General features: G+C 62.2%; 61 protein-coding genes and 1 pseudogene. 39 read left to right on the forward strand and 23 right to left on the reverse strand.

The features are described 5' to 3' along the window. Positions 1-168 precede the first annotated feature (168 nt). Positions 169-831 (forward strand): SH3 domain-containing protein, encoded by a 663-nt coding sequence (locus H0482_RS04805; RefSeq protein WP_193728856.1) that lies wholly within the window; start codon positions 169-171, stop codon positions 829-831. Between the two features lie 66 nt (positions 832-897). On the opposite strand, the gene H0482_RS04810 is transcribed toward H0482_RS04805, so the two are convergent. Continuing rightward, positions 898-1,269 carry a DoxX family protein gene (locus H0482_RS04810; RefSeq protein ID WP_193728857.1) on the reverse strand — a complete coding sequence of 124 codons (372 nt, stop codon included), beginning with the start codon at positions 1,267-1,269 and terminating at the stop codon, positions 898-900. A 180-nt stretch (positions 1,270-1,449) separates the two neighbouring features. Between H0482_RS04810 and H0482_RS04815 the strand changes: the two genes are divergently transcribed. The 4 genes and pseudogenes from H0482_RS04815 (at position 1,450) to H0482_RS04830 (ending at position 5,913) form a co-directional block, all read left to right on the forward strand. Continuing rightward, entirely contained in the window at positions 1,450-2,130 is a 681-nt protein-coding gene (locus H0482_RS04815) for a spermidine synthase (RefSeq protein WP_193728858.1), read from the forward strand. 74 nt (positions 2,131-2,204) lie between these two features. Further along, the gene (locus H0482_RS04820) at positions 2,205-2,651 is read left to right on the forward strand and encodes a DUF3597 domain-containing protein (protein WP_193728859.1); all 447 of its coding nucleotides are present in this window, start codon (positions 2,205-2,207) and stop codon (positions 2,649-2,651) included. A gap of 695 nt (positions 2,652-3,346) precedes the next feature. Continuing rightward, a pseudogene (uvrB, locus tag H0482_RS04825) lies at positions 3,347-5,452 on the forward strand (excinuclease ABC subunit UvrB); the annotation flags it as partial. Positions 5,453-5,544: 92 nt separating this feature from the next. Then, on the forward strand, positions 5,545-5,913 hold the full coding sequence (locus H0482_RS04830) for an SH3 domain-containing protein (protein ID WP_193728860.1): 369 nt from the start codon (positions 5,545-5,547) through the stop codon (positions 5,911-5,913). Between the two features lie 12 nt (positions 5,914-5,925). On the opposite strand, the gene hemH is transcribed toward H0482_RS04830, so the two are convergent. From hemH to H0482_RS04845, 3 genes are all read right to left on the reverse strand, one after another. Continuing rightward, positions 5,926-6,948, reverse strand: coding sequence for a ferrochelatase (gene hemH, locus H0482_RS04835; protein ID WP_193728861.1), 1,023 nt, complete (start codon positions 6,946-6,948; stop codon positions 5,926-5,928). Between the two features lie 104 nt (positions 6,949-7,052). Next, complete coding sequence (locus H0482_RS04840) at positions 7,053-8,582, reverse strand: HoxN/HupN/NixA family nickel/cobalt transporter (RefSeq protein ID WP_193728862.1); 1,530 nt, start codon at positions 8,580-8,582, stop codon at positions 7,053-7,055. 45 nt (positions 8,583-8,627) lie between these two features. Further along, positions 8,628-9,527 carry a LysR family transcriptional regulator gene (locus H0482_RS04845; RefSeq protein WP_193728863.1) on the reverse strand — a complete coding sequence of 300 codons (900 nt, stop codon included), beginning with the start codon at positions 9,525-9,527 and terminating at the stop codon, positions 8,628-8,630. A gap of 140 nt (positions 9,528-9,667) precedes the next feature. Between H0482_RS04845 and H0482_RS04850 the strand changes: the two genes are divergently transcribed. Then, the gene (locus tag H0482_RS04850) at positions 9,668-10,096 is read left to right on the forward strand and encodes a MarR family winged helix-turn-helix transcriptional regulator (protein WP_193728864.1); all 429 of its coding nucleotides are present in this window, start codon (positions 9,668-9,670) and stop codon (positions 10,094-10,096) included. Positions 10,097-10,345: 249 nt separating this feature from the next. After that, complete coding sequence (locus H0482_RS04855) at positions 10,346-10,843, forward strand: SH3 domain-containing protein (protein WP_193728865.1); 498 nt, start codon at positions 10,346-10,348, stop codon at positions 10,841-10,843. A gap of 44 nt (positions 10,844-10,887) precedes the next feature. Here the strand turns inward: H0482_RS04855 and H0482_RS04860 are convergent, their stop codons facing one another. Beyond that, positions 10,888-11,811, reverse strand: a complete 924-nt coding sequence (locus tag H0482_RS04860) for a DMT family transporter (protein ID WP_193728866.1) — start codon at positions 11,809-11,811, stop codon at positions 10,888-10,890. On the opposite strand from H0482_RS04860, the gene H0482_RS16765 reads away from it, so the two are divergent. Next, a complete protein-coding gene (locus H0482_RS16765) occupies positions 11,810-11,938 on the forward strand; it encodes a hypothetical protein (RefSeq protein WP_269144657.1) in 129 nt (42 codons plus the stop codon). The two genes, H0482_RS04860 and H0482_RS16765, sit on opposite strands and share 2 nt — an antisense overlap. Here H0482_RS16765 and H0482_RS04865 read toward each other — a convergent pair whose 3' ends face one another. Beyond that, positions 11,939-12,259, reverse strand: coding sequence for a hypothetical protein (locus H0482_RS04865; RefSeq protein WP_193728867.1), 321 nt, complete (start codon positions 12,257-12,259; stop codon positions 11,939-11,941). A 182-nt stretch (positions 12,260-12,441) separates the two neighbouring features. Here H0482_RS04865 and H0482_RS04870 point away from each other — a divergent pair, with 182 nt between their 5' ends. The 3 genes from H0482_RS04870 (at position 12,442) to H0482_RS04880 (ending at position 15,565) form a co-directional block, all read left to right on the forward strand. Beyond that, complete coding sequence (locus H0482_RS04870; RefSeq protein WP_193728868.1) at positions 12,442-13,230, forward strand: SDR family oxidoreductase; 789 nt, start codon at positions 12,442-12,444, stop codon at positions 13,228-13,230. Beyond that, on the forward strand, positions 13,227-15,107 hold the full coding sequence (gene uvrC / locus H0482_RS04875; protein WP_193728869.1) for an excinuclease ABC subunit UvrC: 1,881 nt from the start codon (positions 13,227-13,229) through the stop codon (positions 15,105-15,107). The genes H0482_RS04870 and uvrC overlap by 4 nt, the downstream gene beginning before the upstream one ends. A 104-nt stretch (positions 15,108-15,211) precedes the next feature. Beyond that, a complete protein-coding gene (locus tag H0482_RS04880; RefSeq protein WP_193728870.1) occupies positions 15,212-15,565 on the forward strand; it encodes a YciI family protein in 354 nt (117 codons plus the stop codon). 152 nt (positions 15,566-15,717) lie between these two features. Here the strand turns inward: H0482_RS04880 and H0482_RS04885 are convergent, their stop codons facing one another. Then, positions 15,718-16,062, reverse strand: coding sequence for a hypothetical protein (locus H0482_RS04885; protein WP_193728871.1), 345 nt, complete (start codon positions 16,060-16,062; stop codon positions 15,718-15,720). 128 nt (positions 16,063-16,190) lie between these two features. Here H0482_RS04885 and H0482_RS04890 point away from each other — a divergent pair, with 128 nt between their 5' ends. The 7 genes from H0482_RS04890 to H0482_RS04920 all read left to right on the forward strand — a co-directional run bounded on the left by H0482_RS04890 (position 16,191) and on the right by H0482_RS04920 (position 21,603). After that, a complete protein-coding gene (locus tag H0482_RS04890; RefSeq protein ID WP_193728872.1) occupies positions 16,191-17,195 on the forward strand; it encodes an ABC transporter ATP-binding protein in 1,005 nt (334 codons plus the stop codon). Then, on the forward strand, positions 17,192-17,989 hold the full coding sequence (locus H0482_RS04895; RefSeq protein WP_193728873.1) for an ABC transporter permease: 798 nt from the start codon (positions 17,192-17,194) through the stop codon (positions 17,987-17,989). The genes H0482_RS04890 and H0482_RS04895 overlap by 4 nt, the downstream gene beginning before the upstream one ends. 3 nt (positions 17,990-17,992) lie before the next feature. Beyond that, the gene (locus tag H0482_RS04900) at positions 17,993-18,793 is read left to right on the forward strand and encodes an ABC transporter permease (protein ID WP_193728874.1); all 801 of its coding nucleotides are present in this window, start codon (positions 17,993-17,995) and stop codon (positions 18,791-18,793) included. 285 nt (positions 18,794-19,078) lie between these two features. Then, on the forward strand, positions 19,079-20,152 hold the full coding sequence (locus H0482_RS04905) for a 3-deoxy-7-phosphoheptulonate synthase (protein ID WP_193728875.1): 1,074 nt from the start codon (positions 19,079-19,081) through the stop codon (positions 20,150-20,152). 188 nt (positions 20,153-20,340) lie between these two features. Beyond that, positions 20,341-20,907 (forward strand): CDP-diacylglycerol--glycerol-3-phosphate 3-phosphatidyltransferase, encoded by a 567-nt coding sequence (pgsA, locus tag H0482_RS04910; protein ID WP_193728876.1) that lies wholly within the window; start codon positions 20,341-20,343, stop codon positions 20,905-20,907. Further along, complete coding sequence (locus H0482_RS04915; protein ID WP_193728877.1) at positions 20,904-21,155, forward strand: MoaD/ThiS family protein; 252 nt, start codon at positions 20,904-20,906, stop codon at positions 21,153-21,155. The genes pgsA and H0482_RS04915 overlap by 4 nt, the downstream gene beginning before the upstream one ends. Position 21,156: 1 nt before the next feature. Beyond that, positions 21,157-21,603, forward strand: coding sequence for a molybdenum cofactor biosynthesis protein MoaE (locus tag H0482_RS04920; RefSeq protein ID WP_193728878.1), 447 nt, complete (start codon positions 21,157-21,159; stop codon positions 21,601-21,603). Between the two features lie 266 nt (positions 21,604-21,869). Here H0482_RS04920 and H0482_RS04925 read toward each other — a convergent pair whose 3' ends face one another. Continuing rightward, positions 21,870-22,760: a branched-chain amino acid aminotransferase gene (locus H0482_RS04925; RefSeq protein WP_193728879.1), complete on the reverse strand. Its 891-nt coding sequence runs from the start codon at positions 22,758-22,760 to the stop codon at positions 21,870-21,872. Between the two features lie 135 nt (positions 22,761-22,895). Between H0482_RS04925 and H0482_RS04930 the strand changes: the two genes are divergently transcribed. Then, complete coding sequence (locus H0482_RS04930; RefSeq protein ID WP_230989433.1) at positions 22,896-23,414, forward strand: MarR family winged helix-turn-helix transcriptional regulator; 519 nt, start codon at positions 22,896-22,898, stop codon at positions 23,412-23,414. Between the two features lie 191 nt (positions 23,415-23,605). On the opposite strand, the gene proC is transcribed toward H0482_RS04930, so the two are convergent. The 3 genes from proC to H0482_RS04945 all read right to left on the reverse strand — a co-directional run bounded on the left by proC (position 23,606) and on the right by H0482_RS04945 (position 25,921). Continuing rightward, positions 23,606-24,427, reverse strand: coding sequence for a pyrroline-5-carboxylate reductase (gene proC, locus H0482_RS04935; protein ID WP_193728880.1), 822 nt, complete (start codon positions 24,425-24,427; stop codon positions 23,606-23,608). 386 nt (positions 24,428-24,813) lie between these two features. Next, entirely contained in the window at positions 24,814-25,314 is a 501-nt protein-coding gene (locus tag H0482_RS04940; RefSeq protein WP_193728881.1) for a type III secretion system chaperone family protein, read from the reverse strand. Positions 25,315-25,654: 340 nt separating this feature from the next. Then, positions 25,655-25,921 (reverse strand): accessory factor UbiK family protein, encoded by a 267-nt coding sequence (locus tag H0482_RS04945; RefSeq protein ID WP_193728882.1) that lies wholly within the window; start codon positions 25,919-25,921, stop codon positions 25,655-25,657. A gap of 191 nt (positions 25,922-26,112) precedes the next feature. Between H0482_RS04945 and lgt the strand changes: the two genes are divergently transcribed. The 7 genes from lgt (at position 26,113) to pth (ending at position 31,806) form a co-directional block, all read left to right on the forward strand. Beyond that, entirely contained in the window at positions 26,113-26,937 is an 825-nt protein-coding gene (gene lgt, locus H0482_RS04950) for a prolipoprotein diacylglyceryl transferase (protein ID WP_193728883.1), read from the forward strand. A gap of 33 nt (positions 26,938-26,970) precedes the next feature. After that, positions 26,971-28,059 carry a class I SAM-dependent methyltransferase gene (locus tag H0482_RS04955; protein ID WP_193728884.1) on the forward strand — a complete coding sequence of 363 codons (1,089 nt, stop codon included), beginning with the start codon at positions 26,971-26,973 and terminating at the stop codon, positions 28,057-28,059. Continuing rightward, positions 28,056-28,820, forward strand: a complete 765-nt coding sequence (gene pgeF / locus H0482_RS04960) for a peptidoglycan editing factor PgeF (RefSeq protein ID WP_193728885.1) — start codon at positions 28,056-28,058, stop codon at positions 28,818-28,820. The genes H0482_RS04955 and pgeF overlap by 4 nt, the downstream gene beginning before the upstream one ends. Positions 28,821-28,932: 112 nt before the next feature. After that, complete coding sequence (locus tag H0482_RS04965; protein ID WP_193728886.1) at positions 28,933-29,865, forward strand: ribose-phosphate pyrophosphokinase; 933 nt, start codon at positions 28,933-28,935, stop codon at positions 29,863-29,865. Positions 29,866-29,923: 58 nt separating this feature from the next. Then, on the forward strand, positions 29,924-30,280 hold the full coding sequence (locus H0482_RS04970; RefSeq protein WP_193728887.1) for a hypothetical protein: 357 nt from the start codon (positions 29,924-29,926) through the stop codon (positions 30,278-30,280). Between the two features lie 141 nt (positions 30,281-30,421). Then, on the forward strand, positions 30,422-31,033 hold the full coding sequence (locus H0482_RS04975; protein ID WP_193728888.1) for a 50S ribosomal protein L25/general stress protein Ctc: 612 nt from the start codon (positions 30,422-30,424) through the stop codon (positions 31,031-31,033). 74 nt (positions 31,034-31,107) lie between these two features. Beyond that, positions 31,108-31,806, forward strand: coding sequence for an aminoacyl-tRNA hydrolase (gene pth, locus H0482_RS04980; protein ID WP_193728889.1), 699 nt, complete (start codon positions 31,108-31,110; stop codon positions 31,804-31,806). 9 nt (positions 31,807-31,815) lie between these two features. Here the strand turns inward: pth and melA are convergent, their stop codons facing one another. Further along, positions 31,816-33,165 (reverse strand): alpha-glucosidase/alpha-galactosidase, encoded by a 1,350-nt coding sequence (melA, locus tag H0482_RS04985; RefSeq protein WP_193728890.1) that lies wholly within the window; start codon positions 33,163-33,165, stop codon positions 31,816-31,818. Positions 33,166-33,267: 102 nt separating this feature from the next. On the opposite strand from melA, the gene H0482_RS04990 reads away from it, so the two are divergent. After that, positions 33,268-34,152, forward strand: a complete 885-nt coding sequence (locus H0482_RS04990) for a helix-turn-helix domain-containing protein (protein WP_193728891.1) — start codon at positions 33,268-33,270, stop codon at positions 34,150-34,152. Here the strand turns inward: H0482_RS04990 and ychF are convergent. Next, complete coding sequence (ychF, locus tag H0482_RS04995; protein ID WP_193728892.1) at positions 34,149-35,246, reverse strand: redox-regulated ATPase YchF; 1,098 nt, start codon at positions 35,244-35,246, stop codon at positions 34,149-34,151. The genes H0482_RS04990 and ychF overlap by 4 nt on opposite strands. Before the next feature lie 211 nt (positions 35,247-35,457). Between ychF and H0482_RS05000 the strand changes: the two genes are divergently transcribed. From H0482_RS05000 to H0482_RS05020, 5 genes are all read left to right on the forward strand, one after another. Beyond that, a complete protein-coding gene (locus H0482_RS05000) occupies positions 35,458-35,937 on the forward strand; it encodes a MaoC family dehydratase (RefSeq protein ID WP_193728893.1) in 480 nt (159 codons plus the stop codon). Continuing rightward, positions 35,934-36,491, forward strand: coding sequence for a MaoC family dehydratase (locus tag H0482_RS05005; RefSeq protein ID WP_193728894.1), 558 nt, complete (start codon positions 35,934-35,936; stop codon positions 36,489-36,491). Before H0482_RS05000 ends, H0482_RS05005 begins: the two co-directional genes overlap by 4 nt. A 31-nt stretch (positions 36,492-36,522) precedes the next feature. Next, positions 36,523-36,867 (forward strand): hypothetical protein, encoded by a 345-nt coding sequence (locus H0482_RS05010; RefSeq protein WP_193728895.1) that lies wholly within the window; start codon positions 36,523-36,525, stop codon positions 36,865-36,867. 160 nt (positions 36,868-37,027) lie between these two features. Further along, positions 37,028-38,047 (forward strand): TerC family protein, encoded by a 1,020-nt coding sequence (locus tag H0482_RS05015; protein ID WP_193728896.1) that lies wholly within the window; start codon positions 37,028-37,030, stop codon positions 38,045-38,047. A gap of 121 nt (positions 38,048-38,168) precedes the next feature. Next, on the forward strand, positions 38,169-38,561 hold the full coding sequence (locus H0482_RS05020; RefSeq protein ID WP_193728897.1) for a VOC family protein: 393 nt from the start codon (positions 38,169-38,171) through the stop codon (positions 38,559-38,561). Positions 38,562-38,709: 148 nt separating this feature from the next. On the opposite strand, the gene H0482_RS05025 is transcribed toward H0482_RS05020, so the two are convergent. The 5 genes from H0482_RS05025 to petA form a co-directional block, all read right to left on the reverse strand. Next, complete coding sequence (locus tag H0482_RS05025) at positions 38,710-39,243, reverse strand: adenine phosphoribosyltransferase (RefSeq protein WP_193728898.1); 534 nt, start codon at positions 39,241-39,243, stop codon at positions 38,710-38,712. A gap of 26 nt (positions 39,244-39,269) precedes the next feature. Beyond that, positions 39,270-39,464, reverse strand: a complete 195-nt coding sequence (locus tag H0482_RS05030; RefSeq protein ID WP_193728899.1) for a hypothetical protein — start codon at positions 39,462-39,464, stop codon at positions 39,270-39,272. A gap of 180 nt (positions 39,465-39,644) precedes the next feature. Further along, the gene (locus tag H0482_RS05035) at positions 39,645-40,502 is read right to left on the reverse strand and encodes a cytochrome c1 (protein ID WP_407925688.1); all 858 of its coding nucleotides are present in this window, start codon (positions 40,500-40,502) and stop codon (positions 39,645-39,647) included. Positions 40,503-40,516: 14 nt separating this feature from the next. Next, complete coding sequence (locus tag H0482_RS05040; RefSeq protein WP_193728900.1) at positions 40,517-41,767, reverse strand: cytochrome b; 1,251 nt, start codon at positions 41,765-41,767, stop codon at positions 40,517-40,519. Between the two features lie 14 nt (positions 41,768-41,781). Further along, positions 41,782-42,363 carry a ubiquinol-cytochrome c reductase iron-sulfur subunit gene (gene petA, locus H0482_RS05045; RefSeq protein ID WP_193728901.1) on the reverse strand — a complete coding sequence of 194 codons (582 nt, stop codon included), beginning with the start codon at positions 42,361-42,363 and terminating at the stop codon, positions 41,782-41,784. 181 nt (positions 42,364-42,544) lie between these two features. Here petA and H0482_RS05050 point away from each other — a divergent pair, with 181 nt between their 5' ends. The 3 genes from H0482_RS05050 (at position 42,545) to H0482_RS05060 (ending at position 44,182) form a co-directional block, all read left to right on the forward strand. Then, on the forward strand, positions 42,545-43,009 hold the full coding sequence (locus H0482_RS05050; RefSeq protein WP_193729096.1) for a tRNA (cytidine(34)-2'-O)-methyltransferase: 465 nt from the start codon (positions 42,545-42,547) through the stop codon (positions 43,007-43,009). Next, positions 43,006-43,899: an oxygen-dependent coproporphyrinogen oxidase gene (gene hemF, locus H0482_RS05055; protein ID WP_407925694.1), complete on the forward strand. Its 894-nt coding sequence runs from the start codon at positions 43,006-43,008 to the stop codon at positions 43,897-43,899. The genes H0482_RS05050 and hemF overlap by 4 nt, the downstream gene beginning before the upstream one ends. An 85-nt stretch (positions 43,900-43,984) precedes the next feature. Beyond that, the gene (locus tag H0482_RS05060) at positions 43,985-44,182 is read left to right on the forward strand and encodes a DUF1059 domain-containing protein (RefSeq protein WP_193728903.1); all 198 of its coding nucleotides are present in this window, start codon (positions 43,985-43,987) and stop codon (positions 44,180-44,182) included. Here the strand turns inward: H0482_RS05060 and H0482_RS05065 are convergent. The 3 genes from H0482_RS05065 to H0482_RS05075 form a co-directional block, all read right to left on the reverse strand. Next, the gene (locus H0482_RS05065; RefSeq protein ID WP_193728904.1) at positions 44,179-45,360 is read right to left on the reverse strand and encodes a CCA tRNA nucleotidyltransferase; all 1,182 of its coding nucleotides are present in this window, start codon (positions 45,358-45,360) and stop codon (positions 44,179-44,181) included. The genes H0482_RS05060 and H0482_RS05065 overlap by 4 nt on opposite strands. Next, positions 45,357-45,983 carry a CoA pyrophosphatase gene (locus H0482_RS05070; RefSeq protein WP_193728905.1) on the reverse strand — a complete coding sequence of 209 codons (627 nt, stop codon included), beginning with the start codon at positions 45,981-45,983 and terminating at the stop codon, positions 45,357-45,359. Before H0482_RS05070 ends, H0482_RS05065 begins: the two co-directional genes overlap by 4 nt. Positions 45,984-46,078: 95 nt before the next feature. Then, positions 46,079-46,627, reverse strand: a complete 549-nt coding sequence (locus H0482_RS05075; RefSeq protein WP_210319068.1) for a GNAT family N-acetyltransferase — start codon at positions 46,625-46,627, stop codon at positions 46,079-46,081. Between the two features lie 312 nt (positions 46,628-46,939). Between H0482_RS05075 and H0482_RS05080 the strand changes: the two genes are divergently transcribed. Continuing rightward, positions 46,940-47,899 (forward strand): glutathione S-transferase family protein, encoded by a 960-nt coding sequence (locus H0482_RS05080; RefSeq protein WP_193728906.1) that lies wholly within the window; start codon positions 46,940-46,942, stop codon positions 47,897-47,899. Between the two features lie 56 nt (positions 47,900-47,955). Here H0482_RS05080 and H0482_RS05085 read toward each other — a convergent pair whose 3' ends face one another. Next, positions 47,956-48,429, reverse strand: coding sequence for an NUDIX domain-containing protein (locus tag H0482_RS05085; protein WP_193728907.1), 474 nt, complete (start codon positions 48,427-48,429; stop codon positions 47,956-47,958). A gap of 167 nt (positions 48,430-48,596) precedes the next feature. Between H0482_RS05085 and H0482_RS05090 the strand changes: the two genes are divergently transcribed. The 3 genes from H0482_RS05090 (at position 48,597) to murD (ending at position 52,186) form a co-directional block, all read left to right on the forward strand. Next, on the forward strand, positions 48,597-49,487 hold the full coding sequence (locus H0482_RS05090) for a metallophosphoesterase family protein (RefSeq protein ID WP_193728908.1): 891 nt from the start codon (positions 48,597-48,599) through the stop codon (positions 49,485-49,487). An 82-nt stretch (positions 49,488-49,569) separates the two neighbouring features. Then, the gene (locus tag H0482_RS05095) at positions 49,570-50,901 is read left to right on the forward strand and encodes an endonuclease domain-containing protein (RefSeq protein WP_193728909.1); all 1,332 of its coding nucleotides are present in this window, start codon (positions 49,570-49,572) and stop codon (positions 50,899-50,901) included. Continuing rightward, positions 50,891-52,186, forward strand: a complete 1,296-nt coding sequence (murD, locus tag H0482_RS05100) for a UDP-N-acetylmuramoyl-L-alanine--D-glutamate ligase (RefSeq protein WP_193728910.1) — start codon at positions 50,891-50,893, stop codon at positions 52,184-52,186. Before H0482_RS05095 ends, murD begins: the two co-directional genes overlap by 11 nt. On the opposite strand, the gene H0482_RS05105 is transcribed toward murD, so the two are convergent. After that, positions 52,183-53,901 carry a hypothetical protein gene (locus H0482_RS05105; RefSeq protein WP_193728911.1) on the reverse strand — a complete coding sequence of 573 codons (1,719 nt, stop codon included), beginning with the start codon at positions 53,899-53,901 and terminating at the stop codon, positions 52,183-52,185. The two genes, murD and H0482_RS05105, sit on opposite strands and share 4 nt — an antisense overlap. Positions 53,902-54,173 lie beyond the last annotated feature (272 nt).

Below are 54,173 nucleotides of genomic sequence, written 5' to 3' on the forward strand. Positions count from 1 at the left end.
GGCACAGGTCAGTGCCGCGGTGAAACGCACCTCGATCGGATGAAGAGGCCGCAAGGGAACTCTTTTCCATGAGGCTCCGTTTCTGAGACTATAATCATCGGCCTGGCAGCCGCACAGCGTCGCCCCGGAAACCCGGAGCCGGCAAGCCAGAGCCCCAGGGAGCACAATATGCACCGTCAGACTCGCAAGAACCTGCTCAATGTCGTCACCGGTATCGCCGTGGCCGCCGCTGCAGCCATGGTCTTCCTTCCCGCCGCTCAGGCCGCCCCCGGCAGCGCCACCGCGCACGTCAACGTGCGCTCCGGCCCAGGCACCAGCTACGGCGTCGTCAGCACGCTGCAGCGCGGCCAGCAGGTCGATGTCCAGCAGTGCCAGGGCTCCTGGTGCTATGTCGAGGGCCGCGGCGTTGCCGGCTGGGTCTCCTCGAACTATCTGGCTGCGGCCGGCCGGCCGGTGAACCCGTCCAATCCGAACCTGTCCTTCGGCTTCACCATTGGCGGCCCCAACGGTCCGCAGATCAATATCGGCGTCGGCAACCAGCCGCAGCAGCCTCCGCGTCCGGGCCCGCGCCCGCCGGTCGTGCAGCCGACAGCCGAAGTCTGCTTCTTCGACCGCACCAGCTATCGCGGCCAGAGCTTCTGCCTCGAACAGGGCGACAGCGTCCGCGATCTGGGCAATTGGACCGACCGCATTTCCTCCATCGACAACTCGGCCCGCGTCCGCGTGGAAGTCTGTTCGGAAGTCGCCTATCGCAATTGCCGCACCTATACGACCAGCGCGTCGAGCCTCGGCGATTTCGACAAGTACGTCGCCTCGATCCGCATCCGCTGATCCGGCCCGGCCACCAGCCATCAGACGCCGCTCGCAAGGGCGGCGTCTTGCTGTTTGAAATGGCGGCTATCTAAGCAGCGGGAACACGCTGCGCACCTTGGCGTCCCGAAGCCACAACGCCGCCCAGACGGCGATGCCAAGGTAAAGGCTGAACAGGGTATGGCTGAAAAGCGGATTGTCCACCCGCAGATTGGCCGCCAGCGAACCGCCCAGCAATCCGGTAAACAGGACTGCGCCCAACAGCGACGTACGCGGGATCAGGAACAGCACCATGCAGGCCAGCTCGATCAGCCCGATCAGCACCAGATATTTTTGCGGCCAGCCGACCACTTCCATCGGCGCCATGGCAATATCCAACTGCAACAATTTCGGCGCCACCGACGCCGCCGCCATGAACAGCGCGATCAGTCCACTCAACACCCAGCCCGCAATCTTCATCTCAAGTCCCTCCCAGGCGACCCTGCGCCTTCCATATTGCCACGACGAACCAATTCTGCCCAATTCGACTGCGCCGTGCCGTGCCCACGATTTCCGCCATGGAGCCTTCTCCGTCCGGCATAGGCAGATCGGCCAAGAGCGGCTAAACCCTCCCCATCCGCACGTTTCATAGGACATTTCATGCTGCCCTGGGTCAAACTCGATGAAGCCGAAATGCCGGGCGGCGGTGTGCTCCGGCTGATGCAGCGCGGCAGCGAGTTTTCCATCATGTCGGGCACCACCGAATTGATGAACAGCCGTCTCAGCGGCTCGGAAGAACAATTGGCCATCCTCTCGGCCAAGCGCCTCTCCAGTCGTCCCAATCCCCGCATCCTCATCGGTGGCCTGGGCATGGGCTTCACCCTGCGTCAGGCGCTCGCCGTCTTTCCTACCAATGCCGAGATCGTCATCGCCGAACTGGTGCCCGCCGTCATCGCCTGGGCTCGCGGGCCGCTCGCGCCGATCCACGGCGACAGTCTCGACGATCCCCGGCTCACCATCCACGAGGGCGACGTGCGAACGGCGATCACTGCCGGAAATCCCTTCGATGCCATCCTGCTCGATGTCGATAACGGACCCGATGGCCTGTCGCGCCCCGAAAACGACCGTCTCTACAGCGCCAATGGCCTCGCCGCCGCCAGGGCAGCGCTCAATCCCGGCGGACATCTCGCCGTCTGGTCCGCCCATCCCGATGCCCGCTTCACCAAGCGGCTCGGCCAGACCGGCATGGCCATCGAGGAAGTCCCGGTACGCGCTACGCGGTCGGGCAAGGGTGCGCGTCACCTGATCTGGTTTGCCACCAAGGCCGGCAAGCCGGCCTGATACCATCACCAGACCTTGATCTTGCCACCAGACTCCGCCTTGATTGCTACACCACGAACCTGAAGGACGACGCCATGGGCTTCCTCGACGACATCAAAAACAAGATTTTCGGCGCTCCGGCTCCCGCCGCCGCCCCCGCCAGCGTGGCAACGCCCGCTCCCTCTCCTGCTGCCGCCGCGCAGAAGCAGGCCGCACTCGATGCCGGCATGGAGGCCGCCAACAAGGTGATCGCCGAGGCCTTGGCCAAGAAGCAGGCCGAAGCCCAGGTTGACGTCGCCGCTATCCTTGACGCGGCCGTCGCCGCCTCCGGCCAGAAGCTCAACTGGAAAACGTCCATTGTCGACCTGATGAAGGCCCTCAACCTCGATTCCTCGCTCACCGCCCGCAAGGCGCTGGCCGACGAACTGGGCTATGAAGGCGACAAGTCCGACAGCGCCACCATGAACATCTGGCTGCACAAGCAGGTTCTGAGACGCTTGGCCGAAAATGGCGGCAAGGTGCCAGAAACTCTGCTGGCCTGATCTCTGCATCGTCTGCTGCGCGCATCCATCTGTGTCGGCAGGATGCGCCTGGCCGATTTGTGATCTGTCCCCTGCTGACATCGCGTGACAGGACACCCAATTAAGGGTCTCCTGTCCCCGCCCTGCCCTGCTGACCGAAAGCCCGCGCCATGGCCCCCAAATCCACCCGTCCGGGAAAAGCCGAATTCTCCATCGACGATTTCTTCGCCGAGATCGAGAAGGCTGAGGATTTGCAGGCCAACAAGCCGCTTTATGCCGAGCGCATGAAGAACAAGCGCGCGCTGGACCGCGCCGACCAGAAGCGCGCCGCCGAAGCGGCCCAGGCCGAGGAAGATGCTCGCAAGGCCCTTGCCCAGGCCGATAAGAAGAAGACCGCGCTCGAAAAGCGCCGCACCACCAAGACCAGCCACGACACCGCCACGGGCATGGCGAAAAAGACCGGCAAGACCAAGATCAATTCGGTCGATCGCGTCGATTTCGATGGTTTTGGCGAAGCGCCGCAGGCCGGGTTCGGTCACGTCCCCTCGTCGTCGCGTAGCGCGACCGACGCAGACCGGCCGCTTTCGGCCCGCGACATTTCCCGCGTGGCCGCCACCGATCCCGAAGCCATGGCCAAGGTGCGTGAAGCGCTCGACGCTTCGGTCAAGAAGAACAAGGCGAAAAAGCACGAGGACGTTTCGAACGCCACCACTGTCGGCGTCACCGCCACGGTGAAGGCGCTGGAACAGATCATCCTGCATGGCCGCAAGGAGGTGGAAGGCTCCGCCCCCTGGGTGCCGCATCGTCCCGAGCGCCCGGTCAAGAGCGGCGCCAGCAACCCCTTCCGCCTCGCCACCGATTATGTTCCCGCTGGCGACCAGCCGACGGCCATCGCCGAATTGGTGGAGGGCGTCGAAAATGGGGAGACCGATCAGGTTCTGCTCGGCGTTACCGGCTCGGGCAAGACCTTCACCGCCGCCCAGGTCATCGCCCGCACCCAGCGCCCGGCCCTGATCCTTGCGCCCAACAAGACGCTTGCCGCCCAGCTCTACAGCGAGTTCAAGGGCTTCTTCCCCGACAATGCCGTGGAATATTTCGTCTCCTATTACGACTATTACCAGCCCGAGGCCTATGTGCCCCGCACCGATACCTATATCGAGAAGGAATCCACCATCAACGAGCAGATCGACCGCATGCGCCACTCGGCCACGCGCGCGATCCTCGAACGCGATGACGTGATCATCGTCGCCTCGGTCTCCTGCATCTACGGCATCGGCTCGGTGGAAGATTACACCGCCATGACCATCGACGTGCAGAAGGGCGAAAAGATCGACCAGCGCCAGCTTTTGGCCAAGCTGGTCGCCCTGCAATACAAGCGCGGCGATACCGGTTTCGTGCGCGGCACTTTCCGCGTGCGCGGCGACACGGTCGAAATCTTCCCGGCCCACTATGAAGCCGCTGCCTGGCGCGTCACCCTGTTCGGCAACGAGGTCGAGGGCATCACCGAATTCGATCCGCTGACCGGCAAGAAAAGCGCCGACCTTACCTTCATCCGCGTCTATGCCAATTCCCACCACGTGACGCCGCGCACCACAATGAATCAGGCCATCAAGCTGATCCGCTCCGAACTGGCCGCGCGTCTCCAGGAACTCAACGGCGCCGGGCGTTTCCTCGAAGCCCAGCGGCTCGAGCAGCGCACGCTCTTCGATCTCGAAATGATGGAAGCCACCGGCTCCTGCGCCGGCATCGAGAATTATTCGCGCTATTTCTCCGGCCGCAAGCCGGGCGAACCGCCCCCGACCCTGTTCGAATATCTGCCCGACAACGCGCTGGTCTTCGTCGATGAGAGCCACGTCACCATCGGCCAGCTCGGCGCCATGTATCGCGGCGACCTCCGCCGCAAGGCGACGCTGGCCGAATATGGCTTCCGCCTCCCGAGCTGCATGGACAATCGCCCCCTCCGCTTCGAGGAGTGGAACGCCATGCGCCCGCAATCGGTCTATGTCTCGGCCACGCCGGGCTCCTGGGAAATGGAACAGACCGGCGGCGTCTTCGCCGAACAGGTCATCCGCCCCACCGGGCTCATCGATCCCCCGGTGGAAATCCGGCCCGCGACCCATCAGGTGGACGACGTCATCGACGAAATTCGCCAGACCATAAAGCAGGGCTACCGCACCCTGGTCACCGTCCTCACCAAGAAAATGGCCGAGGACTTGACCGAATATATGCACGAGCAGGGCATTCGCGTGCGTTACATGCACTCGGACGTGGACACGATCGAGCGCATCGAAATTATTCGCGATCTTCGTCTTGGGGCATTTGATGTTCTAGTCGGGATCAACCTCCTGCGCGAAGGCCTCGACATTCCCGAATGCGGTCTCGTCGCCATTCTCGACGCCGACAAGGAAGGGTTCCTGCGCTCGGAAACCTCATTGATCCAGACCATTGGCCGCGCCGCGCGCAACGTCGATGGCAAGGTGATCCTCTATGCCGACAAGGAAACCGGCTCGATGGAACGCGCCTTGGCCGAAACCAATCGCCGCCGCGAAAAGCAGGTGGCCTATAACCTTGCCAATGGCATCACCCCGCAATCGGTGAAGGCCCGCATCAACGACATCGTCGATTCCGTCTACGAAAAAGACCATGTCACGGTCAGCATCGGCAAGGGCAAGGACGGCAAGGAAAAGACCGTCACCGGCGACAACCTCGCCACCGTCATCAAGGATCTCGAACGCGAAATGCGCGAAGCTGCGACCAACCTCGAATTCGAAAAAGCCGCAAGGCTCAGGGACGAGGTCAAGCGGCTGCGGGAGATGGAGCTGGATACGCTCGAAGGCGAAGTGTCCTGAGGTTCGCCTTGAACCCGCCATGGCCTTCGCGCATTGAACAGGCACTCGTCTCAAAGGAGGCTCAGATGCGTAGCCTTGTCCGACCAGTTATCGCCGTTCTGGCGTTGCTGGCCCTCGCCCTTCCCGCTCAGGCCATGAATGTCACCGCCCGGGTTTCGGGCGGCGCCGTCGCGGTCCATACCGGCCCCGATGATCGCTTTCCCATTGTCGGCCGCATCGCCGACGGCACGGAAATCATTGTCGATTATTGCACCCAGACCGACAGCGACAGCCGGCGCGGCTCCTGGATCGGCGATGCCGGGCACACGCTCTGGCCCGCCGGAGCCAAGACCTTCTGCCGCATTCCCGATTATGGCTGGGTGGCGCGCAACCAGATCGTGGGGCGCGGCCTGGTCAATGTCACTCCGCCGGACTTTGCCGGCCCCGGCTGGTAAGTCGGGCCCGGCCTATAGCCAGCCGCCGAGTTCCCGCCGCACCATGTTTTCGAGGAAATCCATGCCGGTCGGCGTGGCGTTGAGGCAGGGGATATAGGCGAATTTCTCACCACCCGCCGCGAGGAAGCTTTCCTTGCCGCCAATGGCGATTTCTTCCAGCGTCTCGATACAATCCGCATGGAAGGCCGGAGCCAGAACCGCCACCTTTTTCAGCCCCTGCCCCGGCAGCGCTTCCAGCGTCTTGTCGGTATAGGGTTGCAGCCATTCGGTCGGCCCGAACCGGCTCTGGAAGGTGACCATCAGTTTGTCCTTGGGCCAGCCCAGATAGTCGCGCAACAGCCGCGTCGTCTTGTGGCACTGGCAATAATAGGGATCGCCCTTCTGGTGATATTCCACCGGCATGCCGTGATAGGAGGTCAGCACCACGTCCGGCTCGAAATCCAGCTTTGCGACGCCCTCGCGGATCGAATCGCCCAAAGCCGCGATATAGGCCGGATCGTCGTAATAGGCCGGCGCGGTGCGCACTGCCGGCTGCCAGCGCATGGTGCGCAGGGCGTCGAATGCCTTGTCATTGGCCGTCGCCGTCGTGGTCGCCGAATATTGCGGATAGAGCGGCACCAACAGGATGCGCTGACAGCCCGCGGCCTGCATCTTGTCGAGCACCGAGCGGGTGGACGGATTGCCATAGCGCATGGCGAATTCGACCATGACGCCGTCCCCTCTCAGCCGTTCGGCGAGGTTCTCGGTCTGCTCGCGGGTGATGACGCGCAGCGGGCTTTCGTTTTTGTCCTTGTCCCAGATCTGCGCATAGGCATGGCCGCTCTTTTGCGGCCGGAACGACAGGATGATCAAATTGAGGATCGGCCACCAGACCAGCTTGTTGGTCTCGATGACGCGCGGATCGGAAAGAAACTCCCGCAGATAGCGGCGCACGTTCCAATAATCGGTGCCGTCCGGCGTCCCCAGATTGAGCAGCAGCACCCCGATCTTCTGCGTGGGCATGGCGGGATGGTTCGGAGGCAGATGTTCGGACATTGGGGCCAGTTTGGAAAAGTTCCAGAATTTGGCGCACCTTACCCACTTCCGCCCTCTTCGCAAGGCGGCGATGGGTCGCGCAAGGATTTGATCTGGATCAGGGCCTAGAGGCTGGCCATCAGCAGCAGAATACCGAAGCCGAGCACGAAAATCGCCCCCGCCAGCTCGGCCCACCACAGCACATGTCCGGCCAATGCGCTATTCGCGCCGCCGATGCGCGCGGCCAATCCCTTGGCGGCGACCGCCAGGCTTGCCAGCGCCGCCACAGTGATCGCCGTGCCCAGAGCCATCAACAGCACCGAGACCAATCCAGCGGCCAGCACTCCCTGCGACAGCGCGAAAACCAGCACCACCAGCGCCCCGGAACAAGGCCGCATGCCCACGGCGAGCACGACACCCAATTGCTCTCGCCAGTCGCCGCGAATATCTCCCGGCCCCACGGCATGATGCATATGCTCGTGGTGGTCATGGTCATGCCCGTGATGGTGATGGTGGCTGTGCCCCCAACCAAAAATCTTGCGCAGGACCAGCCAGAGGCCGAGCAGCACCACCAATCCATAGGAGAGCACGCCCACCCAATGAGCCGCATCGCCCATGGCCGTGCTGGTCAGGTTCAGCACGCCGGCGAGGATCAGCACGAAGCCGATCGCCACCAGGGCCTGAATCAGCGCCGAAATCGCGCTCAGCGCGATGCCCTGGCGCAATTGCCGCTCATTGGCCAGCATATAGGACGAGATCACCACCTTGCCGTGTCCGGGGCCGGCAGCGTGAAAGATGCCATAGAGAAAACTCAACCCGCCCAGCACCCAGAACGCCGTCCAGTCCGTTCTGAGAGCATCCAGCGCGCCGGTCATCGCGGCGTAGAAGTCGCGTTGCCGGTTCTGCAACCAGCCAAAAAATCCGGTCTGCGGCAGGTTGAGCCCCACTTCCGGCGGCGGTCCGCCAAAGGGCGTGGCCGGGCGGCTCTGCGCCACCTGGTTTACCGCTTCCAGGGCCGTCGCGGCAGGTTGGGCCGGGCCGCAGGACAGCACGATCATGCCCTGGGTGCCGCGCATCGCCGCCGCCAGGTCGGGCGGCAATTCCAGCACTTCCGGCCCCAGCGCATAAAGCCGCTCCTCGACCGCCCGCGACATGGGCGTGGGCGGTTCCAGATGCACCGCACAATCCTCGCCCTCCCCATTCAACCGCACATCGGCTACGTCGTCGAAGCTGATGGCCACGTAATATTCGGCGTCATAGACACCCAGTTCGAACCGCTCCTCGACCGCCTGCGGCTCCAGCGCCGCAATGGAAAAATCCAGGGTGACCCTGTTGTTCTCGTAGCGCATGCGCTGGTCGCCCATGGCCCTGAAGGCCATGTTGTCGCCGGCCACCGTATAGAACCCGAAATCGGCGAGGCTGAGTGTATTCTCGTCCGCCAGCTCCTGCATTTCCTCCGGCGTCACCACGCCATTGCCGTCGCTGTCGAGCCCTTGCACCATCCACACCGAAAAGGCGGTGTCGAAGGTCCAGCTATGGCTCAGCGTCGTGACGCGCCCCTGCTCGTCCAGGCTGACGCCGACCTGCGCATCGATGAAGATATGGGGATGGGCTGTCGCCGGCTGCGCCAGTCCCGGCAGCATCGCCGCAGCCATGGCCAAACCGAGCCAAAAGCGCGAAAAACCCAAGATTGCCTGCCCCTATTTGATCGGGTGGAGGGCGAACCATTCCACCAGATGGTCGATCAGCGCCCGCACCTTGCCGGCCAGATGCCGCCGATGCGGATAGACCGCCTGCAAGGTCTGCCCTTTGGGCAGAAAATCGCCCAGCACGGGGATCAGCTCGCCGCGCTCCACCGCCGGATCGGCGAGATAGGATGGCAACATGACGAAACCGAGTCCCATGATCGAGGCCGCCCGCGCCGCCAGCGGCGAATTGACCCGCAAGGGCCCGCTGACCGGCACGGAAATGGTTTTTTCGTCCTCGGTGAAGCGCCAGTTCGTCTGCCCCTGCAAATTGACATCGATGATGCAGGGCAGATGCCGCAGATCTTCGGGATGGCTGGGCGTGCCCACCCGCTTGAGCAGGTCAGGCGAAGCGCCGGCGACCACATGCATGTCGGCGATCTTGCGGGCGATCAGCGAGGAATCGGCCAGCGTGGAAATCCGCAGCGCAACGTCGAGCCCCTCATCCACCAGATCGACATAGCGGTCCTCCAGTCGCAGATCGAGCGACACTTTGGGATATTTTCTGAGATATTCGAAAATGGCCGGGGCCAGCGTGGATTCACCGAAATTGCGCGGCGCCGACACGCGCAGCAGGCCGCGCGGCTCGCTGGTCTGTTCGCTGATCGTGGCGTCGAGATCATCGAGCTGCTGCAACAGGCCCGAGGCCTCGCGATAATAGGCTTCCCCCGCTTCGGTCAGGCTGAGCTTGCGGGTGGTGCGGTTCATCAGCCGCACGCCTAGATAATCTTCCAGATCGGTCACATATTTGGAGAGCAGCGCCTTGGAGCGCCCATGCTGGCGCGCCGCCGCTGAAAAGCCGCCGGCATCGAAAACCTGAACGAAGGCGCGGATACGGGCAATGTCCTGCGTCATGGCAATCCGTTCAGGTTTTTAGGGTCGATCGACGCATAACTCATCTGCGTGGAGTGAACAATAACACCCCTTGGTCGTTGGAGGATTAACGATAGGATGGGATGCCCAATCGACGCAGACCAGGAGTTCGGACTATTTTCGTGCCCATGTCCAAGCCCTCTTCACGATCAGCGCTTTATCGGCTCATTGAGGCCGGCCAATTGGCGCACAAGGCTCTCCTGGTGCCGCTCCTCGAAAAGGGGCTCGAGCCGGGCGACGATGCCGTCTTGTTCGTGTTGGGCCGTTCGGGCACCACCGAGACCGACCTCGCCGAAGAACTGGGCCTGCCCATCGATCACCTGGCGTCCCGGCTTGAGCGGCTTGCCGGTCGCGACCTCATCACCCGCCAGGCTGTCGGCTCCCAATTGCAGCCGGGCATAGCGCTCACCGAGCGGGGCCTGCGCATCCGCAACAATCTGGCCGATCACTGGGCGCAATTGGAAGAAGCGCTCCTGGGCGAACTCAAGCCCAAGCACCGCAAGCGCTTCGCCGAAACCCTGGGCCGCTTCGTCGAACTGCTGCGCCTCTGAATCCATTCAGCCGGGCCGGAGCGCAATCCCCGCCGCCGCGCTGCCCTCGATCCCGACCCGAGGGCCAATTCCCGCACGCAAGATACCGGCAGCCGCTCCCGCGCTCCGACACCGCCCGCCGGACAAGGCGGAACTCTGCTCCTTTTCCCACCGTTTTCGGCTTAACGCTTCGTTCAGGTTAGGTTCATGCGCGCCGCGATTAATTAGCGCCAAGGCTTGAACGCCAGAACGCATTGAAAGGAGCCCATCATGGCCCTCAACAGGAAACTGCTCACCGCCGGACTGGCCACCTTCGGTTTGCTGGTCACCACCATCGCCGCTTCGGCGGCCCCCGCCATCGCCACCGGCAATGTCAATGTGCGCACCGGCCCCGGCACCAGCTATGGCGTTGTGGACACGCTGCGCCGCGGCGAACAGGTCGACGTGCAATATTGCCGTGGTTCCTGGTGCTATGTGGACAAGCGCGGCCCCGATGGCTGGGTCTCGGCCAATTACCTGAGCTATGACCGCGGCTGGGATCGCCCGCCTGCCCCGCCGCCGGTCTGGACGCCCCCACGTCCGCAGCCTCCGGTCTGGACGCCGCCCCGTCCGCAGCCGCCGCATTGGGGCAATCCGCGTCCGCCGCGTCCGCAGCCGCAGCCGCCGCATTGGAACCCCAATCCGACTCCGAGCTACCCCGCCTATCCCAATCCGGGCGGCAGCTTCTGCTTTAATGGTCCCAATGGCTATTTCTGCATGAACAGCTAAACTGATACCGAGAAGCGCGCCGCCCGAAAGGGCGGCGCGCAACCTTATTCGTGCCCCGGAATTGCCTCTTCCCGCGCCACCACCACCTTGCGTGTCCGCTCCCGCCACATCACCACCAGCCCCGCCGCGACGATGATCGAGGCTCCGAGCAGCGAGACGGCGTCGATCCAATGTCCGAACACCACGATGGACAGCACAATCGCCCAGGGCAGCGAAAAATAATTGAACGGCTGCAAGACGCTGGCCGGCGCCATGCTCAGCGCATAGACCATCACCCCATGCCCGGCGCAGGTAGTGGCCACGATGAGCACCACCAGCCCGAAATAGCCCCAGCTCATCTCCTGCCAGAAGAAAATGCCGACGCTTGAGGACAGAACCAGTCCTACCAGGGCCATATAGGTAAGGCTGGTCGCGGCGCTGTCGACGCTGCTCACCTTGCGGGTGATGACGATATAAAACGCGTAGATCGTCGCCGAGGCCAGCGCATAGGCCAGGCCCCAATCGAGCGGAATTCCGCCCGGCCGCATGATCACCAGCGCGCCGAGAAAGCCGACGCCCACCGCCGCAAAACGGAATCTTCCGACCTTTTCGCCGAGGATCGGAATGGCGAACAGCGTCACCAGCAGCGGATAGACGATGACGACCGCCTGCAATTCACCCAGCGGCACGCTACGCAGCGCCAGCGCGAAGAACCAGATATCGGCGATCAGCAGCACGCCGCGCAGCACCTGCCAGCCGGGCGCGCGCGACGCCAGCGCCTTTCGCAACGGCGCCTGCCGCGCCACGATGATCAGCGCGAAAATGGCAAAGCCCCAATAGCGCATCATGGTGATGAGAAAGGGTGAATAGGTCTGCACGAGAATTTTGGAAATCGCATCCTGGACCCCGAACACGCCGATGGTGATCAGGGTGAGAAGAATGGCGCGCCCGACCTGATCGGGGCGTGGCGGCAATGCGGAGGCAGGCATGATGCTGATGCTCGAAACAGAGAACGTCCCGCTGCCTGTAGCAGCGGGACGCCGGCAAACCTATATCAAGGCTGAAAGCATGTGCCCCAAGGCGGGCACATGCGTGAAAACGCAGAAACTAATGTGATCAGGACTTCGCCGTGGCCGATTTGATGGCGCCGGCAATCGCCGTCAGCAATCCGCCGCCGACCAGCCCGGTCACACCCTGTCCGGCCAGGGCGCCGATGTCGAAGCTCCCTGCTGTCCCGGCGGCGCCCGCCGCCGCCCCGACAAGGCCGTCGAGCCCCGGAATCATCCCGGCAAGCCAGGTTCCGGCCAGCCCGCCAATGGCCCCGACGATGGAATTGCCGGCCGTGCCCAGATTGAGCTGCTTGGCCAATTGGCCCACTACATTGCCCCCGGCGCCGCCGGTGACCAATTGCACCAGAATCGGAACAATTGCTTCCATAACTACCCCTCCTCCTGTTTCCTCCGAGTCGGTCACTCGAAGACAGGAGGCAGGCTACGCCTGTTTGCGGCAGAGGCAAATGGGAAACCTGCTGCCAGTCCCTGTCATGGCCACAGCCTAGATGCGCTCCGGCCGCACGCACCGATTGAAGCAATGCCCCGTTCCGGCCTAAGGTCCACAGGATGCGACAGACAGTTCAGACCATTCCGAATCAGGCCGGCTCCGTGGCCCTTGTCACCGGCGCCGGGGACCGCATCGGCGCGGCCATCGCCTTCGCGCTGGCCATGGAAGGGCATGCCGTCGTCATTCACTATCGCTCCGACGCCGCCGGGGCCAAAGCCGTTCGCGCCCGCATCCGTCGCGAGGGCGGCCGCGCCGAAATAATCAAGGCCGACCTCGGCAAGCGCACCCAGCGCGCCACGCTGATCGCCCGCGCCGCCGCCTTTTTCGGCCCGCTCACCCTGCTCATCAACAATGCCTCGATCTTCGAGCCCGATGCCGCAAGCGATCTCGACGAGACGCTGTGGGACGCCCATTTCGCCGTTCACGCCGAGGCTCCTGTCTTCCTGGCCCGTGATTTCGCCGCCCAGCTGCCCCAGGGTATCGAGGGCAATATCATCAACATGATCGATGAGCGGGTTCTCCATCCAACGCCGGCATTTTTCAGCTATTACCTGTCCAAATCCGTGCTCTGGACCGCGACCCGCACCCTGGCGCAATCCTTCGCCCCCCATATCCGCGTCAATGCCATCGGCCCCGGCCCGGTCCTGCCCAATTCGCGCCAGAGTCAGGCCGAATTCGATGCCTCGGTCGCGGCGCTGCCGCTGCAAACTCACGCCGGCCCCGAAGCCATAGCGCGCGCCATCCTGGCCATAATCGCCATGCCGTCCTTCACCGGCCAGATGCTGGCGCTCGATGGCGGCGAACATCTCGAATTTGCGCCCCGCAACGGCCCCACGCCCCGATCATGACCGACCAGACCACTCCGCCCGCATCTGGCCCGGAGGTCATCCGGGCCTTCGTGCGCACCCTGCCCGCCGCCCCCGGCGTCTACCGCATGCTCGATGCTGAGGGTGAGGTCATGTATGTGGGCAAGGCCCGCAATCTCAAGGCGCGCGTCACCAATTACACCCGGCCCGACGGTCTCGAACTGCGCCTCCAGCGCATGATCGCCTCGACCGTCAGCATGGAATTCGTCCGCACCGAGACCGAATCCGAAGCGCTGCTGCTCGAAGCCAATATGATCAAGCGCCTGAAGCCGCGCTTCAACGTGCTTCTGCGCGACGACAAGAGCTTCCCCTATATTCTCATCGCCACCGATCACGAAGCGCCCGAACTTACCAAGCATCGCGGCACGCGCCGCCGTCCCGGTCATTATTTCGGCCCCTTCGCTTCGGCCACCGCCGTGGGCCGCACCATAGCGAGCCTCCAAAAGGCGTTCCTGTTGCGCAATTGCTCGGACAGCTTTTACGCCGCCCGCACAAGGCCCTGCCTGCAATTCCAGATCAAGCGCTGCGCTGCGCCCTGTACGCGCGAAATCAGCCTTGAAGCCTATGGCGATCTGGTCGAGGACGCCCGCCTGTTCCTCTCCGGCAAATCGCGCAGCGTGCAGGAGCATCTTCAGGCCGATATGAACAGCGCTGCCGAAAATCTCGATTTCGAACGCGCCGCCATGATCCGCGACCGGCTTTCGGCGCTGGCGCTCATCCAGTCCCAGGGCGACGCCACCGCCCGCTCGGTCGAGGAAGCGGACGTCTTCGCCATCCATCACGAAGGCGGCCAGTTCTGCGTGCAGGTCTTCTTCTTCCGGGCTTTCCAGAACTGGGGCAATTACCCCTATCGCCCCCGCGCCGATGCCAGTCTCAGCGATGCCGAAGTGCTGGAAGCCTTTATCGGCCAGTTTTACGAAAACCGCACCCCCGCCCGCCTCGTGCTCGTCAGCCACGAGTTGAGCGAACACTCGCTCATGGAGGAGGCGCTGTCGAGCCGCGCTGGCCGCCGGGTCTATATTGAACAGCCCCAGCGCGGCGAAAAGCGCGACCTGGTCAATCACGCGCTGACCAATGCCCGCGAAGCGCTCAGCCGCCAATTGGCCGAGGGCGCTTCCCACCGCGCCCTCCTCGAAGGGGTCGCTGAAACCTTTGGTCTCGAAGAGGTGCCGCGCCGCATCGAAACCTACGACAATTCCCATATTTCGGGCACCAACATGGTCGGCGCCATGGTCGTTGCCGGCGAGGAAGGCTTTTCCAAAAAGCATTACCGCACCTTCAACATCAAATCCGACATCACCGCCGGCGACGATTTCGGCATGATGCGCGAAGTGCTGACCCGCCGCTTCACCCGCCTCGCCAATGACAGCGACACCGACGCCGAAGACGACAATACCGGCATGCCCGATTGGCCCGATCTGGTGTTCATCGATGGCGGCGCCGGGCAGATGAGCGCCGTGCGCGGGGTCATCGCCGAGCTCAACCTGCCCAAGGAAGTGATCTTTATCGGCATCGCCAAGGGCGAAGATCGCGATGCGGGCCGCGAGAAATTCTTCATGGAAGGCCGCGAGGCCTTCATGCTGCCGCATCGCGATCCGGTGCTCTATTACGTGCAGCGCCTGCGCGACGAGGCCCACCGCTTCGCCATCGGCACCCACCGCGCCCGCCGCAAGAAGGAGCAGGTGAAAAACCCGCTCGATGAAATCGAGGGCATCGGCCCCACCCGCAAGCGCGCCCTGCTTCACCATTTCGGCTCCGCCAAGGCCGTCTCCCGCGCCAGCCTCGCCGACCTCGAATCCGTCCCCACTATCTCCAAGGCCATGGCGCAGCTGATCTACGATCACTTCAATCGCGGCTGAGCCCGGCAAAGGCCGGGGCGGCGGATCGAACCTTTCCGCCAAATTTCCGTCGAAATCGGCTCGCTCCATTCGTCGCATCGGCATCGTAGCCAAAGGAGCCCCCGATGAAATTCCTCACCATGGTCAAGACCCTCAACCCCGAAGTGGCGAGCGAGCCGCCGGCCGAGCTGATGTCGGCCATCGTCCAGTTGGGCATGGAGGCCGGCCCGCGCATGAAGGAAACCGGCGGCATGGCGCTCGCCGGCACCGTCACCACCAAAAACGGCATGCTGACCACGGACGGCCCCTTCGCCGAAGCCAAGGAACAGGTGGGCGGCTACGCCATCTACGAACTGGAAACCGACGCCGAAATGGTCGAATGGACTCGCCGTTTCGTCGAGCTCCACCGCCAGCACTGGCCGCATTGGGACGGCGAGATCACCATCCTGCAATTGCAGCAATTCACCATGGGCGGCTGACCGCGGCAGGCATCCCCACCGTCAACACCCCAGCATGACCAGATGCTTCGGCTCCTTCTCTCCCTCCCCCCCTGTGGGTAGGGCCGGTGTGGGGGTTTCGCCGCACCAACACACCCGAAATCACTTTCGGAAGCCGATATTCCCCAAGCCCCTTACGGCTCAAAACACGCATGAATATTGAGCCGCAGCGCTTCCTCGTCGCTGCTGATGAGATAGTCGGGCAATTGCATGCCCAATTCGTCGATATAGGACTGACTGATAGCATCGATCTCGTCCTCCCCGACACCCAGCCGGTCGAGCCCGCTTAACCCCTTGCGATACCAGATGCGCGTCACCGCCACGACATTGTCCGCCTCGGGCGGATAGGCGCCCATCTGGTCAAGCATGGTCAGGGCCGTGGCGCACCACAGCGCCTGGTCGGTTTCCGCGTCTATCTCCTCCCCCGACACCGGCATGGCCAGCATGGCGGCCAGCATCAATCCATAGGCCCAACGCATCGCTTCCTCCTCGATCCCTTGCTGTTCTTATCCCGGCCCCGGCGCCGCCGATCACCCCCCGTTCCGGGGCGGAAGGGAGCTTGTTGGGCCACGAGAATCGGCTAGCGTGGATACAGGGAGCCCTTTCGATGCCGCCGATCATTTCCGCCCGAAACGTGGGCAAGACTTTCCATCAGCTCAAGCGCCGTCCCGGCTTTTCCGGTGCGCTCAAAAATCTCTTTTCCCGCGACTATACCGACATCCATGCGGTCAACGGCATTTCCTTCGCCATCGAGCCTGGCGAGGCGGTCGGCTATCTTGGCCCCAATGGCGCCGGCAAATCGACCATGATCAAGATGATGACCGGCATCCTCACCCCCAGCGCCGGCGAGCTGAGCGTGCTGGGCCGCACGCCCCATGCCAATCGCATGCGCAACGCCGCCGAGATCGGCGTCGTCTTCGGCCAGCGCAGCCAATTGTGGTGGGATTTGCCGGTCCATGACAGTTTCGCCCTCAACCGCCATATCTACGACATTCCCGAAGCCCGCTTCGCCGACAATCTCGCCTTCCTCACCACCATGCTGGACATGGCGGGCTTCATCGACCGCCCGGTGCGCCAGCTCAGCCTCGGCCAGCGCATGCGCGCCGAGATCGCCTTGTCGCTGCTGCACGATCCGAAAATCCTCTTTCTGGACGAGCCGACCATCGGCCTCGACGTGGTCGCCAAGGATGTGGTGCGCAAATTCCTCACCCGGGTGAACAGCGAGCGCGGCACCACCATCATTCTTACTACCCACGATCTGGTGGACATCGAGGAAATTTGCCCCCGCCTCATCATGGTCGATGACGGCAAGCTGCTGTTCGACGGCGAGCTTCAGCATCTGCGCGCCAGCCTTGGCTCGCGCCGCCGCCTGACCCTCGAATTCGGCACCGATCCCGGCCCCATCGCCCTCACCACCGCCACGCTCAGCCGCGACGAGGGCGCCGCCAAGCATTACCTGCTGGAAAACGAGGCCATTTCCCTCATCGACGTTCTCAACGAGGTCGGGCGCGGCCATGGGCTCAAGGACGTCAAGCTCGAAGAGCCCGACATCGAGGAAGTGATCCGCACCTTCTACCAGAACAAGGCGCGCAATGGCGGGGTCCGCGCGTGAAAGCCTCCGCCTATCCGGCCTTCACCGCCACCGCCTTCCTCTCCCGCCTCGCCTATCGCAACGAGGTCTGGGCCGGGCTGTTCGGCGAACTCGTCACCAGTTTCGCCTATATCGCCATCTGGACGGCGGGCTTTGCCGCCATGGGCAAGGTCGATGACGTCACCCTGCCCGACATGATCACCTATGTGCTCATTGCCGGTCCGCTGCTGAACTGGAACACGACCCGCTTCATCCGCGAGGTCGGCGGCGCGGTCCGCACCGGCGACGTCACGGTGTTCCTGCTCAAGCCGCTGCATTATCCGGCCTTGCTGCTCTCCAACCAGCTCGGCAATTATGCCTTCGATCAATTGGCCATCACCCTGCCGGTTGCCCTCATCATCGCGCTGAGCTTTGGCTTGCTGCCTCCCGCCAGCCTCGAACATGGCCTGCTTTTCCTTCCCTATTGGGCAATGTCCTGGCTGATGCTCTTTCTCATCGCCACCTCGGTGGCGCTGCTGGCCTTTTGGATTCTCACCGCCTTCGCGCTCGACTGGTTCCTGCGCGGCATCATGGCGCTGGCCTCGGGCGGCATCATCCCGCTCTGGTTCATGCCCGCGGCGATTGCCAATGTGCTGTCCTACCTGCCCTTCGCCTGGGTCAGTTATTATCCGGCCGCCGTCTATCTCGGAAAACTCGACCCCGGTGCGGCGGGCCTGCATCTGCTGATCGGGCTGGGCTGGCTCATCGCCATGGCCGGCTTCGTCTATTGGCTCTGGTCCCATGCCCGTCACCGCCTCATCGTGCAGGGAGGCTAGGCCATGCTCGCCACGCTCAAAATCCTGCCCCATCTCGTCTCCATCCATGTGCGCACCCATATGCAATATCGCGGCGCGCTGTTCATCGGCTGGTTCGCGCAGGCAGTCGGCTATGCCGGCACCTATGCCGCCATCGCGCTCATCATCACCCGTTTCGAAAATCTGGGCGGCTGGACCTGGCCGCAAATGGCGCTGCTGCTCTCGATCCACCTGCTCGCCTATGCGCTGGGCGCCTCGCTGAGCTTCGTGCAGTTCCGCGACATGGAGGAAAAGGTGCGTCTGGGCACCTTCGACGCCATCCTCACCAAGCCGATCAGCCCCTGGGTCTTTCTCGCCTTTTCCGGTCTCAACATCGAATATGGCGGCCACATTGCCCTCGCCACCGGCCTCATGATCTGGTCGCTGGGCTATCTGCCGATCGACTGGTCCATCGGCACCGCGCTCTATCTCGGCGCGGCAATCATCAGCGCCGCCATGCTGACCGCGTCCATCCTCACCCTGATCGGGGCGACGGCCATTGTCTGGGTGCGCTCGCGCCACCTCTTCGCCATCTATTTCGGCTTCTGGGAACTGGCGCGCTACCCGCTCAACATCTTTCCGCTGCCCTTGCAGATATTGATGCTGACCTTCGCGCCCCTGGCCTTCCTCGCCTATATCCCCGCCGCCGTTCTCCTCGGCAAACCCGTGCCGCTATTGGGCGATTTCGCTCCCCTCGCCTCACTTCTGGCCGGGCCGATTGCCGCCCTCATCGCCGCCGCCCACTGGCGCTGGAGCCTCAGGAATTACCAGGGCGCCGGCGGCTGACGCCAACAGCACGGCCTTCCGATCGCCTCTCGAATGCAGAGTCCGGCGCATCTTCCTCCCCCTCCTAAAGTCGGGACTCGACAAGTTCAAATTGCCACGCTAGCTTCGCGCCCATGATCAACGCCGCAACCTTTTATTGGTATTTTAGCTATCCGCTCCCGGCGGAGGCTATTGCGCGCGCGTCCTGATCCCCAAGACCAGACCCAGATCGCAAGCCAGCCGCCCGACTTCCGAGGCGGCTTTTTTCTTGGCCGTCTCTCCCATCCCAGAGACGAGACCAACGACATGCTTAAATCCACCGACGACCTGCGCATCACCGAAATCAAACCGCTGACCACGCCCATCGAGGTCATGCGCCAACATCCGCGCACCGACGTCGCCACCCGCACCGCGCTGGCCGCCCGCCATGCCGTCCACAATATCCTCACCGGTCAGGATGATCGTCTCGCCGTCATTGTCGGCCCCTGCTCCATCCATGATCCGCGGGCAGCGATGGATTATGCAAACCGCCTCGCCGCCCTGCGCGAGGAACTGGGCGACCGGCTCGAAATCATCATGCGCGTCTATTTCGAAAAGCCCCGCACCACCGTGGGCTGGAAGGGCCTGATCAACGATCCCGATCTCAATGGCAGCTTCAACATCACCCAGGGCCTGCATACCGCCCGCTCCCTTTTGCTTGAGATCAACAATCTCGGCCTGCCCGCCGCCGTTGAATTCCTCGACATGACCACGCCGCAATATATCGCCGACCTGGTCTCCTGGGCCGCCATCGGCGCCCGCACCACTGAAAGCCAGATCCACCGCGAACTGGCCTCGGGCCTTTCCTGCCCGGTCGGCTTCAAGAACGGCACCGACGGCAATGTGCGCATCGCCCTCGATGCCGTGCTCTCGGCCTCCCATCCCCACCATTTCCTCGCCGTCACCAAGGATGGCCGTTCCGCCATCGCCGCCACCAGCGGCAATCAGGATTGCCACATCATCCTGCGCGGCGGCAAAGCCCCCAATTACGATGCGCAGAGCGTCGAAGATGCGGCGCAGGCCGCGCTCAAGGCCGGCCTCAACCCCGCCATCATGATCGATGCCAGCCACGCCAATTCGTCCAAGAAGCCGGAAAACCAGCCGCAGGTACTCGCCGAGATCGGCGCCCAGATGGCCAATGGCGACAAGCGCATCATCGGCGTGATGATCGAATCCAATCTGGTGGCCGGACGTCAGGATCTCGTCCCCGGCCAGGAGCTGACCTATGGCCAGTCGATCACCGATGGCTGCATCGATTGGGACACCACCGTCACCGCCCTGCGCGACCTTGCCGCAGCCGTCGAAAAGCGCCGCGCCGTCAACAATCAGGCCGTGGCCTGATCCAGACCTTGCACCGACCACCCGGATAAGCCGGGTGGTCGACGATGACGCTGATGATGAAACGCTGATACACCCTCTATCGTCATTGCCCGGCCATGCTCGGACTTGATCCGCGGACCGGGCAATCCATCTTTAAACGATCCACGAACCGCCTTGACCCCCCGCCCCCATTCCTGTTCTCTCCGGCCATGGCCAGAAACCCGCTTTTCCTCGTCCCCAATATCATCACCATCGCCCGCATCCTGGCGATCATCCCCATCGTCTATCTGGTGATGAACGGCGACCTGACCCTGCGCATCATCGCGCTGGTGCTCTATGTACTGGCCGCCGCCAGCGATTGGGTGGACGGCTATCTGGCGCGCGCCTGGAACCAATATTCCGATCTCGGCCGCATGCTCGACCCCATCGCCGACAAGCTGCTCGTCGGCATTCTCATCGCCGCCCTGGCCTGGGACGGGAGCCTTTCTGGCTGGGACATGATCCCGGTCTGCGCCATCCTTTTCCGCGAATTCTTCGTCTCCGGCCTGCGCGAATTTCTCGGCAATACTGCCATTGTCCTGCCGGTAAGCCAGCTGGCCAAGTGGAAGACCACGATCCAGCTCGTGGCGCTCGCCGTCATTCTGGCCGAGCCCATCGTGCCCGGCATCGGCCTCGTCTCCGACATCCTGCTCTGGGCCGCCGGCCTCATCACCATCTGGACTGGCTGGTCCTATCTGCGCGCCTCCTGGCCGCATCTGTCGGGCATCGGCAAATGAAAATCCACTATTTCGCCTGGCTGCGCGAACGCCTCAACCGCGCCGGCGACGAGGTGACGCCGCCCGCTCACGTGATCACCCTCGCCGATCTCGTCGCTTGGTTGCGCAGCGAGGACGAAGCGCTCGACCTGGCCATGGAAAACGCCGCCATCTTCAAGCTGTCCATCGATGCGCGCATTGTCCCCTGGGACACGCCCATTGCCGGCGCGCGCGAAATCGCCATCCTGCCGCCCATGACCGGCGGCTGAGATGATCCGCGTCACCCCCGATGCCTTCGACGCCGGCCATGAAGCCAACCTGTTCCAGGCCGCCCATGCAGGAGCCGGCGCCATGGTCACCTTTACCGGCCTGGTGCGCTCGCAGCCGCACGATCCCATTACGGCGCTGATCCTCGAATGCTATGAAGCGCTGGCCGTCAACGAGATCGCCGCCATCCGCGAGGCCGCCATGGCGCGCTTCGGCCTGATCGACGCCGCCATCATCCACCGCCATGGCCGGCTCGTTCCCGGCGAAGCCATCATGATGGTGATGACCCTGGCGCCCCACCGCAAGGCAGCTTTTGCCGGCGCCGATTTCCTCATGGACTATCTCAAGACCGGCGCCCCCTTCTGGAAACAGGAGGAAACGCCGGCGGGCCTGCGCTGGGTCGAGGCCAGGCCAGCCGACGCCGCCGCAAGGGACAGCTGGACCCGCTAGAGCGTTTCCAGGAAAAGCGGATACCGGTTTTCTGGTTCGGAAACGCGATAAAACAAACACTTAGATCAGTTCAACGTTTCTACCAAACGCTGAAATGGTCTAAAACTCCGTCCTGGATCGCCCAAACAGGGCAATCCACCTCCCCGCCCCTGCCAGCCGCCCCTTTCATCGTCGTTGCCCGGCGCGTCCGGGCAATCCGTCTCTCTCCCTACGCTCAACAAAAAAAGCCGGGCACTTTGGCCCGGCTTTTCACGAATTGAATCCGCTTATTCGGCTGCGGCCTGCTTGGGCGTCACCGCCACATTATAGGCGTCGATCAGCGTCCGGCAGCCCTCGGCGGGGGTGAACTTGTAATCGCCGATCAGCGACACCGGCGTCACTTCGGCGGCCGTCCCGGTCAGGAAACACTCGTCGAACTGGCTCAATTCCTCGGGCAGGATATGCCGCTCGGTCACAGTGAAGCCGTTTTCCTTGGCCAGCGCGATCAGCGTCTGGCGGGTAATGCCGTTGAGGAAGCAATCGGGCGTCGGCGTGGTGATCTCCTTGCCCTTGATGAAGAACACGTTGGCGCCCGTGGCTTCCGCCACATAGCCGCGATAATCCAGCATCAGCGCGTCGGCATAGCCATTGGCCATGGCCGCGTCCTTGGAGAGCGTGCAGATCATGTAAAGACCTGCCGCCTTGGCCGAAGACGGGATGGTCTCGGGCGACGGACGCTTCCACTTGCTCCATTCGAGGCGAATGCCCTTGAGCTTTTCCTCCACCGAGAAATAGCTCGGCCACACCCAGGCGGCGATGGCCACATGCACCTTGTTGTTGCGTGCCGGAACCGACAATTCCTCCGAGCCGCGCCAGGCGACGGGGCGCACATAGGCGTCCACGAGGCCGTTCTTTTCGAGCACCAGCCGCTTGGCCGCCTCGATTTCATCGACACTATAGGGGAAGGGCATGTCCAGCGTCGCGGCGGAGCGGATCAGCCGCTCGGTATGCTCGCGCGACTTGAAGATTTCCCCGCCATAGGCACGTTCGCCCTCGAATACTGAGCTGGCATAGTGAAGCCCATGCGTCAGCACATGAATCTTCGCGTCTTTCCAGGGTTTGAGTTCGCCATCAAACCAGATCCAGCCATCGCGCTGGTCCATCGGCACGCCTGCCATGAGTCCTCTCCAGACATTTCTGTTTATCGCCACGTTAAGTCGTGGCTATTGCGCCAATCTTGCCTCAGCGTCAAACCCTTGGCAAACCGGAACGTCTTTGGGATAAGACGAAACCTCGGCGGCAATGGAGCAACTATGTCAGCGGATCGAAAACATGTCAACAAGGCTGACATAAATTCTCCGCTCGCTGAGCATGCCCATCTGCCGCTCGACATCATGGGCCTGTTCTTCTTCGCCTATCGCGATTTCACCGGCGATGCCGATGCCCTGCTCGACCGTCAGGGCTTTGGGCGCGCCCATCACCGGGTGCTGTATTTCGTCAATCTGCGGCCCGGCATGCCGGTGGCAGACCTGCTCGACATTCTCAAGATCACCAAGCAGAGCCTGGCCCGGGTGCTGCGCCAATTGATCGATCACGGCTATATCGAGCAGAAGACCGGCGCGGCCGACCGCCGCCAGCGCCTGCTCTACGCCACTGAACAGGGCCGCGCCTTCTTCGCCGAATTGTCGGCCAATCAGGCCACCCGCATCGACGCTTCCATCGCCGCCCTGCCCCCGGACGCCGCCATGCATGTGCGCAGCTTCCTGGTCGGCATGGTCGATCCCAAGGACCGCCAGACCCTCGACCGGCTGCGCCTGACCGACAAGGTCTGAAGCGTCCCGGCGTTCGCCCCCATCGTCATTGCCCGGCCTGTTCCGATCTGTCGCGGCAGCATGGCAGGAGGGATCTTCAGGGGTCTTCGCAGTCCCCTCCATCGTCATTGCCCGGCTCGTCCGGGCAATCCGCCTTCACGACCTTGGCGCATGGACTACAACGACAGCGCCTCTGCGCGCCGCAGTAAACTCTAGCCCCGTCCCAATTCCTCGCTGCGCTGACGCGCCGCGTCCACGGCCCGCGCCATGAGCTGGGCCAGCCCATCCGCTGCCATCAGCACGTCCAGAGCCGCCGCCGTGGTGCCATTGGGCGAGGTCACATTCTGCCGCAAGACGCTGGCCGGAGCCGAATCGGCCTCCAGCAGTGCCGCCGATCCGACCACGGTCTGCCGCGCCAATTGCATGGCGACATGTTCGGGAAGGCCCTGCGCAACGCCTGCCGCTGCCAAAGCCTCGACCAGATTGAACACATAGGCCGGCCCCGAGCCGGAAACCGCCGTCACCGCGTCGAGATCGGCTTCCGCATCAAACCAGGCCACCTGCCCCGCCGCCGCCAGCAGCGCATCGACCGCCGCGCGATCCCTGGCTTCGATGTCCGGCCCGGCCACCGCGCCGGTAATGCCCTTGCCGATCTGGGCGGGCGTATTGGGCATGGTGCGCACCACCCTTCTCGTGCCCAATCCCGCCGACAGCGTGGCGATGGAAATACCCGCCGCGATCGACAGAACCAGCGTCTGCGGCCCCATGATTGGTTGAAGTCCCGCCATCACCGCCCCGATGATCTGCGGCTTGACCGCCAGAACCAGCACATTGGGTTGCAGCCCGATGGCCTCGGGATGAATCACAATTCCGTAATCCTGGGCCAGGTCCCGCGCCTCAGTCCCCGGCGCCGGATCGACCAGAACCAGATTGCCCGCTGGCAGGCCGGCATCCAGCCAGCCGCGCGCCAGCGCCATGCCCATCTTGCCGGCCCCGACCAGCATGACCGGGCCGATGGAACGAAGATCTGTCATCTTAAACCTGCCTCCCGACATGAAATTGTGCGGCGAAAATGCCTCAGAACCGGCACCGAACGCAATGGCGCGCGCCGAGCGACCCACCGCAGCAGCCTCGGGCGGAATTGCAACGCTGTGGAGATGGAGCGATGGATTGCCCGGACCAGCCGCGCAATGACGCTGGAGAGGATGTAACCACCGGAGGATTGAATCTGAAAGCCCGATCAGTCAACGCGATGCACCCACCATCGTCATCACCCGGCTCGTCCGGGTGATCCATGGGAGCCCTGATGGACGTGAAAAGATGGATTGCTCGGACCAGCCGCCATGACGAAGGAGCGGGTGGCCGCGCAATGACAATCGCACCGGACTATCACAACGACCCGCAAAGGAATGCCAGACGTTCAAGCCTCGCCGACGGTCTCGAACATCACATGGCTCAGCGCATCGGCGGCTGACTTGCCGGCCCAAACCACGAACTGGAACGCCTGATAATAAAGATCGCAGCTATCGCTGGCCGAACGCAGCAGCGCCTCGCATTGCTGCGGCGACACGTCGGCGCCCCCGGTCAGCAGATGCGAATTGCGGAACAGCACCACGCCTTCCTTGTGCCAGATGTCGAAATGGCCGATCCACAATTGCTCATTGATCAGGCTGATCAATTGTTTGATTTCGGCACGCCGCCCTTCGGGCACTTTGAGGTCGAAAGCGCAGGCGATATGCAGACTTTCCAGGTCCTCCATCCAGTTGAAGGACACGTGATAGTCGCTCCATCCGCCGCGCACGGAAATGGAGATTTCGTCGGCGTCCTGCCGCTCGAAATTCCAGTCATTGATCGAAGCGATATGCTCGACGAGGTCCACGGGATGGGACGTCCGGTCGGGCTCGAATTCAATCAGGGCCATGAAATAAGGTCCGTCCTGCTAGGCGTTGGTCGTCCGCGCGGTCGGATGACCGGCACTGTTCGGATACGCGGGAAGGAACAAAAAGCCGCAACTACGGCGTCGAATCGTCCTCCTGCGTCAAACCTACACCGCGCCACTGATTCAGGGGACGCAGGCCATCGGCACAATGACATTCTCTTGTGGATGATGATCGCGCCGCGATTCTTAACGAAGGGTTAAGACGCCCGCGATCCGGGCGCTTCAGGCATCAACGATCTGTTAATAAGTCGGATGTCCGAAGTAGGCCTTCGGCGCGCCGCGAACATTGCCGGGCGCCGGGTATGGAAACGATCCGCGAAACCTATTTCGCTGTCTTGTTCGCTGTCTTGCCGTCGCCGCGCAAAGCCGCGATCTCGGCGCGCAGAGCGTCGATTTCCTCGCCCTGCACCTGCACCAGTTCGCGCAGCGCGTCGAAATCCTCGCGCTTGACCAGGTCCATGTCGTTGACGATGCGCTGGGCCTGGGCCTTTACCACCGTCTCGACCTCGCGCCGAACGCCATCGGCCACCCCGGCCGCCTCGTTCATCACCCGGCCCAACCCGTCGAAAATCCGATTGCTCTGGTTCATGGCGCTTCCGTTCCGCAAGACATGTTCTTGCTCCGTTATGTAGGGCAACGCCCCCAGCTTGACCAGTGCAACAGCCGGGATCGGCCCCTTTCTTCACCTCCCCCCTTGAGGGGGAGGCCGGGAGGGGGGTATGGCAGGCATGGTGCGGCCTTATTTCGCCGGCACACACGGTCGAACGTCAGGAGCCCTCCTTGCCCTTCCCCAATATCGACCCCATCGCCATCGCCATCGGCCCTATCGCCATCCGCTGGTACGCCCTGGCCTATCTTCTCGGTGTGCTGCTCGGCGCCGGCTATGGCTACCTGCTGCTGAAAAACGAACGGCTCTGGCATCGTGGCGCCCCGCCCTTCGCCGCCAAGGACATCTGGGACTTCGCCTTCTGGGCCATGCTGGCCATCGTCATCGGCGGGCGCGCCGGCTATGTGCTGTTCTACAACCTGCCTTATTACGCGCAGAACCCGCTCGAAATCATCAATACGCTCGATGGCGGCATGTCCTATCACGGCGGCATGCTGGGGCTGATGCTCGCCGCCATTCTGTTCACCCGCTCCAAGGGCGGCAATTGGCTGTCCAGCCTCGACCTGCTCGGCGCCGTCGCCACCATCGGCATTTTCCTTGGTCGAATCGCCAATTTCATCAATGCCGAACTCTATGGTGCGCCGACCGATGCGCCATGGGGCGTGGTCTTCCCCACCGATCCGCTCCAGGTCGCCCGCCATCCGAGCCAGCTCTATGAAGCCCTGCTCGAAGGGCTGCTGCTGTTTCTGGTCATCCGCATCGCCACCCACGTCTTTTATGCCTTGCGCAAACCGGGTCTGGTCGCCGGCATTTTCGCCATCGGCTACGCCCTCTCACGCATCGCCGTCGAACTCGTGCGCCTGCCCGATATTCAGCTCGGCTATCTTTATTTCGGCTGGGTCACTATGGGGCAGATTCTGAGCCTGCCCATTCTTCTCGGCGGCGTCGTTCTGGTGATCTACGCCATCACGCGCCGCGAAAATCCATTGCGCCCGTGAAATGAGAGCAGTCTGTTAGCGAATGGCCGCGAAATGACGGAAATCGACAAGAATTTGACGCTGGAACAGCAGATTGCGCTGCAAATAAGCGCAAGCGGGCCAATATCTGTGGCCACCTATATGGGCCTCTGCCTCACCCATCCCACGCGGGGCTATTACCGTGTCCGCGAGCCCATTGGCGGCAAGGGCGATTTCATCACCGCGCCGGAAATTTCCCAGATGTTTGGGGAACTTATCGGTTTCTGGCTGGTCAATCTCTGGCAGCAGATGAACGAGCCGAAAGCCTTCACCCTGCTCGAGCTTGGCCCCGGGCGCGGCACACTCATGGCCGACATCCTGCGTACCGCCTGCCGCGCCCCCGGCTTCCGCGACGCCCTGCGCCTTACCCTTTTCGAAACCAGCCCCGGCCTCATGGCCGAACAGCAGGCGCGGCTGGAAGCATACGACCCTAAATGGCTGCAAAACTTCGATAATTTCGAAGATGGTCCGGTCATGGTCGTGGCCAATGAATTCTTCGACGCCCTGCCGATCCGCCAGTTCATCCGCAAGGAAAAGGGCTGGCATGAGCGCCAGGTCGGCCTTCTCGACGGCAAGCGCACCTTCGGCCTGTCCCCCACGCCCATTCCCCCCGGCTCCATGCCCGATGACGTGGCCGATGCCGCGCCCGACAGCGTTTTCGAGGTCAATTTCGCCGCGGCGGAAATCATGTCGATTCTGGCAAAAATCGTATCCAGGCAAGGCGGCAGCATCCTCGCCATCGATTACGGCTATGGCCGCACCCAGACCGGCGAGACCCTGCAAGGAGTGCGCAATCACGCCTATGCCGATGTGCTTGACGCCCCCGGCGAAACCGATCTGTCGGCCCATGTCGATTTCGCCGCGCTCGCCAATGTCGCGCGCCGCGCCGGCCTTGCTGCCCAACCTCTTGCCACTCAAGGCGAATTTCTTGCCCGCCTCGGCCTGGCGGAGCGGGCTTCCACGCTCATCAAGGCCAATCCCGCCCTGGCCGCCGACATTGCCACGGCCCGCGACCGGCTGGTGAATCCCGAACAGATGGGCACGCTGTTCAAGGTTTTCTGCGCGCACAGCCCCGGACTTATCCCCGCCGGTTTTTCCGCATGATAGATTACGAAACTGCATCCTCACTCAGCGCCATCAAAACGCTAAGGCATGGCTTTTTCGGGCGGCGCGGCGGAACCTCGGGCGGCGAATTTTCCAGCCTCAACGTCTCTCATTCTGTCGGGGACGACCCGCAAAGCGTCGAAAAAAACAGAGAAATTGTCCGGGATGCCGTAAATGCCGGTCCACTGATCTTTCTCAAGCAGGTGCATTCGGCCCGGGTCGAAACGCTGACCGGCCCCATTGCTCCCTCAGTCATCGAGGCCGACGCCATGGTGACGGCTGTTCCCGCCCTGGCCCTCGCCATCCTCACCGCCGATTGCACGCCGATCCTCTTTGCCGATCCAGAGGCCGGCATTGTCGGCGCCGCCCATGCCGGCTGGCGCGGCGCGGTCGATGGCATTATCGGCAACACCATCGCCGCCATGGTGGCGCTCGGCGCCGATCCCGCCCGCATCCGCGCTGCCTATGGCCCCACCATTCACGGCAAAAATTACGAGGTTGGAGAAGGGTTTAGATCCGATTTCCTGACGCTGCATCCGGGCGGCGAAAGCCATTTCCACACCCCGCCCGGCGGCCAGCCGCATTTCGATCTTCCCGGCTTTGTCCACGCCCAGCTTGAAGCGGCCGGACTTTCCGGGATCGAGCGGGTCGGCCTTTGTACCTATGCCAATCCCGATCTCTATTTCTCCCACCGCTACGCCACCCACAAAGGCACGAAAACCGGTCGCCAGCTCGCCGTCATCGGCATGACACAAGTTTAATTTACCCATCCGCCCAAAGTGGCGTTGTCAGGCCCGAAACGAGTCGCTAAAGCTGCCCGCGAAACTGGTAGGTCCGCCCCCCGCTGGACCAGTTTTTGACAGGATCGCGCCCATGAAGCTGGTGACCGGCAATTCCAACCGTCCGCTGGCGCAGGCTGTCGCCAGCTATCTCGAACTTCCGCTGACCGATTGCACCGTCAAGCGCTTCGCCGATAACGAAGTCTATGTCGAAGTGCAGGAAAATGTGCGTGGCGAGGATGTGTTCATCCTGCAATCCACCAGCTTTCCCGCCAATGACAATCTGATGGAATTGCTGATCATTGCCGATGCCTTGCGCCGCTCCTCGGCTCGCCGCATCACCGCCGTGCTCCCCTATTTCGGCTATGCTCGCCAGGACCGCAAATCGGCGCCCCGCACCCCGATTTCCGCCAAGCTGGTTTCCAATCTCATCACCGAGGCCGGCGCCAATCGCGTGCTGACGCTCGATCTCCATGCCGCCCAGATTCAGGGCTTTTTCGACATTCCCACTGACAATCTGACCGCCGCGCCGGTCATGGTCCGCGACATCAAGGACAATTATGACGTCAAGAATGTCATGATCGTCTCGCCGGACGTCGGCGGCGTGGTCCGTGCCCGCAATGTCGCGGGCCGCATCGGGGCGAGCCTCGCCATTGTCGACAAACGCCGCCCCCGCGCCGGCGTCTCCGAGGTCATGAACATCATCGGCGAGGTCGAAGGCCAGACCTGCATCCTCATCGACGACATTGTCGATTCCGGCGGCACCCTGGTCAACGCCGCCGAAGCCCTCCTAAAGGCCGGCGCCAAGGAAGTTTCGGCCTATATCACCCATGGCGTCTTGTCCGGCGCCGCCTCCGAGCGCATCGCCGCCAGCAAGCTCAAGGAATTGGTAGTCACCGATTCCATCGTCGATACCGAGGCAACCCGCGCCGCCGCCAATATCCGCCGCATGTCCATCGCGGCGCTGATCGGCGAGGCCATTGCCCGCACCGCCAGCGAACAGAGCGTATCCAGCCTCTTCGACTAACTTTCCGCCCACTCCTGCGGTATTGCTGAACGATATCAGCCGCACAGAGGAGCAAGGAATGTCCCGCTATCTCGCACTTTACATGGGCACGCTGGAATCGGCGGCCCAGCAGGAATGGGAAAACCTGTCCGAAGACGAAAAGGCCAAGCGGAGCACCAGAGCGATGGCGGCCTGGGAAGCCTGGGTCGAGCAACACGAGGCCGCGATCACCGATATGGGTGGGCCCTTGGGGAAAACCCTACTCGCCAGCACCTCAGGCATCAGCCCGACCAGAAACGCCATCGCCGCCTACGTGATTGTCGAAGCCGACTCGCACGAAGACGCTGCGAGAATGTTCGAAAATCATCCGCATTTCGCGATTTTTCCCGGCACTGGCGTCGAGATCCTGGAATGCCTGCCAATGCCCGGCGCATAAGCATCTTTCGGTGCGCTCTGACTTGCCGGATTGGGACATTTCCTCTATATCCCGCGCCCATGAAGCACTCGTCACCCCTGGAGGACGGGTGCGTATGTTGTTGATGTGATGACATACACCAACCCAGAATGGATGATTTCCATGGCTGCCAATAAAGTGCTCAAGGCACAGGCGCGTGAGGGAGTGGGCAAGGGGGCCGCTCGCGAAGTGCGTCGTCAGGGACGTGTTCCCGCTGTTATCTATGGTGACAAGAAGCCCCCCGTCACCGTTTCCGTCGAATATAAAGACGCCCTGAAGTTCATCTATGCCGGTGGCTTCAAGTCGCACGTCCTCGACCTCGACGTCGATGGCACCGTGCACAAGGTCATTCCGCGCGACTATCAGCTCGACGTGGTCAAGGACCAGCCGCTCCACATCGACTTCCTTCGGGTTTCGGGCAATGCCAGGATCACCGTCGAAGTGCATGTGAACTTCATCAATGAAGAGCAGAGCCCCGGCCTCAAGCGCGGCGGTACGCTCAACATTGTGCGTCACACCGTGGAAGTTTCGGTGCCGGCCAATGCGATTCCGGAATCCATCACCGTGGATCTTTCCGGTTCCGAAATCGGTGATTCGATCCATATTTCGGCCGTGTCCCTGCCCAAGAACGTCACCCCGACGATCACCGACCGCGATTTCACCATCGCAACCCTGGTCGCGCCGTCGGGCCTCAAGTCTGCTGACGCAGCCGAAGGCGAGACCGAGGCGGAGTAAGCCGTCTCCGGCACCCGCGAAAACGTTTCGAGGCGGCCTCAGGGCCGCCTCACTCATTTGCAAGGCATTGCTTGATGAAATTGCTTGTCGGCCTCGGCAATCCCGGCAGCCAATATGCCGGCAACCGTCACAATATCGGCTTCATGGCCGTGGATGCGATCGCTTCGGCCCATGGCATTTCCGGCTGGAAATCCAAGCATGCCGGCCTTTTGGCAGAGGGCAGTGTGTCCGGCGAGCGCGTGCTGCTGCTCAAGCCGCAGACCTTCATGAACAAATCCGGCGACAGCGTGCAGCAGGTCGCCCGGTTCTACAAACTCACCCCCGCCGACATCATCGTTTTCTATGACGAACTCGACCTCGCCCCCGGCAAGGTCCGCGTGAAGATCGGCGGTGGCAATGGCGGGCATAACGGCCTGCGCTCGATCGATCCGCAGATCGGCCTCGATTACAAGCGCGTCCGCCTCGGCATCGGTCATCCGGGCAAGGAATTCGTGACGCCACATGTGCTTGGCGATTTCGCCAAGGCCGACAAGACCTGGCTCGATCCGCTCCTTGACGATATTGGCCGCCATGTGAACCTGCTGCTCAACGGCGACGATGCCGGCTTCATGAACAAGCTGGCGCTCGCCGCGCAGGGGGAGAAGGAAAAACCCGCTCCAAAGGCACAGAGCCACGTTCGCCAGGCGCGTCCCGCCAAGCCGCAGGTCGAATTGCCCAAAACCGGTCCCATGGCCGATATGCTCAACAAGCTCTTCAGCGGCAAGGGCGAATAGGGCGCTGCCTCATCTCAGGCGCGCCCATTCGGGCAGCCATGAACCATGCGCGGCGATCAGATCGTCCACCAGCGCCCAGATCTGATCCAAATCCAGTTCCGCGGCAGTATGCGGATCCATCATCGCGGCATGATAGATATGCTCGCGCTTTTCCTCGACCAGCGCTCGCACGGCCAATTCCTGCACATTGATATTGGTGCGGATCAACGCGGTCAGTTGCGGAGGCAAGTCGCCGATATAGGTCGGCTGCAGGCCGTTATCGTCCACAAGGCAAGGCACTTCCACCGCCGCCGCGTCGGGCAGGCTGGTGATGACGCCATTATTGCGCAGATTGCCGTAGATCACCGAAGGCTCGCCGGTCCAAACCGAATTGACGATGGAACTGGCATATTCGTGCGATGGCTTCACCACGATCTTGTCAGCCTTGCGATATTCTTCCGAAGTCTTTTTCCAGCCCTCGATCTGCTCTACGCAGCGCTTGGGATATTCATCGAGCGGGATGCCGAATTTCTCAAGCAAGTCCTCGCGGCCCTCCTTGATGAAATAGGGCGTATACTCGGCAAAGTGCTCCGAGCTTTCGGTGACGAAATAACCCAGCCGCGTCATCATCTCATAGCGCACCTTGTTCGGGCAGCGCGGATTCCAGCCCGGCTTGGGCGCACGGCCTTCACGATAGGCCCTATGCAGTTCCGGATAGAGGTCCCTGTATGAACCATCCGCCAGTCGCTGCTCGAAGGTGAGATAAAAGGCCATGTGGTTGATGCCGGCCGAGCGATAGCGGATGTCCTGGTAGGGAATCCCGAGATCGTGTGCCAGTTCATGGGCCGTACCCTGCACCGAATGACAGAGGCCCACCTGCTTGATGCTGGGATATTTTTCCGCGATGGCCCAGGTATTGATGGCCATCGGATTCACATATTGCAGCATGATCGCGTCAGGCGCGACCGCCAGCATGTCCTCGCAGATGCTCCACAGATGCGGCACCGTCCGCAGGCCCCGCATGATGCCGCCTACGCCCAGCGTATCGGCAATGGTCTGGCGCAGATTGTATTTCTTGGGCACCTCGAAATCGACGACTGTTGACGGCTCATAGCCTCCGATCTGGAAGCAGACGACGACGAAATTGGTGCCGTCCAAAGCCGCGCGCTGATCCTCGAAAGTCATGACACTGGCTGCTACTCCCAGGGTGGCAATGAGCTTTCCGGCGATGACGGCGCTCTCCTCCAGCCTTTTCGGGTCGATGTCCATGAGCCGGATTTCCGCACCGGCAAGCGCCGGCCGCTGCAAAATATCACCGACGATATTCTTCATGAACACCGACGAACCGGCGCCGATAAAGGTGATCCTGGGATTTGCCATGAAAATGCTCCGGTGGGCGGCGTCCAATCATGGTCACATGCTAGCTCTTGCAACTATTGAAGCAATCCGGGATAAAAGATCATTCTTCCGGGTTTTAAAGATATGCCGCTGCGCGACACGCCGCCTCGCCCTGCCCCGCGTGCCGACAGGCGATTTTACGCCACGACCAAGGCGTTCGGACGGTTCGGCATCCGCAGCTTCATTCCCCAATGCATGCCTGTCCCGCATAGCCACGGTCATATCGAGTTCAACTGGCTGAGCGCGGGAGAAATGGACTATGTCTTCGACGGCGGTGCCGTAACCGTACGCTCCGAGTGCCTCGTGGCCTTCTGGGCCGGCATACCGCATCAGGCAATCGGCCTGCGTGACACCGCGACCGCACGCCAGCTCAATGTCTATCTGCCGATGGACGCTTTTCTGGAAATGCCCCAGCTCGGCGGGCTCACCGAAACGCTGATGGGCGGCGGCGTCATCCAACTGCCCGAAGATTGCGTAGATTTCGGCCTGCTCGAGCGCTGGCATGCCGATTATCGCAGCGGCAATGCCCAGCGCAGCGATCTGGTCCGGGCCGAAATCGCCCTCCTGTTCCGCCGCGCCGCCATTGTCGGCTGGCAGAACCTGTTGCCGCCCTGGATCGAAACGGACGGGCGCCGGGAACGCAGCGTGGCGCCCATCCGCTATGTGGTGCTGATGGTGCGCCACATCGTGGAAAATCTCACCACGCCATTGGCGACCACAGATATTGCCGCCATTGTCGGCCTGAATCCCAATTACGCGACAAATCTGTTCACCCGGGTCATGCATATCCCGATGCAGAAATTCGTCACGCGCCTGCGCCTGATACGGGCACGAAGCCTGCTGTTCGATACCGGATTGCCGATCTCCAGCATCGCGCTCGAGGCCGGGTTCTCGTCACAAAGCCAGTTCTACGACCACTTCCGAAGCGCCTATGGAACGACGCCAAATCAGATGCGCAAGGGCGGCTAGACGTTGAACTTGAACAGCATCACGTCGCCGTCCTTAACGACATATTCCTTGCCCTCGTCGCGCGCCTTGCCGGCTTCCTTGGCCCCCTGTTCGCCGCCCAGCGCAACGAAATCCTCATAGCCGATGGTCTGGGCGCGAATGAAACCACGCTCGAAATCGGTATGGATGACGCCGGCCGCCTGCGGGGCCTTGTCCCCCCGGTGAATGGTCCAGGCGCGCGTTTCCTTGGGGCCGACAGTGAAATAGGTCTGCAGGTTCAAAAGATCATAGGCCTCGCGGATCAGCCGGTTAAGACCGGGCTGTTCCAGCCCGAGCGAGTCCAGATATTCCGACTGTTCCTGATCCGAGAGCTGGGCGAGCTGGCTTTCAATCTCGGCGGAAATCACCACGACGCCGGCCTCATTGGCCTTGGCATAGTCTTCGACTTTCCGGCTCAGGGCATTGCCCGTCGCCGCGGAACCTTCATCGACATTGCAGACATAGAGCGCGGGCTTGCTGGTCAGCAATTGCAGCTCGCTGAAGGCTTTTTCTTCCTCAGGGTCACGCTTGACGAAGCGCGCCGAGCGGCCGTCGCGCAGCACGGCGAGGGCGCGGTCGATCAGCTCCAGCGTCTGCTTGGCGTCCTTGTCATTGCCCTTGGCCTTCTTCTCCACGCCGGCGCGGCGCTTTTCGAGGCTTTCAAGATCGGCCAGCATCAATTCGGTCTCGACCACCTCGGCATCCGCCAACGGATCGACCTTGTTGGAGACGTGGATAACGTTGGAATCCTCGAAGCAGCGCAGCACATAGGCGATGGCGTCCGTCTCGCGGATATTGGCCAGAAACTGATTGCCCAGTCCTTCGCCCTGCGATGCACCCTTGACCAGACCGGCAATGTCCACAAAACTCATACGCGCCGGCAACACATTGATCGATTTGCCGATCTCGGCCAATCGGGCAAGGCGCGGATCGGGAACCGACACTTCGCCCACATTAGGCTCGATGGTGCAGAACGGAAAATTCGCGGCCTGCGCCGCAGCCGTACGGGTCAATGCGTTGAAAAGCGTCGATTTGCCGACATTCGGCAGGCCGACAATGCCCATCTTGAAGCCCATGGCTTTGCTCCGGGAAAATGTTGGGCTTCAATTGGGTCGGATCGCCGCCGATGTCAATGCACGGCCGCGCCGCCAAGAGCCGCGACCGGCGACACGACAAGGCCCGCCGCTCAAGACCGGTTCTATTTTGGCGGGGCCGGTTTGTCGTCCGCACCCTTGCTCTCCTCCCACGGCCATGCAAGAAACAAAAGTTGACGCATAGGGCAAGTAAATGACCAATCCTGTCACAAAAGATCGGCGCCACTTCGAAGATCTCGCAGTAGGCGAAATCATCGACCTGGGCTCCACCCATGTCAGCAAGGACATGATCACCAGCTTCGCCCGCGAATTCGATCCTTTCCCGTTCCACCTCGATGAAAAGGCCGCCAAGGAAAGCCTTCTGGGTGGCCTCGCATCCAGCGGTTGGCAGACCGGCGCGCTGAGCCTGCGCATGCTGGTCGACAATTTTCTCTCCACCATCGCCTCCTGCGGCGGCCTGGGCTTCCGTGATCTTAAATGGAAAAGCCCGGTCATGGTCAACGACACGATCGGCGGCACGGCCAAAATCGCCGAGCTGCGCCGCTCGGCCAGCCACCCGCAATGGGGCATCGTGACCCTCGATTTCGACATCACCAACCAGCATGGCAAGCCGGTCATGACCATGCGGCTGGCCAACCTGGTCGAATGCCGCAATGCGGAGGCCCTCGCATGACTCGCTGGTTCGAAGACATCGTCATCGACGAAATATTTCCCCTCGGCAGCCACAGCTTCACCACCGAGGAGATCATTCGCTTCGGCAAGCTCTATGATCCGCAATATTTTCATATCGATCCCGAACTTGCCAAACACAGCCATTTCGGCGGCTTGATCGCCTCGGGCTGGCATACGGTCAGCGTTGGGCACCGCAAGATGGTGGATGCCCTGTCGGCCGAGGAGGCGCGCCTGCGCGCTTTAGGTCAGGAGCCGGGCGTGTCAGGCCCCTCCCCCGGCGTGAACTCTATGGATTTCAAGGTTCCGGTTCGCCCCGGCGATACAGTAACCTATGAATTGGTCGTCACCGGCAAGCGCCCATCCAATTCCATCCCCGGATGGGGACTGCTGTTCAATCGCCTGACCGCAGTGAACCAGCAGGGCGAATTGGTCTATTCCGCCGATCTTGTCGGCTTTTCCAAGCTGCGCGACTATTCCATGCCGCTCAAACTGCGAGTGTTGCTCACTCTCACCAAAGTGCCCGTTCTCGGAAAGCTGATCCGGCGCGGCTCTTGAATCCATCGGGGCGCATCGGCAATCTCCTCACATGCGCCGATTCGCCCTTGCCCTCGCCCTCATCGCCTGTTCCGCAGCCCCTGCTCTTGCCCAGGCCTATCAAGGCAATTGGAGCTGCCGGGACGCCACCACGGAGCGCGTCGGCATCCTTACCGTTTATGGCCAGGTTTATGGCTGGGCCGCCCGCGCTACCGGTGATCCCAATTCTGGCACCGGGACGCTCACGCCCTATCAGGATGGAATCGGCCTCAACGACGGCAATCTGCGCGTCAACGGCAATATCCAGGCCGCTCGCATGATCAATGACCCCACCTACGGCGTAGCGATGCAACTGGAAACGGCTGAAGCTATCGTCATGCTCTGCACTCCACGCTGAGGCCAAATTTGCGTTTTCGCTGGCCCTACGGCAGCAGGGGCTTGAAATTTTCTCACGTTTGACGCATTTTTGACGGGCAGTGCCGGGCCCCTCTGGTCATAGCCCTTTGCTATGATGATGTCGGAACTGCTCCACAAGTCACATGGAGAAGGTCCCGGCGATGGAATCGCTTTTTGCCGCCCTATCGGGCGATTTTCTTGGTACTCCCGTCTATTTCTGGATCGCTTTCATTGCGATCGTGATCGGCCTGCTTGTTTTCGACCTCGGCATCCTGCACCGCGACGAGCACGAGATCGAAGCCAAGGAGAGCCTGCTGCTCTACGGCTTTTATGTCTGTATCGCCCTGGCCTTCGGCGCCTGGGTGTGGTTCCAGCGCGGCGCTGAGGCGGGGTTGGAATTCTACACCGGTTATTTGATCGAACAGTCCCTCGCCATGGACAATATGTTCGTCATCGCCACCATATTCGGCTTTCTCGGCATTCCGAGGCTCTACCAGCACCGCGTGCTGTTCTGGGGCATTCTCGGCGTGATCCTGTTCCGCGCCATCCTCATCGGCGTCGGCGCGGCGCTGGTCAACAATTTCAACTGGATCCTGTTCTTCTTCGGGACCTTCCTGGTCTTTACCGGCATCCGCATGTTCAGCCATTCTGACGATGAGCCGAACATGGATGACAACAAGATCCTGAAATTCATGCGCAAGCGGTTCCGCGTAACCGACACGCTGCGCGGCCGAGATTTCCTCGTCAAGGAGCCCGATCCCAAGACCGGTAGAATCGTCACCTGGCTGACGCCGCTGGCCATCGCCCTGATCATGGTGGAAATCGTCGACCTGATCTTCGCGGTGGATTCCGTGCCGGCCGTCTTTGCCGTCACCCAGGATACGTTCATCGTCTATACGTCCAACATTTTCGCCATTCTGGGTCTGCGCGCCCTTTATTTCGCGCTGGCGGCAGCGATGAACCGGTTTCGCTATCTACAGGTCTCGCTGGCCATTATCCTGGTGCTCATCGGCATCAAAATTTTCCTCGTGCCGCTGCATATCCATATCGACACCCTGCTTTCTCTGGTTGTGACCGTTGCTATCCTCGCGGGGGGTATTCTCTACTCGCTGTGGAAGACACGCAACGAGCCCAATGTCAGCGCCGAGGGCGAAACCAGGACGGGCCAGCTCAAACCCTGACCGGATGGAAGAAACCAACTGCAAAAGGCCCGGCGCAGCGCGTCGGGCCTTGAACCTTTCTTGCCGCATTTACTCGTTAACTCTTTGTCTGAAACATCGCATCGACACAGGAGACCGGCAAATGGGAGCCATTCACGAAATCGTCTTTGATTGCGAACGGCCAAAAGTGCTCGCCCATTTCTGGGCCGATCTGCTGGACGGATATGCAGTTCGCCCGCTCGACACCACCAGCGCCGCGCTGAGCTTCGCCCTCGGCCTCGACCCGGCGGAGCCCACGACGTTGATGGTCGACGGCCCTGGGCCTTCGCTCTGCTTTCAGAATGTAGATGGTCAGCGCCCGGACAATAATCGGGTGCATTTCGACGTGCAGGTCACCGACCGCTCCAGCGAAGTCGAGCGGCTGAAACAGGCTGGTGCCAGCGTGGAGCGCGTCCTGCCCACCTATACGATCATGCGCGACCCCGAGGGCAACCAGTTCGTGCTGGCTGATCGTCGCGAGGCCATTGCGGCCTGATCCCGCTGCCGCGCCGAAAAGGCCGGTCAGGGTCTCCTCTCAGGGCCGTGCACCCGAATGAAGCTTGATCATGGCCTCATTGCACCTGCCATTGAGGCGACAGTCGCGTCGCGCTGCCTGGTCATCCGAGCAGCAACGCCCTATGTCATCAATGCCCGGCAAATTCCATCAGTGCGCTGACGGCAATTCCTTCCGCCGCCAGCTTGCTTGCGCCGCCGAGATCGGGAAGATCGATAGCGAAAGCGGCCTGTTCGACCAGGGCGCCAGTCCGTCGCAACAGACCAACGGCGGCGATTGCCGTGCCGCCCGTTGCGATAAGGTCGTCCACCAGCAGCACTTTGTGGCCCGCCGTCACGACATCAGCATGAATCTCAATAGTGTCCACGCCATATTCAAGCGCGTAGTTCTGCCCGATCGTCTCACCGGGCAGCTTGCCCTTCTTGCGGATGGGCACGAAACCCGTTCCCAGCGCGATTGCCACGCCGGCTCCGAAAATGAAACCGCGCGCTTCGATGCCGGCGACATGGGTGATGCCCTGCCCCCGATGCGCCGCCGCGATGCGTTCGACGCTTTCCCGGAACCCATCCGGGTGCTCGATCAGCGTGGTAATATCCCGGAACAGGATGCCCTTTTTGGGATAATCCGGAATCGTGCGGACAAGCGATTTCAGGTCGAGCGACATCGACAGCCTTGCAAGGGTGGAAATAGTCAGGACTTGTTGCGGCCAAGCAGGTGCCGGGCCAAAACGCCGGCATTGTAGGCAGCATTGCGTGTTGTATTGATCGCGGTGTCTCGGGCCTTGGGATTGTTGACCACGGCCTGAACGCCAGCCCGGACCGCCGGATGGCGGCTGACGGCAATGGCGGTACTGACCACGGTAACGGCCAGGCGAATGGCGGACATCTGCATTTCCTCCAACACCGGAATGAGTTGGAATATCGGGGCAATAGCCCGGTTTGGCAAGGGGCTCACGTCAATGCGCGCGACCGTTTTCTGCTCTGCTCAAAGGCAAAGAGGCCCCGTAGGGCCTCTTCAACATCAATTGCCTAGCGCGTCCGGAGCGCAGGTGCTCGCGGCCCGGGATCAGTGTTCGATGCCGGCCCAGATCTTGCGCTTGGTGGCGTACATCAAGCCTGAGAACAGCACGAGAAACAGCAGGACGATGAAACCGGTCTGCTTGCGGCTCACCAGATGCGGCTCGGCCATCCACATCATGAAGGCGGCCACGTCGGTCGAATACTGGTCCAGCGTTTCGGGAACGGCGACCCCGTCTTCACCCGGCGTATAGGTCACCGAGCCGTCAGCCAGCGGCGGCGCCATGCTGATCGCGTGGCCGGGGAAATAGTCGTTGTAGTACTGACCATCGCCGAGGACGAAATCTTGCGGGGCCTCTTCCGGCACTTCATCGTGATAACCGGTCAGCAGCGCATGGATATAGTCCACCCCGCCTTCCTGGTAGCCGGTGAAGTAGTTAAACGCCCAAGTCGGGAACGGATCCTTGACGCCACGCGCCTTTGCCAAAACCGAGAAATCGGGCGGCAACGCGCCGCCCATGGCTTCGCGGGCTTCCTGATCATTGGCGAAAGGCGACGGCCAGCGGTCGGCCGGCACGGCAGTGCGGGTACCACCGTCGGCGGTCACATCGGCCACTTCATATTCGGCAGCCAAAGCCTTGACCTGCTCCTCAGAGAAGCGCGGGCCACCCGGTTCGCTGAGATTGCGGAACGCCATCAGGCGCGCGCCATGGCAGCTGGCACAGACTTCACGGAACACCTGAAAACCGCGCTGGAGCTGGTTTTCGTCATAGGTGCCGAAAATACCGGCAAAGCTCCAATTGACGCGCTGCGGCTGCTTGCCGGCCTCGGCGGCCTGCGCCGAAGCCATTGCGGAAATGCCCATGAAAGCGGCGAGAGCGGCGATGATGATCTTGTTCTTGAACATGATTTTCGCCCCCATCACGCTTTGGACTTGCCGAGAACGCTCTCGGAAATGCTGGTCGGCAGCGGCTTGGGCGTTTCGACACGCGACAGCACCGGCAGGATGACCAGGAAATACAGGAAGTAATAGGCGGTGCAGATCTTGGCGAGCGTCGTGTAGGGCTCGGCGGCTTCCTGGGCGCCGAGATACATCAGGCCGAGGAAGTTGATCACGAACAGCGCATAGAACCACTTGAACATCGGGCGGAACGTGCCCGAGCGGACCTTGGACGTATCCAGCCATGGCAGGATCAGCAGCATGAGCATCGACGCGCCCATGGCGATGACGCCACCCAGCTGCGAATTGATGAACAGCACGTTGAAGTCGATGGCGCGCAGGATCGTGTAGAACGGCAGCAGGTACCATTCCGGCACGATATGGGCCGGCGTCACCTGGCTATTGGCCATGATGTAATTGTCGGCGTGACCCAGAATATCGGGCGCAAAGAACACGAACCAGGCGAAGGGGATCATGAACAGCACCATCGCGAACAGATCCTTCATCGTATAATACGGATGGAAGGGAACGGTATCGCGGCTGTCCTTGACTTCGACGCCGACCGGATTGTTGTTGCCCGGAACGTGCAGCGCCCAGATATGGAGCGCCACGACGGCGGCAATCACGAATGGCAGCAGATAGTGCAGCGAGAAAAAGCGGTTGAGCGTCGGATTACCGACGGAGAACCCGCCCAGAACCAGCTGTTTGATGCTGTCGCCGACCAGCGGAATGGCCGAGAAGATATTGGAGATAACCGTGGCGGCCCAGAAGCTCATCTGGCCCCATGGCAGGGAATAGCCCATGAAGGCCGTCGCCATGGTCAGCACGAAGATGATGACGCCCAGGATCCAAAGGATTTCGCGCGGCGCCTTGTAGGAGCCATAGAACAATCCGCGGAACATGTGGATGTAAAGGGCCACAAAGAACATCGATGCGCCCACGGCGTGGACGGCCTGGATGATGCGGCCACCATTGACGTCGCGACGGATATGCTCGACCGAGTCGAAAGCCATGGCCACATTCGGCGTGTAGTGCATTGCCAGGATCACGCCGGTGACGATCTGCACACCGAGGCACATGACCAGGATCGCGCCGAAGGTCCACCAGTAATTGAGGTTCTTCGGCGTGGGGAAATCCATCAGATGTTCTTTGGCGAAGCGCACGACCGGTAGGCGGTCGTCGAGCCACTTCTCGACGGCATTTCCGGGAGTATAGGTAGAATGTTCAGACATCGGAAAAGCCCCCACTAGCCGATCTGGACCAGCGTATCGCTGACGAATTCATAAGGCGGCACCACCAGGTTCAATGGCGCCGGACCACGACGGATACGGCCGGCCGTATCATAGTGCGAACCATGGCACGGGCAGAACCAGCCATCGAAGTCACCGGCTTCACCGACCGGAACGCAGCCCAGATGGGTGCAGTTCGCGATCATGATCAGCCATTGCTCGTGACCCGGCTTGGTGCGCTGCTCGTCGGTCTCGGGATCCTTGAGATCCGCGAGCGGGACGGCCTTGGCTTCGGCGATCTCTGCCTCAGTGCGGTGCCGCACGAATACGGGCAGGCCGCGCCACATGATGGTCACCGACTGCCCCTCAGGAATGGCGCTGACATCGAATTCGATGCTCGCCAGCGCCAAGGTGGACGCGTCAGGATTGAGCTGATTGATCAGCGGCCAGACCACGGCTGCGGCGCCGACGGCGCCGACGGCGCCCGTGGCGACATAGAGAAAGTCCCGCCGGTTCGTGGATGAGTGTTCTGCTTGCGTGGCCAAGGTCCGTATCCCCGTACGATGCACAATTGACGGGGCCGGCTTCGGCGGCTTCATCCACATAAGCAGAATCGTGCAGCCGACCGCCCTCAAGCGGCCCGTCAGGTAGCGTCCTTTTTGCACTGTCACAAGAACTTGTCCAGTGCGCTCAAGGTGACAGTGCCCAACTGCGACACTATACCCAAGCCAAGCCCGGATTCCGGGGAGTTTATCTGTGCAGGAGCAAACGGCCTTGGCCATTGACCTCGCTCTCTACCAGCCCGACATCGCCGCCAATACCGGCACATTGCTGCGTCTGGGCGCCTGCCTGGGCGTTGCGGTACATGTGATCCATCCGGCCGGCTTTGCCATAACCCAACGCAATCTGGCCCGTTCGGGCATGGATTATCTCGAGCGGGCAAGTCTGGTCGAACACGATTCCTTTGCCGCGTTCGATGCCTGGAGACAGACCCAAAACCGCCGGCTGGTGCTGCTGACCACCAAGGCCAGCGCCTCCTCCTATCAAGCCGCGTACCGGGCCGACGACATCATCATGCTGGGCCGGGAAAGTGCCGGCGTGCCGGACGGCATCGCCGACCGGGCCGACCTGCGCATTCGCATCCCCATGCAGCCCGGCATGCGCTCGCTCAACGTCGCCCTTGCCGGGGCGATGATCCTGGGCGAAGCCATGAGACAGAATGGCGACTTTACACGGCTTTCCTGAAGGTTCATCTCCACCCCATGACACTCCCCCCTGATATCGAAGCCAAGAAATCCATTGCCAGCGCCTGGTTCCGCACCCTGCGCGACCGCATCCATGCCGAGCTCGAAATCATCGAGCGCGAGACCATCGGCATTCACGCTGACCGCTCCCCCGGTACGTTCGAGCGCACCCCCTGGGAGCGCGCAGGCGGTGGCGGCGGCGAAATGGGCATGCTGCATGGCCGCGTCTTCGAGAAAGCCGGCGTCCACGTTTCAACCGTATATGGCAATTTCAGCGAGGATTTCGCTCGCCAGATGCCCGGTACGGAAGCCGGCACCGAATTCTGGTCATCGGGAATTTCCTTGATCGTCCACCCCTGGAACCCGCATGTTCCGGCCGTGCACATGAACACCCGCATGATCGTCACCGGGAAACAATGGTGGGGTGGCGGGGCCGACCTAACGCCGGTGCTGGACAATCGCCGCACCCAGGACGATCCCGACACCATCGACTTCCACGCGGCCATGAAATCAGCCTGCCGGGACCACAAGGATGTCGATTACGAACGGTTCAAGACCTGGTGTGACGAATATTTCTTCCTGCCGCATCGCAACGAACCGCGCGGCATTGGCGGAATTTTCTACGATCAGTTCAATTCCGGCGATTGGGATGCCGATTTCGCCTTTACCCAGGCGGTCGGCGAAACCTTTCTCGACATCTATGCCAGGCTGGTTCGTCGTAATTTCGAAAAGACCTGGACCGAGGCGGAGCGTGAGGAGCAATTGATCCGGCGCGGTCGCTATGTCGAGTTCAACCTGCTCTATGATCGCGGCACCACGTTCGGCCTCAAGACCGGCGGCAATGTCAATTCCATCCTCTCCTCCATGCCCCCGGCGGTGAAATGGCCTTAGCGGCGTGGAGCGTTGTTCGGCCTTGCGGAACCTCGCCGCAAGGACCACGTTGATCGCGACCGGCCGTAACAAACGAGGTTCAGCAATGAAACGCTTTGATTCTGGCACCCTAATTCCCGGATCGACTTGGCGTGCCGAGGCGGAAACCGAGGCGGAAGTGGTGCGCCGCGCCGTCGAAAACATGAAAAGCCTCAACGGCGAAACCGAGGTGCGCCCCGAAATGGTCGAACGCATCAAGGAACGCATCGTCGATCTGGACAACACAGGGACAGCCCGGCACTAGGCAGACCCGGGCAACAATTCCAGCAGGGCATCACGGTCGAGGGTGAAGCTGCTCTCGACCCATGCGACTTCCAGTTTCTCCAGCGCCTCTCCGATTTGCGGGCCTGGCGGCATGCCCTGCGCCATCAAATCCTTGCCGCTGACCGGCAGAGGCGCGACCGGCAAGCGCGCCAGGTCCCGCGCGGTTTCCGCAAGTCTGTCGCGTGGCCAATTTTCGCGCGCCGCGGCCAGCGCCAGCCCTTCGACGGCGTCCTCGCCAAATCGATAGGCTGCCCAGTCTCCCTCACCTGCCGCAAGCAATGAGGCCGCTTCCGCCACATGTCCGGCGCGCGCCGTGATGGAATTGGAGAGTCGCCAATCGGCCTGCACCTGCTCCAGCCGCCCCGCCGCCACCAGCGCCAGCCGCGCTGCCTGGTCGCGTCCGCCAAGCGCCTCATAGCGCTGCAACGCAAGCAATGCATCATTCGTTAGCGGCAACAAGCCGATCCCCGCCATCACCCCTAATGTCCGGGCAATTTTCGGCAGCGCCAGCATGCGCAGCATTTCGCTGCCCACCCGTTCCCGCGACAGATGCGCCAGCGCCTGTGCCGCGTCACGGCAAGCCGCCAAGCCGTCCGCATCCAGGGATTCGCCGCCATGGCTCGCCGAGAAGCGGAAGAAGCGATAGACCCGCAATCCATCCTCGGCGATCCGCTGGCCCGCCTCGCCAATGAAGCGCACCCTGTCATTGAGCAGGTCGCCCACCCCGCCCAATGGGTCGAACAGCCTGCCATCGGCGAAACAATAAAGCGCATTGATGGTAAAATCGCGCCGCGACGCGTCCTGCACCCAATCCGTACTGAACGCCACTTCGGCGTGCCGTCCATTGGTGGCAACGTCCTCGCGCAGGGTCGTCACTTCAACCTCGACCCCCTCATGGCGCAGGGTCACCGTGCCATGCTCGATCCCCGTGGGATAAACGGCCATGCCCGAAGCCTTGGCCTTCTGCATCACCGCCACCGGCAACAATTCGGTGGCCATGTCGATATCGGTGTTTTCGCCCACCCGGTTCAGCAGGCTGTCGCGCACGATGCCGCCGACGGCGCGCGTGCGCCCCGCCTCCCCCTCGAGCACGGCGAAAATCGCCTGCACTGCCGGGTGCAGCAGCCATTCAGCATTCTCGAGACGCTCGGGGATCACAGTACGATCTCGCCGAGCGCCAGATCGCGGAATTTCCGCGTCAGATTGGCGGTGATACCCCAGATCATGTGCCCGTCATGATCGATCTGCCAGGTCGTATGCTCCTTGCCGGCGCGGCTGATGCGAAATCGTCCATAGGTCGCCGAATCGAGAATGCGGCTCAGCGGCACCTCGAACACCGAATGCACTTCCCCAGGATTGGGCACGAAAGGGCCACTGGGATCGACTTCGGCAACGACCGGGGTGATCAGGTAATTGGTGCCAGTATAATAGGTCGGCATATAGCCCAAAACCGTCGCGTCGGATGGGGCCATGCCCACTTCTTCATTCGCCTCGCGCAGGGCCGCCGCTGCAGCCCCGCCATCGGCACGATCCACCTTGCCGCCCGGAAAGGCCACCTGGCCGGAATGGGCCCGCAGGTCAGGCGAGCGCTCGGTATAGAGCACGGTATGCCCCTCCGGCCGCCGCACCAACGCGATCAGAACCGCAGCCGGCACCGGCGGCCGCGAAAATGGCGTCAATGGATCCCAATCGGGCACCAGTTCCTCCGCCGGCGCCAGAGGTGGCGCATCGGGCAGCAGGCGCATCATCAGCAGGTCGGCAATGTCTCTATCGATAGGCAAAGCGCGCTCGAACAAAATCAAAGGGCGGCCCGACCTTAGCCAAGCCGCCCATATGATAGAACGGATAATTGCACTTTTTTCGCCGCCAAGGCCTTTTATTCCGTGGCGTCGAACGCGGCAATTGCGCCCTTGAGCGATTTGGCGAGGCTTTTGTCCTCGGCCAGCAGCAGGACGCGGCTCGGATCGACCGGCCCCGGAAATTCGATATTGCCGGGCGTTGTGATCTCCCAGCCCAGCGGGCAATAATAATCCTGATCGCCCACCAGCAGCACGAATTGACCCTCACCGCGGGCCAGCGCCCGTGCGGTCACCTCCAGCGCCAGCAGCTTGCCTGCGCCGCGCTTGCGGAAACTGGGGTGAGTGGCCAGTGGCCCCAGCAGATAGCCCTTGAGGCCGCTGACGCTGATCGGGGTCATCCAGACCGCGCCGCAAGGCGTGCCATCCACCTCGGCGATCAGGCTGAGGCCCGGATCGATCGGAAACCGCTCGCGCACCCGAAAAGCGGTGCGCGCGAACCGGCCAGGACCGAAGGCAATGGCCTGCAATTCCTCGACGAAGGCGTCATCTGCGGGGGTGGCGGGCCGCACCATCAACTGGCCGGCAGGCGGGTTGGCAGCGGCGTCGGCCGCAACGAGCGTGGTCATGTGAGCAATCCGGGGGAAAGATGTGCAGAACAGTTTACGGGGGCAACGGCCTCCCGCTTGAACGACCACCTAGGGTCGTCGGTTTGTTCGCAATACCTTCACCATCCTGGACGCCTCCACGTCTGAATCCGCATTAGCATCAGCGGACTTGGCCGTAAATGGGAATATGAGTTTCACGCCGGAAATTCCTTGTGCCCTGTCGCTGCTGTGTCCCAAATGCACAACGCACTGTTATGCCGGAGCGGTCTTTTCCCGCCAATGCCCCATCATTAGGTAGGAAGCCGACAGCAAAATGACCGAAAGGGACCGAACATGGGACAATTGATCGACGGAAAGTGGTCCACCCAGTGGTACGACACCGCCAAGACTGGCGGCAAATTCGTGCGCTCGCAGGCCGGCTTCAGAAACTGGATCACCGCTGACGGCGCCCCCGGCCCTTCCGGCGAAGGCGGCTTTTTGGCCGAGGCCGACCGCTACCATCTCTATGTGTCGCTCGCCTGCCCCTGGGCGCATCGAACCTTGATCCTCCGCAAGCTCAAGGAACTGGACAAGCTGATCTCGGTCTCGGTGGTATCGCCCAAGATGCCGGACGAAAGCGGCTGGACATTCGACACCACGGAGGGCTCCACCGGCAACGCGCTCTTTGGCAAGAAAACCATGTGGCAGGTCTATACAGAGGCCGTTCCCGATTACACCGGGCGCGTTACCGTGCCTGTCCTCTGGGACAAAAAGACCGGCACCATCGTCTCCAACGAGAGCAGTGAAATCATCCGCATGTTCAATTCGGCCTTCAACGAATTGACTGGCAACACGGACGATTACTATCCCGAGCCCTTGCGCGAGGACATCGACGCCATCAATGCCCGCGTCTATGACGACATCAACAACGGCGTCTACAAGGCCGGCTTCGCCACCAGCCAGGCGGCCTATGACGAGGCGGTGTCAAAACTGTTCGAGGCGCTGGATTGGGTCGAGACCCTTCTTGGCGAGAATGCCTACCTCACCGGCGAGAGCATCACCGAGGCCGATTGGCGGCTCTTCACTACCCTGGTGCGCTTCGACGCCGTCTATGTCGGTCATTTCAAATGCAATCGCCGGCGCATCGCCGACTACCCGAACATTTCGCACTATCTCAAAGCGCTCTACGAAGTGCCCGGCGTCAAGGAAACGGTCGATCTCGACCACATCCGTACCCATTATTACTGGAGCCACACCACTATCAATCCGCACCGCATCATTCCCGTCGGCCCGGATTTGCCATTTCTGAAATAATCTAGAGGTTTGATCGAAGCGGGATGGTTTGCGAACCCAAACCGTCCCGCTCCGCCTCAATAGCCCCAAATGCTCCGCTTCTCGACGCCGTCGAAATATTCATCGATTCGCTGGCTGGTCGCCGGCGTCACGCCGTTGGGCAGCGAATGGCGGTCGAACCAGCCGATTTCGGCGATCTCGAAACTGCCCTTGTGATCAAATTGCTTTTCGAAGCTGGTGCAAACGAAGAAAGCCACATGATCGCGGTTCGTGACCGAGCTCGAATTGTGGTAGAGTCCGAACAGCTGCATCTGCCCCATGGGCTTGTGGCCGGTTTCCTCCAGCGTTTCGCGGGCCCCCGCTTCCTCGACGGTTTCTCCCGGCCCCACGCCGCCGCCGGGAAACTGCCAGCCGGGAATATGCCGGTGGCGGATCAGCAGCACCCGGTCGCCATCCACCACCATGACCCGTGCCCCCACGGTCAGGCGCAGCCATATACCCTTGAGGGTTAGGAACACCTTCGCCCGGATACGCTGGAAACGGTTCATCATCGGCTTGTCTCCCTGTTGCAGGCCGTCGCCGGAGCATCGGACCGACAAATGCGACGCGGCTTTCGATCCGTTCCGATGGGCTCTAGCAGAGCTTTGGCCGCGACAAAATCGTGTGAGAGCACGATTGACCGTTTTCTTGCTCATTTGCTTCTGGCAAAACCCCCGCAATGATAACTCTGGCCCATATCTCCGATATTCACCTTTCGCCCCTGCCCGAGGTGCGTCCGCGCGATCTGCTGAGCAAACGCCTGACCGGCTTTCTTAACTGGAAGCTCAAGCGCCATGGCGAGCTCAACAGCGAAACGCTGGTGCAGCTCGTCCAGCACATGCAGGCACAGAACGCCGACTTCACCGCAGTGACCGGCGACCTGACCAATCTGGCCCTGCCCGCGGAAATCGAACGCGCCGGGCGCTGGCTGCACGCCTTGGGCGGCAGCGAAAAGGTTGCGGTCTGTCCCGGCAATCACGACGCCTATGTGCCCGGCGCCCTGGAAGGGGCGCAAAATCTGTGGGGCGATTACCTCAAGGGCGAGACGCTTGAAGGCCAGGCTTTCCCCTTCGTGCGTCGCGTTGGCGATCTCGCCGTCATCTCCTGTTCCAGCGCCGTGCCCACCCCCCCGTTCATGGCCGTGGGGCGCTTCGAAGAAAAGCAGGCGGCCCGGCTGGCGCGGATATTGAAGCTTCTGGGCGACGCCGGCTATTTTCGCGCCGTGTTGATCCACCACCCTCCCAATGCCGAACTCCAGCACCCATCCTTCGGTCTCAAGGGGCATCGGCTGTTCCGGCAGGTCATCGCCGATCAGGGGGCCGAATTGGTCCTGCATGGGCACACCCATCGCTCGTCGATCCACCACATTCCCGGCAAGGACAACGAAGTGCCGGTGATCGGCGTCGCCGCCGCCAGCGCCGCCCAAGGCGGAACTCTGGACGATCCGGCCCGCTACAACCTCTTCCGCATCGAAAAGTCCGGCGCCGGCTGGCAATGCACCATGCGCGAATTCGGGTTTCAGCGCCTGGGCCAGGAAATCGTCATGCGCATGCAGATGCGGATCTACTGACCGACGGGCGTCGCGCTGCACAGCCCCACTCCCGCCAGAGCGGCAAATCACCTATATTGCGGTGATGACAAGCGAGTTGCCCGTGACCGAAACCTTTCGCATCGAACGCCCCTCCTTCGACCCTGCCACCGGGAAAGCGCTTTTTCCCTTTCGGTTGAACGATCTGGCCTTCACCGAAGTGCTGACCCTGCCCGCCGGGGCCGACGCTTCCGCCGCCGCCTCGCCCGCCTTCCGCAAAGTGCTCGATCTCACCGCTCTGGTGCTGGGCGTCTCCTATTTCAAGCTGCGCGCGCCCTTCGCCATCGAGGCGCCGCAAATTCCGCTCACCGCTGCCGAGCGCGCCTTTGTCATCGATGTTTATGAAAACGGGCTGGGCGAATTCTATGCCCGCAACAACCTCGCCCGCTTCGGCAAGCTGACCCTCTCCGCCCCTGACGATGCGGACGAACGCAAGCCCGCTATCGCCCTGCCCGATCGTACGCTGCTGCCCATCGGCGGCGGCAAGGACAGCCTGGTCAGCGTCGATCTGCTGACCCATACCGGCGTCGATTTCACTCCCTTCGCCGTCAATCCCAAGGGACCGATCCTGACTTCGGTGGAGGCCATCGGGGCGCCCCCGCTTTATGTCACTCGTACGCTTGATGCCGAGATGATCCGGCTGGGCCAGCAGGAGGGCTATTACAACGGCCACGTGCCCTCCACCGCCATCAATTCCATGATCGCGGCCCTCTGCGCCCTGCTCTACGGCTACAGCCAGATCGTATTGTCGAACGAGCGCTCGGCCAGCGAGGGCAATGTGATGTTCGATGGCCGCGAGACCAACCACCAATATTCCAAATCCCTCGGTTTCGAGCTGCTGATTGCCGATACGCTCGCCAATGCCACCGGCGGCGCACTCAAATATTTCTCGCTGCTCCGCCCCTATTCGGAAGCCCGCATCGCGTCGCTCTTTACCCAGAGCACCAGGTTTGACGCTGTCTTTTCAAGCTGCAACCGCAATTTCCGCCTTACAGGCAATGACGGCCCGCTTTGGTGCGGCGACTGCCCCAAATGCCATTTCGTCTTCCTGATTTTCGCGCCCTTCATGAAGAAGGAGCGGCTGTTGCGCATTTTCGGCAAGAACCTGCTCGACACCCCGGCCAATGAACATTCCTTCCGCGAATTGGCAGGGCTGACCGGGCAGAAACCATGGGAATGCGTCGGTGAAATCCTCGAAGCCGCCGCCTGCTTCTATACGCTCACCCGTCATGCCGACTGGCACGAGGACGCCGTGGTCCGAGCGGTGAAGGCCGACCTCTTTGCCCAATATGGCGAGGAAAAGCTGCAATTGGCCATGGCCGAATGCCTCACCGACAGCCGCGACCACCATATTCCGCCTGCCCTTGCCGCGAGGGTCGCCGCCTATGCGGTTTGAAGAACCCGTTCTGCTCTACGGCGCCGGCAAGGAAGCCGTTTCGACCCGCGCTTTTCTCAAGGCGCGCCAGCCCGACCTGAAGGTCTTTGTCACCGTCGATAGCGGCAGCGCCGATATTGCCGAAACCGAAGCGATTGCACCCGCCGATTTACCTGCGGCGTTCCAGGCACATCGCTTTGGCCTCATCGTCAAAAGCCCCGGCGTGTCACGGTATAAGCCATTATTCGAGCTCGCGGCGGCAGCCGGCATTCCGGTGACGTCCAATCTCAACCTTTGGGGAGCGGCCTATCGGCAGGGCCGCACCATGATTGCCATAACCGGCACCAAGGGCAAATCCACCACCGCCACGCTTACTCATCTGATGCTCACCCATTCGGGACTGGATGCGGGACTGGCCGGCAATGTCGGCCTCGCTCCGCTCGACATCGCGGACAAGCATGAGATCGTCATCTTCGAATTGTCGAGCTACCAGACGGCCGACATGAATGTGCTGCCCGATATTGCGGCGCTCACCAACCTCTATCCCGAGCACGTCGATTGGCATGGCACCGTCGAGCGCTATTACGCCGACAAATTACACCTGATCGACCGCGAGGGTGGTTTCGCTGTGGCTTTGGGTGAAACCGCAAAGACAAATGCCCTCGTCGCCAAGGCTTTGCGCGACCCTCGCCGCCTGCTGCGCGACCTCACGGCGGATGAAGAACGGGCCATCGAGCAGGCCGCCCTGCACTCGCGCCTGCGCGGCGCACACAACCTTGACAATGCCCGGCTGGCGGCGCGCATCGCTCTGGGCGCTGGCGGCACGCTTGACGGTATCTTGGCCGGCGTCGCCGCTTTCCAACCCCTTCCGCATCGGCTGGAAGAGCATGTTTTCGGCACCGTTACCGTGGTCAACGATTCCATCTCCACTACGCCTGAAGCCACCAAGGCCGCCCTTGCCGCCTATCCCGAGCGGCGCATCGCGCTGATCGCGGGCGGCCATGAGCGGCAGCAGGATTATACCGAATTGGCGGGCCTGCTGGATCAGCGCGGTGTCACCGTCCTCGCCACCCTCCCGGTCACGGGCGACAGGCTCGCCGCCGCCACCCGCGCCGCCGCCCCGTCCATTGAAATCATCGAGGCCCCCGATCTCGATGCCGCGCTATTGGCGCTCTCCACCCGAACCGGCCGCTTCGACACGCTGATCCTCTCGCCCGGCGCGCCGTCCTACAACCAGTTCAAGAATTTTGAGGAGCGCGGCTCCCGCTTCGTCAGCCGCTGCGCACAATTGTTCGGCTCGTCCTAGTAGGGCCCATTGAGCGCCGCTGCGGGCACCCCAGCGGAGAGCAGTGCGACTCGAATCTCGCGCAGCAATTTCTCGTCGCTGATGCTTTGGCGCAATTGCGTCAGCACGCCATGAGAGCGAAAGTCGGCAAAGTCGAGCACCCGAGGCAGATAGCGGTTGACGATGTCGGTGTCGCCCAGCGCCTGCCCCGCCATCACCGCCAGAACCGGTCCCAATTCCCGATCCGCGTCCGCGTAGATTCCGGCATAGGCCACCGCCTTCTGGTATTCGCTCTGCCGCAGCGCTTCCAGCACCGGCACCCCATAATACCAGGGCGGCGGCGCCGGGCTCTCGGCAATGATGCGCTCGGCAAGCCGCGCGGCGCTGTCCTGCCGCCCCAGCAATGCCAGATGCATGGCCCGGGCCGCAATCGCATCGCTATCCGCTGGGTTGAGTTGCAGGGCGGTGCCATAGGCCGCCTCGGCCAGATCGTGCAACCCCATCGATTGCAGCAGCCGCGCCCGCTGCTCCCAGACAAAGCCGCTGACCGGTGCCCGCTCAATGGCCAGCGACAGCAATCTTTCCGCCTCGGCGAACCGCTCCTCGGCAGGCATGTCCGCAGAACTGATTTCGGCCATGAGGCTGGCTTTGGCGGCCAGCGCCTGGCCGTTATTGCTCTCGTCCTCGCCCAGTGCCGCAAAGCAGTTCTGCGCGCGCTCGGCAGCGCCCGCCGCGCCGCTTTCTCGATAAAGATCGAACAACATGCGGCAGAGATAAAGATTTTCGCCGCCGGTGAAAGCGACATAGCCGTTGAGCAACAAGCGGGCGCGGGTGTGTAGCGGACCGCGCGAATTGCCCAGAACCAGGCTGAGCCGCTCGGCGACATGGTTGACCATATCCACCCGCCGCGCCTCCGCGCCGGTCAGCGCGATGCTGCGATTCCATACCACCGATGCGCTCGTCGCCTCGGTGAGGATGGCGCTGTATTGCAGCCCGCCGGCGATCCGCCGGACGATGCCGCTCAGCACGTAATCGACGCCCTGAGCCGTGGGAGCAGCCCCAACGCCTCCCCCATATCGAACCGAGACCGTCTCGAACTTTCCCAGATCGTTCACCAGTTCGACGGCCAGAGCCGCCGCCATGCCGATATCTCCGACATCGCCGGTGAGACTCTGGAACTCGGTCACCAGCAGCGAAGGCGGATCGATCAGCGCCCCGACTGGCACACCCCGCGTTTCCTGCCGCTCCCAGGCCGAAAACGCGAACGCCAGAATGGCGAAGCCGATAGTGAACACCGCCAGCAGCAGCCAGGCGGCGGGTAGACCAACCGGCTCGGGGATCGACGACAAGGCTCCCTCGCCCTGCCCCACCTCGTTTCCCTCAGCGATCGCTCCGCTCAAGCGGACGAATTCGGGCACATAGCGACCGGTGGGCAAGGTAATGCGAACCGCATCGTCCGCGCCCTCCTCGCGATAGAATTGCCCGATCAGCGCGCGCAAGCGCCGGGCCTGCACTCGCACGATCGGGTCCGATTGCGGGTCGAAATCCGTGGATCGACCGAAAACGTCCACCGCAATCGAATAGGCTTTGATCGATTGCGCCTCGCCCGCCAATTTCCGCTGTACGATATAGTCGAGGAACTTGGCCAATTGGCCGGACCGTGCGATAGCCGGCCATGACAGCAGATGCTGCAGGGCCTCGGCCACTTCCTCATTGCGAGGCTCGCCATCGGACACGCGGAATCCCCTTCGTAACCGCGCGCAATAGTGACTCTTTACATGTAAAAGACAACCCGCGTTACAGGCGATTTACGCCGATTTGCCTGTGCAGAATTCACCTCGTTCGCCATATGCGCCCAGTCGATGTCACAAACTCGGCATGTTTCCCGGCGGATAGGCCCCGCCCGGACGTGTTCTACAACAATATTGACCACCCCTGCCCGGCGCTGATCACGCCCCGGACCGGGCCTTGTGTTTTGTATGCGTTGCCCTGCACGGCGCGGGGATTT

Source organism: Devosia faecipullorum, from assembly GCF_015158295.1.
GTDB classification, from domain to species: domain Bacteria; phylum Pseudomonadota; class Alphaproteobacteria; order Rhizobiales; family Devosiaceae; genus Devosia; species Devosia faecipullorum.

What these genes read in the sequence shown, in the direction of transcription:
- H0482_RS04885 (WP_193728871.1), bottom strand. Translation starts at nt 16,062, where the DNA reads ATGCGTTGGGCCTATGGATTGATGCTGGCCGCCATGCTGGCCATGCCG.
- H0482_RS04915 (WP_193728877.1), top strand. Translation starts at nt 20,904, where the DNA reads ATGAAAATCCACTATTTCGCCTGGCTGCGCGAACGCCTCAACCGCGCC.
- uvrC (WP_193728869.1), top strand. Translation starts at nt 13,227, where the DNA reads ATGACCGACCAGACCACTCCGCCCGCATCTGGCCCGGAGGTCATCCGG.
- H0482_RS05090 (WP_193728908.1), top strand. Translation starts at nt 48,597, where the DNA reads ATGATAACTCTGGCCCATATCTCCGATATTCACCTTTCGCCCCTGCCC.
- H0482_RS05005 (WP_193728894.1), top strand. Translation starts at nt 35,934, where the DNA reads ATGACTCGCTGGTTCGAAGACATCGTCATCGACGAAATATTTCCCCTC.
- H0482_RS16765 (WP_269144657.1), top strand. Translation starts at nt 11,810, where the DNA reads ATGATGCTGATGCTCGAAACAGAGAACGTCCCGCTGCCTGTAGCAGCG.
- H0482_RS04860 (WP_193728866.1), bottom strand. Translation starts at nt 11,811, where the DNA reads ATGCCTGCCTCCGCATTGCCGCCACGCCCCGATCAGGTCGGGCGCGCC.
- H0482_RS05080 (WP_193728906.1), top strand. Translation starts at nt 46,940, where the DNA reads ATGGGACAATTGATCGACGGAAAGTGGTCCACCCAGTGGTACGACACC.
- H0482_RS04870 (WP_193728868.1), top strand. Translation starts at nt 12,442, where the DNA reads ATGCGACAGACAGTTCAGACCATTCCGAATCAGGCCGGCTCCGTGGCC.
- pth (WP_193728889.1), top strand. Translation starts at nt 31,108, where the DNA reads ATGAAATTGCTTGTCGGCCTCGGCAATCCCGGCAGCCAATATGCCGGC.
- H0482_RS04880 (WP_193728870.1), top strand. Translation starts at nt 15,212, where the DNA reads ATGAAATTCCTCACCATGGTCAAGACCCTCAACCCCGAAGTGGCGAGC.
- pgsA (WP_193728876.1), top strand. Translation starts at nt 20,341, where the DNA reads ATGGCCAGAAACCCGCTTTTCCTCGTCCCCAATATCATCACCATCGCC.
- H0482_RS05035 (WP_407925688.1), bottom strand. Translation starts at nt 40,502, where the DNA reads ATGTTCAAGAACAAGATCATCATCGCCGCTCTCGCCGCTTTCATGGGC.
- H0482_RS05020 (WP_193728897.1), top strand. Translation starts at nt 38,169, where the DNA reads ATGGGAGCCATTCACGAAATCGTCTTTGATTGCGAACGGCCAAAAGTG.
- melA (WP_193728890.1), bottom strand. Translation starts at nt 33,165, where the DNA reads ATGGCAAATCCCAGGATCACCTTTATCGGCGCCGGTTCGTCGGTGTTC.
- H0482_RS05030 (WP_193728899.1), bottom strand. Translation starts at nt 39,464, where the DNA reads ATGTCCGCCATTCGCCTGGCCGTTACCGTGGTCAGTACCGCCATTGCC.
- H0482_RS05060 (WP_193728903.1), top strand. Translation starts at nt 43,985, where the DNA reads ATGAAACGCTTTGATTCTGGCACCCTAATTCCCGGATCGACTTGGCGT.
- petA (WP_193728901.1), bottom strand. Translation starts at nt 42,363, where the DNA reads ATGAAGCCGCCGAAGCCGGCCCCGTCAATTGTGCATCGTACGGGGATA.
- H0482_RS04900 (WP_193728874.1), top strand. Translation starts at nt 17,993, where the DNA reads ATGCTCGCCACGCTCAAAATCCTGCCCCATCTCGTCTCCATCCATGTG.
- H0482_RS04855 (WP_193728865.1), top strand. Translation starts at nt 10,346, where the DNA reads ATGGCCCTCAACAGGAAACTGCTCACCGCCGGACTGGCCACCTTCGGT.
- H0482_RS04970 (WP_193728887.1), top strand. Translation starts at nt 29,924, where the DNA reads ATGTCCCGCTATCTCGCACTTTACATGGGCACGCTGGAATCGGCGGCC.
- H0482_RS04845 (WP_193728863.1), bottom strand. Translation starts at nt 9,527, where the DNA reads ATGACGCAGGACATTGCCCGTATCCGCGCCTTCGTTCAGGTTTTCGAT.
- H0482_RS05000 (WP_193728893.1), top strand. Translation starts at nt 35,458, where the DNA reads ATGACCAATCCTGTCACAAAAGATCGGCGCCACTTCGAAGATCTCGCA.
- hemH (WP_193728861.1), bottom strand. Translation starts at nt 6,948, where the DNA reads ATGTCCGAACATCTGCCTCCGAACCATCCCGCCATGCCCACGCAGAAG.
- H0482_RS04865 (WP_193728867.1), bottom strand. Translation starts at nt 12,259, where the DNA reads ATGGAAGCAATTGTTCCGATTCTGGTGCAATTGGTCACCGGCGGCGCC.
- H0482_RS04815 (WP_193728858.1), top strand. Translation starts at nt 1,450, where the DNA reads ATGCTGCCCTGGGTCAAACTCGATGAAGCCGAAATGCCGGGCGGCGGT.
- H0482_RS05040 (WP_193728900.1), bottom strand. Translation starts at nt 41,767, where the DNA reads ATGTCTGAACATTCTACCTATACTCCCGGAAATGCCGTCGAGAAGTGG.
- H0482_RS05025 (WP_193728898.1), bottom strand. Translation starts at nt 39,243, where the DNA reads ATGTCGCTCGACCTGAAATCGCTTGTCCGCACGATTCCGGATTATCCC.
- H0482_RS04810 (WP_193728857.1), bottom strand. Translation starts at nt 1,269, where the DNA reads ATGAAGATTGCGGGCTGGGTGTTGAGTGGACTGATCGCGCTGTTCATG.
- H0482_RS04820 (WP_193728859.1), top strand. Translation starts at nt 2,205, where the DNA reads ATGGGCTTCCTCGACGACATCAAAAACAAGATTTTCGGCGCTCCGGCT.
- H0482_RS04930 (WP_230989433.1), top strand. Translation starts at nt 22,896, where the DNA reads ATGTCAGCGGATCGAAAACATGTCAACAAGGCTGACATAAATTCTCCG.
- H0482_RS04830 (WP_193728860.1), top strand. Translation starts at nt 5,545, where the DNA reads ATGCGTAGCCTTGTCCGACCAGTTATCGCCGTTCTGGCGTTGCTGGCC.
- H0482_RS04975 (WP_193728888.1), top strand. Translation starts at nt 30,422, where the DNA reads ATGGCTGCCAATAAAGTGCTCAAGGCACAGGCGCGTGAGGGAGTGGGC.
- murD (WP_193728910.1), top strand. Translation starts at nt 50,891, where the DNA reads ATGCGGTTTGAAGAACCCGTTCTGCTCTACGGCGCCGGCAAGGAAGCC.
- ychF (WP_193728892.1), bottom strand. Translation starts at nt 35,246, where the DNA reads ATGGGCTTCAAGATGGGCATTGTCGGCCTGCCGAATGTCGGCAAATCG.
- H0482_RS05075 (WP_210319068.1), bottom strand. Translation starts at nt 46,627, where the DNA reads ATGACCACGCTCGTTGCGGCCGACGCCGCTGCCAACCCGCCTGCCGGC.
- H0482_RS04955 (WP_193728884.1), top strand. Translation starts at nt 26,971, where the DNA reads ATGACGGAAATCGACAAGAATTTGACGCTGGAACAGCAGATTGCGCTG.
- H0482_RS04965 (WP_193728886.1), top strand. Translation starts at nt 28,933, where the DNA reads ATGAAGCTGGTGACCGGCAATTCCAACCGTCCGCTGGCGCAGGCTGTC.
- H0482_RS04905 (WP_193728875.1), top strand. Translation starts at nt 19,079, where the DNA reads ATGCTTAAATCCACCGACGACCTGCGCATCACCGAAATCAAACCGCTG.
- H0482_RS04805 (WP_193728856.1), top strand. Translation starts at nt 169, where the DNA reads ATGCACCGTCAGACTCGCAAGAACCTGCTCAATGTCGTCACCGGTATC.
- proC (WP_193728880.1), bottom strand. Translation starts at nt 24,427, where the DNA reads ATGACAGATCTTCGTTCCATCGGCCCGGTCATGCTGGTCGGGGCCGGC.
- H0482_RS04840 (WP_193728862.1), bottom strand. Translation starts at nt 8,582, where the DNA reads ATGGCTGCGGCGATGCTGCCGGGACTGGCGCAGCCGGCGACAGCCCAT.
- H0482_RS04925 (WP_193728879.1), bottom strand. Translation starts at nt 22,760, where the DNA reads ATGGCAGGCGTGCCGATGGACCAGCGCGATGGCTGGATCTGGTTTGAT.
- H0482_RS04890 (WP_193728872.1), top strand. Translation starts at nt 16,191, where the DNA reads ATGCCGCCGATCATTTCCGCCCGAAACGTGGGCAAGACTTTCCATCAG.
- H0482_RS04990 (WP_193728891.1), top strand. Translation starts at nt 33,268, where the DNA reads ATGCCGCTGCGCGACACGCCGCCTCGCCCTGCCCCGCGTGCCGACAGG.
- H0482_RS04920 (WP_193728878.1), top strand. Translation starts at nt 21,157, where the DNA reads ATGATCCGCGTCACCCCCGATGCCTTCGACGCCGGCCATGAAGCCAAC.
- H0482_RS04945 (WP_193728882.1), bottom strand. Translation starts at nt 25,921, where the DNA reads ATGAACCAGAGCAATCGGATTTTCGACGGGTTGGGCCGGGTGATGAAC.
- pgeF (WP_193728885.1), top strand. Translation starts at nt 28,056, where the DNA reads ATGATAGATTACGAAACTGCATCCTCACTCAGCGCCATCAAAACGCTA.
- H0482_RS05085 (WP_193728907.1), bottom strand. Translation starts at nt 48,429, where the DNA reads ATGATGAACCGTTTCCAGCGTATCCGGGCGAAGGTGTTCCTAACCCTC.
- H0482_RS05010 (WP_193728895.1), top strand. Translation starts at nt 36,523, where the DNA reads ATGCGCCGATTCGCCCTTGCCCTCGCCCTCATCGCCTGTTCCGCAGCC.
- H0482_RS05015 (WP_193728896.1), top strand. Translation starts at nt 37,028, where the DNA reads ATGGAATCGCTTTTTGCCGCCCTATCGGGCGATTTTCTTGGTACTCCC.
- H0482_RS04940 (WP_193728881.1), bottom strand. Translation starts at nt 25,314, where the DNA reads ATGGCCCTGATTGAATTCGAGCCCGACCGGACGTCCCATCCCGTGGAC.